At 41.6% G+C, this 57,671-nt stretch carries 52 protein-coding genes, 4 tRNA genes, 1 other RNA gene and 3 pseudogenes (2 of these 60 cut by a window edge); 24 read left to right on the forward strand and 36 right to left on the reverse strand.

Features of this window, described 5'->3' with window-relative positions; translation table 11 throughout:
* A protein-coding gene (gene mtgA, locus FHS60_RS06950) for a monofunctional biosynthetic peptidoglycan transglycosylase (protein WP_009346744.1) crosses the window boundary here: on the forward strand, positions 1–201 show its final stretch. The gene continues 486 nt to the left of window position 1, outside the view; only the last 201 of its 687 coding nucleotides appear in the window; its start codon lies off the left edge, out of view; it ends in the stop codon at positions 199–201.
* A 27-nt stretch (positions 202–228) separates the two neighbouring features.
* Here mtgA and cdd read toward each other — a convergent pair whose 3' ends face one another.
* Positions 229–705, reverse strand: a complete 477-nt coding sequence (gene cdd, locus FHS60_RS06955; RefSeq protein ID WP_183696938.1) for a cytidine deaminase — start codon at positions 703–705, stop codon at positions 229–231.
* A gap of 273 nt (positions 706–978) precedes the next feature.
* Here cdd and FHS60_RS10435 point away from each other — a divergent pair, with 273 nt between their 5' ends.
* Positions 979–1,110: a hypothetical protein gene (locus tag FHS60_RS10435; protein ID WP_009346742.1), complete on the forward strand. Its 132-nt coding sequence runs from the start codon at positions 979–981 to the stop codon at positions 1,108–1,110.
* 778 nt (positions 1,111–1,888) lie between these two features.
* Here FHS60_RS10435 and FHS60_RS06960 read toward each other — a convergent pair.
* From FHS60_RS06960 to nagA, 5 genes are all read right to left on the reverse strand, one after another.
* A tRNA-Met gene (locus FHS60_RS06960) sits at positions 1,889–1,961 on the reverse strand.
* A gap of 91 nt (positions 1,962–2,052) precedes the next feature.
* Positions 2,053–3,234: a class I SAM-dependent rRNA methyltransferase gene (locus FHS60_RS06965; protein ID WP_183696941.1), complete on the reverse strand. Its 1,182-nt coding sequence runs from the start codon at positions 3,232–3,234 to the stop codon at positions 2,053–2,055.
* 81 nt (positions 3,235–3,315) lie between these two features.
* Positions 3,316–3,948 carry a 3'-5' exonuclease gene (locus FHS60_RS06970; RefSeq protein WP_183696944.1) on the reverse strand — a complete coding sequence of 211 codons (633 nt, stop codon included), beginning with the start codon at positions 3,946–3,948 and terminating at the stop codon, positions 3,316–3,318.
* On the reverse strand, positions 3,945–4,460 hold the full coding sequence (locus FHS60_RS06975; protein WP_221189654.1) for a DUF5063 domain-containing protein: 516 nt from the start codon (positions 4,458–4,460) through the stop codon (positions 3,945–3,947). The genes FHS60_RS06970 and FHS60_RS06975 overlap by 4 nt, the downstream gene beginning before the upstream one ends.
* Positions 4,461–4,523: 63 nt before the next feature.
* Complete coding sequence (gene nagA / locus FHS60_RS06980) at positions 4,524–5,678, reverse strand: N-acetylglucosamine-6-phosphate deacetylase (protein ID WP_183696949.1); 1,155 nt, start codon at positions 5,676–5,678, stop codon at positions 4,524–4,526.
* A 163-nt stretch (positions 5,679–5,841) separates the two neighbouring features.
* On the opposite strand from nagA, the gene porE reads away from it, so the two are divergent.
* Positions 5,842–8,169: a PorE family type IX secretion system protein gene (gene porE, locus FHS60_RS06985; protein ID WP_221189655.1), complete on the forward strand. Its 2,328-nt coding sequence runs from the start codon at positions 5,842–5,844 to the stop codon at positions 8,167–8,169.
* Between the two features lie 239 nt (positions 8,170–8,408).
* Here the strand turns inward: porE and FHS60_RS06990 are convergent, their stop codons facing one another.
* From FHS60_RS06990 to FHS60_RS07000, 3 genes are all read right to left on the reverse strand, one after another.
* On the reverse strand, positions 8,409–9,401 hold the full coding sequence (locus tag FHS60_RS06990; RefSeq protein ID WP_183696952.1) for an NAD(P)H-dependent glycerol-3-phosphate dehydrogenase: 993 nt from the start codon (positions 9,399–9,401) through the stop codon (positions 8,409–8,411).
* A gap of 131 nt (positions 9,402–9,532) precedes the next feature.
* On the reverse strand, positions 9,533–11,269 hold the full coding sequence (gene lysS / locus FHS60_RS06995; protein WP_009346734.1) for a lysine--tRNA ligase: 1,737 nt from the start codon (positions 11,267–11,269) through the stop codon (positions 9,533–9,535).
* Positions 11,270–11,820: 551 nt separating this feature from the next.
* A complete protein-coding gene (locus FHS60_RS07000; RefSeq protein WP_183696955.1) occupies positions 11,821–12,033 on the reverse strand; it encodes a hypothetical protein in 213 nt (70 codons plus the stop codon).
* Between the two features lie 41 nt (positions 12,034–12,074).
* Here FHS60_RS07000 and FHS60_RS07005 point away from each other — a divergent pair, with 41 nt between their 5' ends.
* The 3 genes from FHS60_RS07005 to FHS60_RS07015 all read left to right on the forward strand — a co-directional run bounded on the left by FHS60_RS07005 (position 12,075) and on the right by FHS60_RS07015 (position 13,951).
* Complete coding sequence (locus FHS60_RS07005) at positions 12,075–12,278, forward strand: hypothetical protein (RefSeq protein WP_183696958.1); 204 nt, start codon at positions 12,075–12,077, stop codon at positions 12,276–12,278.
* A 6-nt stretch (positions 12,279–12,284) separates the two neighbouring features.
* Complete coding sequence (locus FHS60_RS07010; protein WP_183696961.1) at positions 12,285–12,881, forward strand: thiamine phosphate synthase; 597 nt, start codon at positions 12,285–12,287, stop codon at positions 12,879–12,881.
* A 134-nt stretch (positions 12,882–13,015) separates the two neighbouring features.
* Positions 13,016–13,951 (forward strand): ribose-phosphate pyrophosphokinase, encoded by a 936-nt coding sequence (locus FHS60_RS07015; RefSeq protein ID WP_009346730.1) that lies wholly within the window; start codon positions 13,016–13,018, stop codon positions 13,949–13,951.
* 211 nt (positions 13,952–14,162) lie between these two features.
* Here the strand turns inward: FHS60_RS07015 and FHS60_RS07020 are convergent, their stop codons facing one another.
* The 8 genes from FHS60_RS07020 to FHS60_RS07055 form a co-directional block, all read right to left on the reverse strand.
* Entirely contained in the window at positions 14,163–14,561 is a 399-nt protein-coding gene (locus FHS60_RS07020; RefSeq protein ID WP_009346729.1) for a hypothetical protein, read from the reverse strand.
* Positions 14,561–15,874, reverse strand: a complete 1,314-nt coding sequence (gene der, locus FHS60_RS07025; RefSeq protein ID WP_009346728.1) for a ribosome biogenesis GTPase Der — start codon at positions 15,872–15,874, stop codon at positions 14,561–14,563. The genes FHS60_RS07020 and der overlap by 1 nt, the downstream gene beginning before the upstream one ends.
* 106 nt (positions 15,875–15,980) lie before the next feature.
* Positions 15,981–16,859, reverse strand: a complete 879-nt coding sequence (gene era, locus FHS60_RS07030) for a GTPase Era (RefSeq protein ID WP_183696964.1) — start codon at positions 16,857–16,859, stop codon at positions 15,981–15,983.
* Between the two features lie 90 nt (positions 16,860–16,949).
* On the reverse strand, positions 16,950–17,948 hold the full coding sequence (locus FHS60_RS07035) for a beta-ketoacyl-ACP synthase III (protein ID WP_009346726.1): 999 nt from the start codon (positions 17,946–17,948) through the stop codon (positions 16,950–16,952).
* Positions 17,949–18,056: 108 nt separating this feature from the next.
* Positions 18,057–18,245, reverse strand: coding sequence for a 50S ribosomal protein L32 (gene rpmF / locus FHS60_RS07040; RefSeq protein ID WP_009346725.1), 189 nt, complete (start codon positions 18,243–18,245; stop codon positions 18,057–18,059).
* Positions 18,246–18,288: 43 nt separating this feature from the next.
* On the reverse strand, positions 18,289–18,744 hold the full coding sequence (locus FHS60_RS07045; protein ID WP_183696967.1) for a YceD family protein: 456 nt from the start codon (positions 18,742–18,744) through the stop codon (positions 18,289–18,291).
* Between the two features lie 101 nt (positions 18,745–18,845).
* A complete protein-coding gene (locus FHS60_RS07050; protein WP_183696970.1) occupies positions 18,846–20,018 on the reverse strand; it encodes a glycosyltransferase in 1,173 nt (390 codons plus the stop codon).
* Positions 20,019–20,028: 10 nt separating this feature from the next.
* Complete coding sequence (locus tag FHS60_RS07055) at positions 20,029–20,766, reverse strand: RNA methyltransferase (protein ID WP_009346722.1); 738 nt, start codon at positions 20,764–20,766, stop codon at positions 20,029–20,031.
* 174 nt (positions 20,767–20,940) lie between these two features.
* Between FHS60_RS07055 and tamL the strand changes: the two genes are divergently transcribed.
* The 3 genes from tamL (at position 20,941) to FHS60_RS07070 (ending at position 24,314) form a co-directional block, all read left to right on the forward strand.
* Entirely contained in the window at positions 20,941–23,286 is a 2,346-nt protein-coding gene (gene tamL, locus FHS60_RS07060; RefSeq protein ID WP_476726927.1) for a translocation and assembly module lipoprotein TamL, read from the forward strand.
* 96 nt (positions 23,287–23,382) lie between these two features.
* Positions 23,383–24,168, forward strand: a complete 786-nt coding sequence (locus FHS60_RS07065) for an MBL fold metallo-hydrolase (protein ID WP_009346720.1) — start codon at positions 23,383–23,385, stop codon at positions 24,166–24,168.
* 75 nt (positions 24,169–24,243) lie between these two features.
* Positions 24,244–24,314 (forward strand) — tRNA-Cys (locus FHS60_RS07070).
* A 156-nt stretch (positions 24,315–24,470) separates the two neighbouring features.
* Here the strand turns inward: FHS60_RS07070 and FHS60_RS07075 are convergent.
* The gene (locus FHS60_RS07075) at positions 24,471–27,353 is read right to left on the reverse strand and encodes an ATP-binding protein (protein ID WP_183696978.1); all 2,883 of its coding nucleotides are present in this window, start codon (positions 27,351–27,353) and stop codon (positions 24,471–24,473) included.
* 399 nt (positions 27,354–27,752) lie between these two features.
* On the opposite strand from FHS60_RS07075, the gene FHS60_RS10345 reads away from it, so the two are divergent.
* From FHS60_RS10345 to FHS60_RS07085, 3 genes are all read left to right on the forward strand, one after another.
* Complete coding sequence (locus FHS60_RS10345; protein WP_244957462.1) at positions 27,753–28,226, forward strand: hypothetical protein; 474 nt, start codon at positions 27,753–27,755, stop codon at positions 28,224–28,226.
* Positions 28,165–29,058: a hypothetical protein gene (locus FHS60_RS07080; protein ID WP_244957463.1), complete on the forward strand. Its 894-nt coding sequence runs from the start codon at positions 28,165–28,167 to the stop codon at positions 29,056–29,058. The genes FHS60_RS10345 and FHS60_RS07080 overlap by 62 nt, the downstream gene beginning before the upstream one ends.
* 334 nt (positions 29,059–29,392) lie before the next feature.
* Positions 29,393–30,331, forward strand: a complete 939-nt coding sequence (locus FHS60_RS07085; RefSeq protein ID WP_183696981.1) for a hypothetical protein — start codon at positions 29,393–29,395, stop codon at positions 30,329–30,331.
* 291 nt (positions 30,332–30,622) lie between these two features.
* Here the strand turns inward: FHS60_RS07085 and FHS60_RS07090 are convergent, their stop codons facing one another.
* From FHS60_RS07090 to ssrA, 15 genes and pseudogenes are all read right to left on the reverse strand, one after another.
* On the reverse strand, positions 30,623–31,087 hold the full coding sequence (locus FHS60_RS07090; RefSeq protein WP_183696985.1) for a hypothetical protein: 465 nt from the start codon (positions 31,085–31,087) through the stop codon (positions 30,623–30,625).
* Positions 31,077–31,583: an FHA domain-containing protein gene (locus tag FHS60_RS07095; RefSeq protein ID WP_183696988.1), complete on the reverse strand. Its 507-nt coding sequence runs from the start codon at positions 31,581–31,583 to the stop codon at positions 31,077–31,079. The genes FHS60_RS07090 and FHS60_RS07095 overlap by 11 nt, the downstream gene beginning before the upstream one ends.
* Positions 31,584–31,601: 18 nt before the next feature.
* Positions 31,602–32,603 carry an HU domain-containing protein gene (locus FHS60_RS07100; protein WP_183696990.1) on the reverse strand — a complete coding sequence of 334 codons (1,002 nt, stop codon included), beginning with the start codon at positions 32,601–32,603 and terminating at the stop codon, positions 31,602–31,604.
* A 54-nt stretch (positions 32,604–32,657) separates the two neighbouring features.
* Complete coding sequence (locus tag FHS60_RS07105) at positions 32,658–33,911, reverse strand: HU family DNA-binding protein (protein WP_183696993.1); 1,254 nt, start codon at positions 33,909–33,911, stop codon at positions 32,658–32,660.
* 4 nt (positions 33,912–33,915) lie between these two features.
* Positions 33,916–34,188 (reverse strand): HU family DNA-binding protein, encoded by a 273-nt coding sequence (locus FHS60_RS07110; RefSeq protein ID WP_183696996.1) that lies wholly within the window; start codon positions 34,186–34,188, stop codon positions 33,916–33,918.
* 12 nt (positions 34,189–34,200) lie between these two features.
* Positions 34,201–35,490 carry a 30S ribosomal protein S12 methylthiotransferase RimO gene (gene rimO, locus FHS60_RS07115; protein WP_183696999.1) on the reverse strand — a complete coding sequence of 430 codons (1,290 nt, stop codon included), beginning with the start codon at positions 35,488–35,490 and terminating at the stop codon, positions 34,201–34,203.
* Positions 35,491–35,502: 12 nt separating this feature from the next.
* A pseudogene (gene purN, locus FHS60_RS07120) lies at positions 35,503–36,073 on the reverse strand (phosphoribosylglycinamide formyltransferase).
* Positions 36,070–37,038, reverse strand: coding sequence for a signal recognition particle-docking protein FtsY (gene ftsY, locus FHS60_RS07125; protein WP_009346709.1), 969 nt, complete (start codon positions 37,036–37,038; stop codon positions 36,070–36,072). Before ftsY ends, purN begins: the two are co-directional and overlap by 4 nt.
* Positions 37,039–37,163: 125 nt before the next feature.
* Positions 37,164–37,322, reverse strand: coding sequence for a DUF4295 domain-containing protein (locus FHS60_RS07130; protein WP_009346708.1), 159 nt, complete (start codon positions 37,320–37,322; stop codon positions 37,164–37,166).
* Positions 37,323–37,334: 12 nt separating this feature from the next.
* On the reverse strand, positions 37,335–37,526 hold the full coding sequence (gene rpmG / locus FHS60_RS07135; protein WP_009346707.1) for a 50S ribosomal protein L33: 192 nt from the start codon (positions 37,524–37,526) through the stop codon (positions 37,335–37,337).
* Between the two features lie 12 nt (positions 37,527–37,538).
* Positions 37,539–37,799, reverse strand: a complete 261-nt coding sequence (rpmB, locus tag FHS60_RS07140) for a 50S ribosomal protein L28 (RefSeq protein WP_009346706.1) — start codon at positions 37,797–37,799, stop codon at positions 37,539–37,541.
* A 212-nt stretch (positions 37,800–38,011) separates the two neighbouring features.
* Positions 38,012–38,527 (reverse strand): CinA family protein, encoded by a 516-nt coding sequence (locus FHS60_RS07145; protein ID WP_183697002.1) that lies wholly within the window; start codon positions 38,525–38,527, stop codon positions 38,012–38,014.
* 11 nt (positions 38,528–38,538) lie between these two features.
* Positions 38,539–39,561, reverse strand: a complete 1,023-nt coding sequence (tsaD, locus tag FHS60_RS07150; protein ID WP_183697005.1) for a tRNA (adenosine(37)-N6)-threonylcarbamoyltransferase complex transferase subunit TsaD — start codon at positions 39,559–39,561, stop codon at positions 38,539–38,541.
* 4 nt (positions 39,562–39,565) lie between these two features.
* Positions 39,566–40,423 carry a type I methionyl aminopeptidase gene (gene map / locus FHS60_RS07155; RefSeq protein ID WP_183697008.1) on the reverse strand — a complete coding sequence of 286 codons (858 nt, stop codon included), beginning with the start codon at positions 40,421–40,423 and terminating at the stop codon, positions 39,566–39,568.
* A gap of 890 nt (positions 40,424–41,313) precedes the next feature.
* Positions 41,314–41,716: a transfer-messenger RNA gene (gene ssrA / locus FHS60_RS07160) on the reverse strand.
* Between the two features lie 304 nt (positions 41,717–42,020).
* On the opposite strand from ssrA, the gene FHS60_RS07165 reads away from it, so the two are divergent.
* Positions 42,021–44,531, forward strand: a complete 2,511-nt coding sequence (locus tag FHS60_RS07165; RefSeq protein ID WP_183697010.1) for an SLBB domain-containing protein — start codon at positions 42,021–42,023, stop codon at positions 44,529–44,531.
* A 94-nt stretch (positions 44,532–44,625) separates the two neighbouring features.
* On the opposite strand, the gene FHS60_RS07170 is transcribed toward FHS60_RS07165, so the two are convergent.
* Positions 44,626–44,916, reverse strand: a complete 291-nt coding sequence (locus FHS60_RS07170; protein WP_183697012.1) for a DciA family protein — start codon at positions 44,914–44,916, stop codon at positions 44,626–44,628.
* 20 nt (positions 44,917–44,936) lie between these two features.
* Positions 44,937–46,067: a DNA replication/repair protein RecF gene (recF, locus tag FHS60_RS07175; RefSeq protein WP_183697015.1), complete on the reverse strand. Its 1,131-nt coding sequence runs from the start codon at positions 46,065–46,067 to the stop codon at positions 44,937–44,939.
* Between the two features lie 189 nt (positions 46,068–46,256).
* Between recF and FHS60_RS07180 the strand changes: the two genes are divergently transcribed.
* The 4 genes from FHS60_RS07180 to FHS60_RS07195 all read left to right on the forward strand — a co-directional run bounded on the left by FHS60_RS07180 (position 46,257) and on the right by FHS60_RS07195 (position 47,821).
* Positions 46,257–46,982: a tetratricopeptide repeat protein gene (locus tag FHS60_RS07180; protein ID WP_183697019.1), complete on the forward strand. Its 726-nt coding sequence runs from the start codon at positions 46,257–46,259 to the stop codon at positions 46,980–46,982.
* Positions 46,983–47,091: 109 nt separating this feature from the next.
* Positions 47,092–47,577, forward strand: coding sequence for a 6,7-dimethyl-8-ribityllumazine synthase (gene ribH / locus FHS60_RS07185; RefSeq protein ID WP_009346698.1), 486 nt, complete (start codon positions 47,092–47,094; stop codon positions 47,575–47,577).
* A gap of 81 nt (positions 47,578–47,658) precedes the next feature.
* Positions 47,659–47,741 (forward strand) — tRNA-Tyr (locus FHS60_RS07190).
* 6 nt (positions 47,742–47,747) lie between these two features.
* Positions 47,748–47,821 (forward strand) — tRNA-Asp (locus FHS60_RS07195).
* Positions 47,822–48,029: 208 nt separating this feature from the next.
* Here FHS60_RS07195 and FHS60_RS07200 read toward each other — a convergent pair.
* Positions 48,030–48,254, reverse strand: a pseudogene (locus FHS60_RS07200) (transposase); the annotation flags it as partial.
* Between the two features lie 334 nt (positions 48,255–48,588).
* Here FHS60_RS07200 and FHS60_RS07205 point away from each other — a divergent pair.
* The 7 genes and pseudogenes from FHS60_RS07205 to FHS60_RS07235 all read left to right on the forward strand — a co-directional run.
* Positions 48,589–49,524 (forward strand): annotated as a pseudogene (locus FHS60_RS07205) (IS982 family transposase).
* 197 nt (positions 49,525–49,721) lie between these two features.
* Positions 49,722–50,951: a site-specific integrase gene (locus FHS60_RS07210; RefSeq protein WP_183697022.1), complete on the forward strand. Its 1,230-nt coding sequence runs from the start codon at positions 49,722–49,724 to the stop codon at positions 50,949–50,951.
* Between the two features lie 11 nt (positions 50,952–50,962).
* Positions 50,963–52,177 carry a site-specific integrase gene (locus tag FHS60_RS07215; RefSeq protein ID WP_183697025.1) on the forward strand — a complete coding sequence of 405 codons (1,215 nt, stop codon included), beginning with the start codon at positions 50,963–50,965 and terminating at the stop codon, positions 52,175–52,177.
* Positions 52,178–52,231: 54 nt separating this feature from the next.
* Positions 52,232–53,497, forward strand: a complete 1,266-nt coding sequence (locus FHS60_RS07220; protein ID WP_183697028.1) for a DNA cytosine methyltransferase — start codon at positions 52,232–52,234, stop codon at positions 53,495–53,497.
* Positions 53,494–54,006 (forward strand): hypothetical protein, encoded by a 513-nt coding sequence (locus tag FHS60_RS07225; protein ID WP_036851504.1) that lies wholly within the window; start codon positions 53,494–53,496, stop codon positions 54,004–54,006. Before FHS60_RS07220 ends, FHS60_RS07225 begins: the two co-directional genes overlap by 4 nt.
* Before the next feature lie 6 nt (positions 54,007–54,012).
* A complete protein-coding gene (locus tag FHS60_RS07230; RefSeq protein WP_183697030.1) occupies positions 54,013–55,479 on the forward strand; it encodes an ATP-binding protein in 1,467 nt (488 codons plus the stop codon).
* A protein-coding gene (locus FHS60_RS07235) for a Z1 domain-containing protein (protein WP_183697033.1) crosses the window boundary here: on the forward strand, positions 55,480–57,671 show its 5' portion. 610 nt of this gene lie beyond the right edge of the window; the window shows 2,192 of its 2,802 coding nt (coding positions 1–2,192); the start codon lies at positions 55,480–55,482; its stop codon lies beyond the right edge, outside the window. It abuts the gene before it with no gap.

Below are 57,671 nucleotides of genomic sequence, written 5' to 3' on the forward strand. Positions count from 1 at the left end.
ATATATGGAGTTGCAGCTGTGGCAGCTCAGAACTTTCGTTGTGAGGCTAGTCAGTTGACACGCTCCGATTGTGCTTTGATTGCTGCCACTCTCCCTAATCCGAGACGTTTTAGTAGTAAGCATCCCGGACCGTTTATGAGGAGTAGGCAGCGCTGGATTCAGCGTCAGATGCGAACCATCGACGTTATGCGCGTAGATTAAATATCTGAGTGCGTTGTTTCAATGCTTTTAAAGTGAGCTTTCGTTGAATTGGAATGGAAGCAGTTCTGAAAAAGATTCAAAAATGTAGATTTCATTCTTTCCGTAGAGCAGAACGCGGAAAGGATGAAATCTATGCTCTACTTCTGCTAATACCTGGCGGCACGCTCCACATGGAGAAATGGGGGAAGGCGTAAAAGCTCTATTCGTTCCTCTTGCAGCAATTGCCAAAGTTTTTATGCCGATTCCAGGATATTGGGCATTGGCATAAAACATTGCACAACGTTCGGCGCAAGTTCCTGTGGTATAAGAAGCATTTTCTTGATTACTTCCTTTAACAATTTCTCCATTGTCAAGCAAAATGGCAGCGCCAACGCTGAAATGAGAAAAAGGGGAGTAACTAGTATGAGTAGCTTCTTTAGCTTGTTCTATGAGCTGAAAATCTTCTGCGCTAAGTTCTTCTTCCTTAGCACTTTTATATTGGATTTCGATTTGTTTAGATTCCATAATTTGTGTGATAGTTGTGTAGATGAAGACTTCATCTTTTCGTGCAAACATACGAAAAAACTGTAAACTGGAACGTAACTATGCCAGAAAATTGTAATCTTGACTTCCCAGAGCATAAAGTTAAATGCTAAAAAAGCCAATAAAAAGCCTGTTAATGACTTTTGTTATCTCCTACGTTGCAATTTCTTAGTAATTTTGCACTGAGAAAAGAAATAGACATTAAGAACAGGACTTCCTAGCGATACGGGAGACCACTAAACAAAGACGAAAATTATGAAAGAGAAAAAATTAATTGAAATGCTGCAGTATCGTATCAATCGTTACAAAGAGATGGGAAATGGCTCAATGTGCCAGAATCTAAATCAGCAGCTCCAGCGTTTAATGGCTGGTAAAGGAGTACAGTAATGAATGTTATTGAAATATAATATAGCCGTGGTTGTTTCAACCACGGCTTTTTATTTTCTATACTCATAACCGAATCTAAAACGACTCTCACAACGAAGTGGTAAGGCGTAAATATCCTATCTTTTGACCTTTCCTTGTTTGTAAAATGAATTCGTAGTCTAAGGGGGTGAGAATGCATTGAAATTTAATTCTCGTGTAAGAGAATGGAAATAATGCAGTATTAAGAGCTTGGCTGAAATACTTGTTTTTCAGTTCTTCAAGGGAGAAAGTTTCTGTTCTATTATAGGATTTAGAAATACAATAAGGGAATTTTCAAGCGCAATAAGGCTGTCGGCTGGTATCCTTATTGTTTTTTCAAAGAGGATAAGGATAAAAATACTTTTGGAGTATGTTTTCTATGCGGTATTTTGTGTTTAACGGGTGTTTTCCTCTTTGTTTTTGCTAGAAATAGCGATGAGTTATTACACAGCGGAGTGATTTTTCTCCTTCTCAAATGATTTAGAGAACAAAGGCTTGGTATTGTATTTCTAGAAGCGCAAAGTGCTTTGTAAAATAAATCCACCTTTTATGTTCTTGAGCCCTCAAATATATGAGCTGGAATTAGTTCGCTTTAGTATAAAGCGCAATGTAAATAGTACTATCTATTTCGACTGTAGGGCTTTTTAAGATATATGAAAAGAAGAGTTATTCTCCTCTTTTCCTTTTGTCTTGGAGAAAAACTTAGGGGAGTTGTAAAAAAGAAAAAGCATTCAACTGAAAATGTTGAATGCTTTTGAAGTTGCGGAGGCTCGACTCGAACGAACGACCTCCAGGTTATGAGCCTGGCGAGCTACCAACTGCTCCACTCCGCGATATTCAGGACTTATTTCCTGTTTGCGAGTGCAAAGATAGGCGAAAGTTTCTGATCCACCAAGGCTTTTTGAGAAAAAAGTGAGATTTTCCTTATTCTACCTCTAAAACTAGCCCTTTCAGGTACTCTCCTTCAGGGTGATAGATATTGATAGGGTGGTCGGCTGGCTGATGCAGTTGATGTAAGATGCGGACATGGCGACCAGCCTGTGCTGCCGCTGTAAATACAGCTAAGCGGAATTGGTCTTTATTAACGGCTTGAGAACAGCTGAAAGTAAAGATGATTCCGCCCTTACGAATTTTAGAGATAGCAATAGTATTAAGGCGCGTATAGCCTTTGAGTGCATTGCGAAGCGCGCCCTTGTGTTTTGCGAAAGCAGGAGGGTCAAGTACGATAAGCTCATAATCGTTGCCTGCTTTCTCAAGGAACTTGAATGCGTCCTCGGCGAAAGCATCGTGTCGGCTATCGCCAGGAAAATTGAGTTCTGCATTTGCTCGCGTTAGGTCTATAGCTTTTGCACTACTGTCTACACTTGTTACGCGCGTAGCTTCACCTCGGAGCGCATAAACACTGAATCCGCCTGTGTAGCAAAACATATTGAGCACGTTCTTTCCCATAGAGTATTGTTCCAAGAGCTTGCGATTCTCGCGTTGGTCAATGAAGAACCCCGTCTTTTGCCCTCGAAGCCAGTCGATGTGGAATTTGAGGCCGTACTCTACTGCTATATTATCCTCGTTGCCTCCAATGAGGAATCCGTCCTTTTCGTGTAGATCAGCCTTGAAAGGAAGTGTTGTTTCCGATTTATAGTAGACATTCTCTATTGTTTCTTTGCAAACTTCAATGAGCGCGGCGGCTATCTCTTTGCGATAGAGGTGCATACCTACAGAATGGGCTTGCATCACTGCTGTTTTACCATACAAGTCAATGATGAGTCCAGGAAGTTGGTCACCTTCGCCATGAATAAGGCGGAGAGTATTATTATTTTCACGCTCTAGTAATCCAATCGAGCAACGCATCTTGAATGCTTCAGAAAGACGCTCTTTCCAGAACTCCTTGTTGATGTTGCGCTCAACAAACGAAAGTACGCGTATGGCAATAGATCCGATTTGATAGTGTCCAATAGCTAGAAATGTTCCTTCGTGGTCAACAACTCTTACCAATTGACCTTCAGTGAGATTTTCGGGCATTTTTTGGATGGCCCCAGAGAATATCCAGGGATGAAAACGTTTGAGACTTTCGGCTTTCCCGCGACGTAATTGAATAGTTGGATACATATATTTTTGAATAGTTTACAAAAGGAACGAAGAAACGAAGTTGAGTGAGTTTTCTGCCTCCTATTTTTGTTGTTGGAGGTTTTATTGGGGCATTTCTGAGACAGGTTGAGGTTTTAGCAATATGAAACCTGTTTCGTGTAAATGTTTAAGTTCGTTATAGAGCATGATGCAGGAATACGCATCTGTTGCTGCATATGTTTTTTGAGCAGGACTAAGAACGTCAGCTTCCCAATTACTAAGTTGAGCATTTTTTGAAATTCGTAGATGAAAGACATTAGCAAAAAGTTTCTGAAGACTCATGTCTTGGATGCCCATCTCTTTTACGTAGTCCTGCAAATCAAGGAAATGGCCAGGAACAAAGGCGTGCCGTTGGGCCAGCATATGGATGTCATCTTTTAGTGAAAGACCTATCTTCAATATCTCTTTGTTGGCCAGTAGTTTGCGCAAAGAGGGAATAAAGCCAAAGGAGTTGAGGCGAAAAAGAAAGCAAATGTCTTCGTTTGCAATTTGCAAAAGTGCTACTTGGTGAAACACTCCTTTACGGAATGAAGGGCGAGTTTCAGTATCTATTCCTAAAATCTTGGATTTTTCAAGTGCCGCCACAGCTCGTTCTGCTTCTGCTTTACTTTGAATAACAACAATGCGCCCTTCATACTTGAAACGCGGTAATCCTGAAATGAATTTTTTATCGGTCTTAATGAAGAGTTTTTTCATTCTTGATAGTTTCCTCCGAATTGAGCATCATGCAAGGCTCGGAGAGCATTAAGAAGTGTCTGTCCCCAGTAAAGTTTGAATTTTTCTACAGCTTCGAAGAGAGCTACTTGCATAGGCTCTTCGAAACCTTCACGGAATGTTTCAACCAATTCTCTAAGCACCTGATAAATATCTGCTAGATTCTCACTGATGGTACAAAGAACTGGTTGGTCAGAGTATTTGAAGTCCTCTACAAATACATCCAAATAATCATCTCGCTCAGCTAAAAGAACTGCAACATTGTGGCGGATATAGTCGTAGTCCGCCTCGGTCAGTTTTCCTTCGTTGAAGCCAGGAATTTCTGGGACATCTCCCAGCAGGGACATTTTGAGGTAAATCATGGGTAGAATACCGCGCATCACTTCAATAAAGTGGTTGCGTTCTTCTCCTTCTGTCTGCTCTACTTGCTTGCAATATTCTGTAGCAATGGTAATCAAGTCGAGCACTGGTTGGCTATAAAGGAAAGAGTTCATTGATCTGTATAAGATAGAGTGGTAAGTAAACGGGAGCACTTGCGTCTCCCGTTTTTCTTAGTATTATAAATCGTTTCGTGCAATGCGTCCCATTGCCATGACAAAATGGAGTTGTTGATCCTTATCATAGATAACGATATCTGCATCTTTGCCTTTTTGGAGCGAACCTTTGCGGTCGTAAATGCCCATGATCTTTGCAGGTGTTTCGCTAACCATGCGAATGGCATCTTCCATTGGTATGTGAGCTTGTTGAACAGCTGTACGAACAAGGCGATCCATTGTAGCGATAGATCCTGCAATGGCAGAGCGATCTGCTAGTTTGCAAACACCGTCTTCAATAATAGTACCTGGATCGAAGCACTTATCAGTGTCGCTGGCAGCCACTGCTAAAGAATCGGTAATCATGCTGGTTCTTTCTACGCCTTTGAACTTATAAATCATATTAAGGATGACGGGAGGTACATGGATACCATCTGCAATCATTTCTACCGTAATCTCGTCCATATCATAGATAGCTTCAACTGTTCCAGCGTGCTTAAACTCGCGTACCTTATAGAAACCGCGCATCGCATTATAGAAGTGATTGGCATGTGTGAAGCCTACTTGTAGGCCAGCTTTTACTTGATCGAAGTCTGCCTTTGTATGGGCAATAGCATTGAGTACTCCGTGCTTACGGCAGCATTTTCCAAATTCTAAAGCACCAGGAAGTTCAGGGGCAGCACTCCAGCGTTTAATGCAATTAGTGCTATCGAGAAGAGGTATATATTCTTCAGGATCTGGGTCCTTAATATTGGCAGGATTTTGGCCACCAGCCATATCCATATTAAGGTAGTGTCCTTCGAGATGAAGTCCCATGATTGGCGTATTTTCCTCTTTCATCATCTTCTCCGTTGTGCTTACTGCTGCATAAATCATGGGCATTGTTGAAGAAGATAGAGTGGGATAGATAGCCGTAGTGCCATGCTGCATATGTGCATCTATAGCAACGCGAAAAGCTTCTTCGGTGCCTTCCATGAAGTCGCGGCCACCACCACCATGGCAGTGTTGTTCAATTCCGCCGGGGACGATGTCTCCCCCCTTAGCATCTATGCGTTCAGCTCCAGTAATGGGGAGGTCGCTATTTGAAACTTCTAGAATTTTGTTGCCCTCAACAATCACAGAGCCACCTTCTAGCCAGCCCTCTGGAGTGAGGATCCGTCCATTGAAAATCTGTTTCATTAGTAGCAATAGGTTTAATATTCTTATGCAAAAGTAAGCATTTCTTCTGACTATATACAATAAAGAGAGGGTTTTTGCGGTTATAGAATAGATGGAGGAAGGCTGCTTTTCTGCATGGCTGAAACTTCTTGCATGCTTCGTGTTTATCTGACTTAAAATAATTATGCTAAAGAATTTCTCTTTACTCCTTGTAATATTTATAGGTGTGAGTGCCTGTTCGCCTGTCGACCGACTTATTCGTCGCGGTGATAATGCGCTTGCCATTGGTGAATATGCTGAAGCTGCAGCTTTGTATCAGCGAGCGTATAGACAAACTCCTGCAAAAGAACGAGAACAACGGGGACGTCTCAGTTACAAGATGGGGGACGCTTATCGTTGCTACGGTAATGTGGCAAAGGCTGTCGGAAATTATGCAAATGCTGCTCGCTATTATTATACTGATACGCTCACCTGGCTTCGTCTGGGGGATATGCAAAGAGTGATGGGGGCATATGGAGAAGCAAGTAAGTCTTATCAGAATTTTATAACCGAAAGTTTGTCTCCTCGAAAAGAAATATTCAGTCAGTCTTCTAAGAAAGTAGTAAGTGTTCGTAAATCTCAGCGTGCTAATAGAAAAAAGAAGAGGAATATGGACTATGATACAGTGTCTGTGGCTACTCCTATCTTGAAGTCTAAGAATGTAGATCCAAAGTATCTTGAAATAGCGCGGAGAGGGCTACTTAATTGTGAAGCAGCCTTAGAGAGTCGGAAAGATGTTTCTGCCTATACTGTTCGCCAAGCTGTTCTTTTCAATTCTCCACGAGCAGACTATTCTCCGGCTCTTCTTCCAACGGAATACGATCAAATTTATTTCTCAACAACGCGTCGTCAGACACAAGGGAATGATATTAGTGGCATTACGGGAATGAAGACGGGAGATGTTTTCTTTTCGCGGAAAGACGAGAAAGGAAATTGGAAGCGTGTAGAACCTGCAGAAGGAGGAATCAATACAATCGATGACGAAGGGGCGTGTAGTTTTTCTCCAGATGGTTCAACGATGTACCTCACGGTTTGTCGAACAGATGCAAAATATCCTCGTATGGCAGAGATTTGGCAGTCTACTCGTTCTGATGCAACTTGGTCGAAACCTACGCAAGTAAAGATTTCGGCTGATACGCTTTCCGACTATGCTCATCCTGCGGTTTCTCCTGATGGTAAATGGCTTTATTTCTCTAGTAATATGCCAGGAGGGTTTGGAGGCTACGATTTGTGGCGCATACGTATTGGTGAGCATGGAATAGGAGGTGTTGAAAATCTTGGTCCAGAAATTAATACAGATGGTAATGAAGAATTCCCCGCCTTCCGTCCTAATGGTGATTTCTATTTTTCTTCAGATGGACGTACGCCTAATTGGGGCGGATTAGATCTTTATTATGTTCCTCAGTTCACGAAGCACTTTAGAGGTGAAGATGTGCTATTTGATGCAGAACAAGCGGGGCTAGTTGATACTCTTCATCAACAACTTGTTGTAGAGCATCTTCCTACTCCTATGAATAGTCAGGGTGATGATTTCGGTATTACGTTTGAAGGCCTTCATAATCGCGGTTTTTTCTCTTCTTCTCGTAGCACAGGAGGACGTGGCTGGGATAAGATTTTTGAATTTAGTTATCCCGAACGATTATTGACGGTGAAAGGTTGGGTCTATGAACAAGATGGCTATGAGCTGCCTTCGGCCCAAGTGTATATAGTAGGCACAGACGGGACCAATCAAAAGATTAGTGTACTACCCAATGGTTCTTTTGAAACCCCTGTGCAACCAAGAGTTAATTATCTCTTAATGGCCGTGTGCAATGGTTTTTTGAATGTTCGACAACAGTTGCGCCTTGATACGATTTCCCAAGCAGATGTAGAAAGGGCTATTGCTCATCAGAATAAAAATCCTCGTAAAGATGCAACGCAATATGTTTTGCAGTTCCCTCTTCCCAATATCAGCATCCCTGTCTTAGTTCGCGGTATCTATTATCAGTTTGATAAAGCTGCTATCACGGATAGTAGTAGCGTAGCGCTTAATCGCTTGGTGGCATTATTGAAAGAGAATCCGAATGTTACTATAGAATTAGCTGCGCATTGCGATTATCGCGGAACAGATGCCTATAATGACCGCCTTTCTCAGCAGCGTGCTGAGGCTGTTGTGGCTTATCTTGTGAAGCAAGGTATTGCGCGCGATCGCTTGACGCCTATGGGATATGGGAAGCGTCGCCCCAAAGTGGTTACACCGAAGTTGCACGCCGAATATCCTTTCCTTGCAGCTGGCGATACTCTTATGGCTGAGCGCATCAGTCTGTTGCGTCCTGCTCAGCAAGAGATTGCGAATGCTTTGAATCGTAGAACCGAGTTCCGCGTTCTTCGTACAACTTATGGCCTCTTTGATAGGAATGGGAATTATGTAGCCCCTGCTGCTAAGCCAAAGAAGCTAGAAGCAGACGATCCAAATGCTGTAGACATATATTAAGGATATACAAAAAAGCTGTTTGATGTTTACTTGTAATAATCTTACGAATATCTTGCAGGCGATAGATGTAGTTGGTTAATCAAGATACCAAATGCCCTAAAGTAGACAAGTCGTAAAGATATTTGTTAATATATGTCGTATTATAAAACAAGAACTCGCAACAAAAAGAATATGCTGCGAGTTCTTTTTATTATCCGCTTGCGCTCTTGCGGGTGCTTAAAAACGTAATGAATGATTACTTATCGGAAAGAGTCTGTAAGCAGTTTGATTTCGATAGCGGGAGAGATGCGTTCGTAGAGGATATTGTAGACAGCATCAAGGATAGGCATATTTACATGAAAGTGCTTGTTGAGTTGTTTCATACAGGCTGTGCCGTAATAGCCTTCTGCAATCATCTCCATTTCAATTTGTGCCGACTTCACGCTGTAGCCTTTACCTATCATCGTGCCGAAGACGCGGTTACGCGAGAAGTTGGAATATCCCGTTACAAGAAGGTCGCCAATGTAGACACTGTCGTAAATATTGCGTGGGATAGGATAAACCGCGCGCAGAAAGCGGTCTGTTTCTTGCACAGCATTAGCCATAAGAACAGACTGAAAGTTGTCACCATATTTCAAGCCATTACAGATACCTGCAGCTATTGCATAGACATTTTTCAGTACGCTGGCATATTCTATGCCGATAATGTCGTCGGAAGTCTTGGTTTTGACATACGACGAAGCAAGCATAGAGGCAAAGGCTTGGGCATACTCTTGACTCACGCTGCCTATTGTGATATAGGTGAGGCGGTCGAGTGCCACTTCTTCTGCATGAGAAGGGCCGCCAATAACTGCTAAATGATCATCTGGGATATTGTAGGCCTGGCGAAAGTATTCACTAACCACGTAGTCCTCGTCAGGAACAATACCTTTGATGGCTGTAACGATGTATTTATCGGAGAGTTTTTCCTTTAGCTTGCGGAGATGACTCTTGAGGTAGGGAGAAGGAGTTACAAAGATTAGGGTGTCATTATCACGTACGGCTTCGTTGATGTCGGCCGTAAAGTGGATGCGATGAATGTCGAAGTGGACACCGGTGAGATAGGAGGGATTATGCTCAAGGCGCTTAAAGCTCTCTATGGTATCCGTTCTACGCATATACCACGTGATGTTGGGGACTTTCTCCAGCACCATTTTGGCAATAGCGGTGGCCCAACTGCCACTACCCATTATTGCTATCTTTCCTGTTTCCATTTTGTTGTTGAAAATGTGAAAGAAAACTTCCGTCTTTCTTATAAGGCAAAACGTAATCTCTTTTCTTTTTAGAACGGAGATAGTGCTCCGTAACTTTATGAGAAAGAGGGAAGTCTTTTCTTAGTGACCGTTTATTTTTCGGCAGATACCCACTTCGTGATTTCTTCTAAAGAGGGCTTTTGTATCTCGACTATGTTTCGGTATTTTTTCTGCAATTCGCTGAGCTGTTGCAGGATTTTCTGGGGGTTCACCTCTTTAAGGTCGCTGACGAGGTTGTAACCAATTTTTTGAAGAGCTGGAACCAAATCTTCGGGAATGCCAATGCGCGTGTAGGCTTCAGCGTTGTCGCGAGGAGCTTTGGCTTCTGGCTTCATCTGCGGGAAAAAGATAACTTCCTGAATGAACGGATTGCCTGTCATAAGCATGACAAGGCGGTCGATACCAATACCGATACCAGAGGTAGGAGGCATACCATATTGGAGTGCGCGGAGGAAGTCGGTGTCTATAACCATAGCTTCATCGTCGCCCTTGTCTGCCAAAGACATTTGATCGCGGAAACGTTCCTCTTGGTCTATTGGATCATTTAGCTCTGAATAGGCGTTTGCCAACTCCTTACCATTAACCATCAGTTCGAAGCGTTCTGTAAGACCTGGCTTAGAGCGGTGAACTTTGGTGAGCGGCGACATTTCCACAGGATAGTCTGTGATGAATGTGGGCTGGATATACGTACCTTCGCAGAACTCGCCAAAGAGTTCGTCAATCAGTTTGCCCTTGCCCATTGTTTCGTCAATCTCCATGTTCAACTTATTGCAGATTTCACGGATTTCGTCTTCTGTCTTGCCTTCCAAGTCGTAGCCTGTCTTTTCTTTGATAGCTTCAAGGATAGGCAGGCGGCGGTATGGAGCTTTGAAGCTGATGGTCTTGCCGTCGATAACGCATTCGCTCTTGCCGTTCACTGCGATACAGATAGTTTCGAGCATCTTTTCCGTGAACGACATCATCCAGTTGTAATCTTTATACTGCACATAAAGCTCCATGCAAGTGAACTCAGGATTATGGTTCTTGTCCATACCCTCATTGCGGAAGTTCTTTCCAATTTCGTAAACGCCTTCAAAGCCGCCTACGATAAGACGTTTCAAGTACAACTCGGTGGCGATACGCATATACATATCTTGATCGAGTGCATTGAAATGTGTGATAAACGGACGTGCGCTTGCACCGCCAGGGATATTTTGGAGTGTAGGAGTTTCTACCTCCGTGTAACCAGCATTGTCCAACACGTTGCGAAGAGTGCGCAGCACGATAGAACGCTTGTAGAATGTATCTTTTACATCGGGATTAACGATGAGGTCAACGTAACGTTGGCGATAGCGCATTTCTGGATCGGAAAAACCATCATAAACTTCACCATCTTTCTCTTTCACGATAGGAAGAGGGCGGAGGCTCTTGGAAAGCAGTGTGATTTCTTCTGCATGCACACTAATCTCGCCAGTTTGCGTACGGAACACAAAGCCGCGAACGCCGACAAAGTCGCCCAAATCAAGCAACTTTTTGAAGAATTTGTTATAGATGTCTTTATCTTCACCAGGGCAGATGTCATCGCGGGTAATATATACTTGTATACGACCTTTAGAATCAAGGAGTTCAGCGAAGCTGGCTTTTCCCATCACGCGGCGGCTCATTAAGCGGCCGGCGATGCAGACACGGCGGGGAGTTTCTGCGTTTTCGTCGAACTCGCTGCGAATGTCTGTACTATAAGCATCAACGGGAAATTCAGCTGCGGGATAAGGATCGATTCCCATTTGTCGAAGTTCCTTTAGGGCCTCACGACGACCCAATTCCTGTTCGCTTAGTTCAAATACGTTCATGTGATTTTCTGTTTCTTTATATATATTGTATGTGCAAAATTACAAAGAGAAAGCCATAACTCCAAGAATTGCACAAAAACAAGTACAAAGACACGCTCTTCGGACTATTTATTCAAAGAGATTTTGCAAAAAAACAAGAGCTTCAAAAGGATAAATTAAAACTTATGTTATTTGATCGTTTATTGCGGGATATCCGTACGTGTACGGCTCAACCTAAAAGATTTTGGCTGATATTTACATTGAGGTTGGTAATCTTGTCTATCTTCACACTCCCTTTTTCTAAGCTTAAAAAAGATGTTTTGGTATATTGAGTCATTATCAAAATAAAACATGTATATATTGTCAATATTTTTCGTATTCTACTGTGTCGTGAATGGCTTGAAAATTAAATTTAAGTTCTTCGGGAGGAAATAATGCAAGGAGGAAGCTCTACGAAAATAGGAGGATTTTGAAAAAGGTTACTAGGAAATTTATTTTCTATACTAGGAATTGAAAATGCAATAAGGCAATTTTCAAAAACAATAAGGAAATCAGCCGGCATCTTTATTCTGTTAATCGACAAAATAAGGAAAAATAGGGCTTATTTGGAGCTTGCTATGACTAATTCTATGAAAAATCATTGCTTTCCCAATGTTTTTAGCCTTTTTTTGAGGGAGCATTTTTGTCCGATAGATTCTTTTTTCGTTGGTTTCAATCTTTTTTAAGCCTTTCTTAATAATTTTTGCTTCTAGATTGAGAAAGTCTGTTGTCAATAAAATTCTCATTTTCACAAACTATATTACTATTATCTTTTTATGAAGACTGAATGGCGGAAGATATAGACAATTTTTTGATAGATTTATTTTGGGAAAAACTGAGAAATGAGATAGTTCTGACGGGGAGAGCGGCAGAGGGTAAGTGTCCTTTTGCATCATTTGTCTTCGTTTGTGGGCTTTCACAAGCTTTAGCTTATTTTGTATTCTGCAAAAATAGTCTTAACTTTGCACTTGAAGAAAGCAACAACTTCTAAGAGTCGATGAAAATCGTATTGATGACAACGCCATTTTTCTTTGTCGAAGAAAGCCAAATACTAACGGCACTCTTCGATGAGGGGCTCGAATTGCTTCATCTTCGTAAGCCGGATACTGAGCCGGTCTTTTCTGAACGTCTTTTATCACTTATCCCCGAATCTTATCATCGACGCATCGTCACTCACGACCATTTTTATTTGAAGAATGAATATGGGCTGCGTGGCGTACACTTAAATGGTCGCAATCTAGAATTGCCAGATGGCTTCAAAGGAACTATAAGTTGTTCTTGCTATACGGTCGAGGAAACCGAAGCGCGCCGTAGAAAGATGGACTATGTCTTTTTGCAATCCACAGACTTTAATGTTCCTGAATCCCGTGAGGCTTCGTGGGGACTGTTGGAGGATGCTGCGCACCAGATGTCGGAAAAAGAACTCAAGAAGGTATATGTTTCGGGTGGCATCACACTTGACGATCTGCCTCGCTTGCGCAGTTTGGGCTTTGGAGGTGCTGTGGTTTATGGCGACATTTGGAATAGATTTAATATCTACTCTCAGCAAGATTATCGGGAGCTAATCCTCCATTTTCGTAAACTGCTGAAATAAAAATAGGAGCAAGATGCAAAAAGCAAGATGCGGAATATATAGTTACAGAAAGGAACGGAAAGTTCTGTCTATTGCAAAGTTTGTTCTTATCGTTGTATATAGTCCTGTGTAACTCGTTAAATATCTTTTAAGTTATGAGCTCTGATTCATTCATGGTCTTCTCTGGTACCAAGACTCGCTATTTGGCCGAGAAAATCTGTAAAGACCTCAACTGCCCACTTGGCAATCTGGTCATCACGTATTTCGCCGACGGCGAATTTGTAGTTAGTTTCGAGGAGTCCATCCGTGGTCGTGATGTTTTTTTAGTGCAGTCCACGTTCCCCAGTGCTGACAACCTAATGGAGTTGCTCCTGATGATTGATGCGGCAAAGCGTGCGAGTGCTAAGAGTATTAACGCTGTGATACCTTACTTTGGTTGGGCACGGCAAGACCGTAAGGACAAGCCACGTGTGTCTATTGGTGCGAAATTAGTGGCTGATATGCTCAGCGCAGCAGGTATCGACCGCTTACTTACTATGGATCTCCATGCCGATCAAGAACAGGGATTCTTCGATGTGCCTGTTGATCATCTTTATGCCTCTACGGTATTTATGCCCTACATTAAGAGCTTGAACCTGAAGAACCTTTGCATGGCCAGTCCTGATGTTGGTGGTTCGAAGCGCGCCAGTGCTTACGCTAAGTTCCTTGATGTGCCTCTTGTTCTCTGCCACAAAACTCGTAAGAAAGCCAATGTTGTGGCAGACATGCAGATCATCGGTGACGTAAGCGGTATGGATGTCATCCTGATTGACGATATTGTTGATACGGCTGGTACTATCACGAAAGCAGCACAACTGATGATTGACAATGGGGCTAATTCTGTTCGTGCCATGGCAAGCCACTGTATTATGTCTGGTCCTGCTGATGAGCGCGTGGCAAACTCTCCGTTGCAAGAAATAATCTTTACGGATAGTATTCCCTACCGCGGAACTTGTTCAAAAGTGAAGCAGCTCAGCGTGAGCGAGGTTTTTGCTGAAACTATCCGCCGCGTAGAAAATAACGAAAGTATTTCTTCTCAGTATCTTATCTAATCGCTAGGCGATAAGAATTACACTTGAGATTTTCAATAATACGAGGACAGCCTCTTGTCTCCGAAAAAGGAGAAGATGGCAGTCCTCTTTGCTTTCTGATCCCCCCCAAAAAAAAATACGAGTAATCTAAAAAAGCGAATGTTCATGAGAGTTACTCTGTTGAGTAGCACTCATAAACATTCGCTTTGATTATATGAATTTTATTCTGTACTTATCTGATTCGCCAACGATCCTTGTTGCGTACTAATTGGATCATGATTTCTTCAGAACTTCCGTCACCATAAGTCACATGGAGAAAGACGTTGGACATATTCCCTTTATCGTGAACTTCCGTACGCTCTAACTTCACGTGCTTTATGCCTTTATACTCTTCGTCAATATAACGCGCGTGCTGCTTGAGTGCGTCCTTCATTTCTTGACGATAAGCTTCGGGCTTATCATCGCAGGACTGCATAGCATCAACATACGCACTATAGTTACCTGAAGTGTAGAGTTTATAGAGTGAAAGGACTTCTTCTTCCTTAGGTCCATTATCCTCTATGCTTGTGTTACTTTTGTTTCCGCACGAAGCAAACAGCATGCAGGCGAAAAAAAGAAATAGCGGACGCATTATTTCTGACGGATGAAGATATTGATGGGAGTGCCAGAGAAGTTCCATCGTTCGCGTATCTTGTTCTCTAAGAATCGCTTATAGGGCTCTTTTACATATTGTGGCAAGTTGGCATAGAACACGAAAGAAGGTATCTGCGTGTTGGGCAACTGCATACAATATTTGATTTTGATGTACTTACCTTTGATTGAAGGTGGTGGATAAGCCTCAATGAGCGGTAGCATCTCTTCGTTGAGTTTAGCTGTAGTGATACGCGCTTGGCGCTGTACGTATACATTCTTAGCTGTTTCAAGAAGTTTATAGATGCGCTGTTTGGTGAGTGCTGACGTGAAGATGATAGGGAAGTCATCGAACGGAGCCATACGCTCGCGAATGGTCTGTTGGAAATGATCAATGGCGCGCTGACTCTTATCCTCTACGAGGTCCCACTTATTGATGGCAACAACGAGGCTCTTTTGGTTGCGCTGGACGAGCTGGAAAATATTCATGTCCTGGCTCTCGATACCGCGTGTGGCATCAATTAGCAAGATGCAGACATCGGAGTTTTCAATGGCACGAATAGAGCGCATAACAGAGTAGAACTCCAAGTCTTCGTTCACCTTGCTCTTCTTACGAATACCTGCCGTGTCAACAAGATAAAAGTCGAAGCCAAACTTATCGTAGCGAGTCAGAATGCTGTCGCGCGTAGTCCCCGCAATGTCTGTAACGATATGGCGATCTTCTCCAATAAAGGCATTTATAAGGCTACTTTTACCAGCATTTGGACGGCCTACGATGGCAAATCGAGGAATACGTGCTTCCTCTTCCTGGCGAGTTTCCGGACCGAGTTTCTCAAGCACGAGATCGAGTAAGTCGCCCGTGCCGCTACCTGTTGCCGCAGAGATGCAGTAAGGAGTGCCAAGGCCGAGTCCATAGAATTCAGCGCTTTGGTAAATATCCTTGTTGTCGTCGCACTTATTGGCACAAAGAATGACGGGAACTTTAGTTTGTCGGAGGATTGTAGCTACTTGTTGGTCGAGGTCAGTAATACCATTATCATTGTCTACAACAAATAAAATACAATCTGCCTCTTCTGTGGCAACAAGTACTTGTTTGCGGATTTCTTCTTCAAAGATGTCGTCAGAATTTACTACCCAGCCGCCAGTGTCGACAATAGAGAATTCACGGTTACACCATTCGCATTTTCCGTATTGTCGGTCGCGTGTGGTACCAGCATGCTCACTAACGATGGCTGCACGAGTTCCCGTTAAACGATTGAAGAGGGTAGATTTTCCTACGTTAGGGCGGCCTACTATGGCTACTAATTTGCTCATATATAAGGAAGTTAATTAGCGCTCTCTCCAACTCGTTCTTCACGAACGGGGTAGTTTCTCTTGTTGAGCTACCTGAGAGAGCTTTGGATTGATAAAAATAAAAATCTTAGATATTGCGGTATCCGTAAGCGTTGAGACGGCGGTCGTTGTTGCGCCAATCTTTATCAACTTTCACAAAGAGTTCCAAAAAGATATTCTTTTGGAAAAAACGTTCCATCTCTTTGCGTGCTTCTGTAGATACTTTTTTCAACGCAATTCCTTGGTGTCCGATAATGATGCCTTTTTGGCTATCACGTTCTACATAGATAATGGCGTTGATATGTATGGACTTCTCTTGCTCCTTAAAGCGTTCTACAGAAACTTCGCAAGCGTAGGGAATCTCTTTGTCGTAGTAGAGTAGGATTTTCTCTCGGATAATTTCTGTGACGAAAAAGCGAGCAGGTTTATCAGTCCATTGGTCGCGTTCGAAATAGGGGGGAGCTTCAGGCAGCAATTCTTTGATACGGCGCAGAACCGTGTCTACATTGAATTTCGCCTTTGCAGATACGGGGAAGATCTCAGCCTTTGGCAGTTGTTCGTGCCATTCGTTAACGAGTCGTTCAAGGTCTTGCTGGTTAGACATGTCTATCTTGTTAATAAGTAGAAGTACGGGAACAGACATTTCTCGAACTTTTGCTAAGAAATCTGCGTTTTTATCAGCCCGCTCAACCACGTCTGTGACATATAGTAGAACATCTGCATCTTGCAAAGCCGATTCAGAGAAAGCAAGCATGGCTTCCTGCATCTTATAGTTCGGCTTTAGCACTCCAGGTGTATCCGAGAAAACAATTTGGGCATCATCCGTATTTACAATACCCATGATGCGGTGGCGCGTCGTTTGGGCCTTGAAAGTAGCAATGGAGATGCGTTCTCCCGTCAATAAATTCATCAAAGAAGACTTACCAACGTTTGGATTTCCCACTAAGTTTACGAAACCACTTTTCATATCGCGATATTTTTAGAGAAGCCCCCTATAGCCCTTTATTAGGGAAGAAAAGGCTGTAGGGGGCTTTGGAAGAAAGCTAAAAGCTTTGATTTATTTAGCGTTGTAACCCCATTTGAGTAGGGCTGCGCCATACGTAAAGCCTGCTCCGAAGGCTGTAAGAATGATAGAATCTCCCTTCTTCAGTTGCTTCTCGAAATCCCACAAAGCCAAAGGCAGAGTGGCGGCAGAAGTGTTGCCATAGCGCTGAATATTTACCAAGACTTTCTCCATCGGAATCTCAAGACGATTGGCTACCGCTTCAATAATACGGATGTTAGCTTGATGCGGGAGCACCCAATTCAACGTATCGTTGTTCAGACCATTGCGTTCTGCTATTTGTGCACTAAGATCACTCATATAAGTTACGGCATATTTAAATACTGTGCGACCTTCTTGATGGAGATAATTCATACGGCGGTCAATGGAATAGTGAGAAGGTGGGCAAACAGAGCCGCCTGCCTTAACGCAAAGGAAGGGGAGCCCAAGACCATCAGTGCGGAGGATAGAATCTGTCCAACCTACTTCTTCTGTTGTTGGTTCTACCAATACTGCTGCTGCACCGTCGCCAAAGAGCGCGCAAGTAGCGCGGTCTGTGTAGTCAACAATGCTAGACATTTTCTCAGCACAACAAACAATTACTTTCTTATAACGTCCGCTTTGAATCATACATGCTGCCTGGTCCATCGCAAAGAGGAAGCCGCAGCAAGCTGCCTGCAAGTCAATAGCGTAAGCGTTAGTCATACCGGTACGCCCAATAACAATAGAGGACGTAGAAGGTACTTTATAGTCTGGAGTAGTCGTTGCCACGATGAGAGCCTCTACTTCAAGCGGATCTGTTCCTGTCTTTTGGAGCAATTGCTTGACAGCTTTGCGAGCCATGTAGCTCGTACCAAGTCCTTCTTCTTGTAGGATATGACGTTCCTTAATACCTACGCGCGACATAATCCACTCATCGTTGGTATCAACCATGCGTGAAAGTTCGTCGTTGTTTAGAATATAATCTGGAATATAGCCACCGATGCCGGTGATTGTAGCATTGATTTTTTCCATAGAGATATTACAAAAAATTCAAGGTCTGACGTTTAGAGTAAGAGACAGAAATTATATTGAACACTGTCTCGTGTTTCTATACGTCAGACCTTTTAGTTGAGAATCTGATTATTCAGCTGTTTCTTCCTGTGCTACTGCGAGCTTGCCGCGATAATAACCACAAGAAGGACATACCGTGTGGTAGATATGCCAACCGCCACAATTAGGGCATGCAGCCAAAGTAGGAGCTACTGCCTTATCGTGAGTTCTGCGCTTCAGAGTTCTCGTCTTTGATTGTCTTCTTTTAGGATGTGCCATGGTTCTATTTTATTTTAACTAGTTATAAATCTATTTTATTGGCTTAAGCATCGAGTTCGTCAATAGGCTTTTCCGCAGAAAAGCGGATGAGCATATCTTTATCACATTTGCCTTCGGGGTGGACTCTCTCTAGAGGGAGGGAAGTCACGGCAATCTCATATATGTCCCATGCGATGTTGTACATATTAGAGTTATGAGGTACGAACTTTAGATCGTAATCTGTTGTTTCGGCTTCATCGCCATAAGAAACCCTTACTACATCTGATGTGTCGATATCAATAGAGAGTTCATCAAGGCAACGGTCGCAGAGAACGTTTATTGATCCTTGTAAGGAAATCTTGACTGTATAAATATCTCCTGCTGCTTCACGTACCTTGACAGTCACATCGAGTCTTCCGCCTTTGATTTCATCTTGCTCGATTTCAGCAAAGAAATCATCGTGCAGGGAGAAGTGTAAAGGCTCGATTCCGTTTACAGTCTTCCTGATATCTATTAGCATGTTGTCCTTACTAGCCATAGCGGCTGCAAAATTAGAGATTTTAGCTTGAAGAACAAAATGAAATCTTTATTTTTTGAGTATTAAGTCCTTTCTGTATCTCTTCAGACGATGGGGCGGATAAAATCTTCTTGATGTTTCAGACTCCTTATCTTATTTATAAAAGTGCGGAAAGGCTGAAGTAGTGCGTAGTGATGAAGTAATACTCCATATTTTCGAAGTTCTAATTGTTTTGTGAGTTGTCTAAAAAGAATGATTGGTGTAATCATCCAACACATCAGGAGAAGCAAGCTGGGAATATCTGTAAAAAGATGTGTGAGTTTGTACGCTTCTGCCGTTGTTGATTCGTAGATACGACTTGCTATATAAACAGCTTCTGTAAAAAGAAATATATAGAAAGCCCAACTAGCGAAAGCTTCTCTTAAAGCCCACCAATATGCGTTCTTGCTGAGATGTTTTCGAAGCTCAGCAAGGTACATTTTCTCATTATGAAGTATTAATGTGCTTGGTAGTTCTTGGAGCATAGTAGCTTTCGTATCCCATACAAAACAGACGTTCTCTTCTGTGGCCAATTGGTCAACGAGTAAGGCACAACTACCGAAAGGAAGTTCTAAACTGCCTGCAAACCCTTGATTGTCAAGAAAGAGTTGTTTTGAGATAATGAGATTTGTTCCGTCTGCCCCGCAGGCTTTTCCTTGAAAGCCTGCACGCAGTACGCGAAGTTGTGCGCAGAGACGTTCGTAGATGGCACACCGAGCTAGATTACTTCCATCATCAATATAATTACCATATCCGATAGTAATAGGCTTTAAATTCTGAGTCATTGTTGCGAGCCATAAATTACTTGCAGGGCGACAGTCAGGAACTGTAAGAACACACCATTCAGAATGTGCTGCGCGGATTCCTAATGTGAGAGCTAATTTTTGTCTATCTATATAGCGAGAAGTCTTAGGTACAAAGGTGTGTCGAAGATTTTTATACTTTGCTTCCAAGCGTTTAAGGACATCACTTGTTTCTGCATTGGAGGCAATGTTTACTACAACGACCTCAAATGATGGAAATTGCTGCTCAAGAAAGTAGGGGAGATTTTGCTCTAGAAGTGCTGCTTCCTTTGAAACAGGAATAATAATGGATATCTTCGGACGTTCTTCTTTCAATGCTTCTTGCTGGCATTTCCTTCTTTGAGGAAGTGTATAGTCGCGCCAACGTAGAAGATATAAAAGCAGGAGGGCAATACAGGCCACTCCTATGAATATAATCTGGATATTAAAAAGCATAGTTGGAAAGTTAAGCCTTTTGTCGGAATGCTGCGCAGGTTATGGCTGTGGCAATAGCCACATTTAAGCTCTCCACTGTATTGTGATCAGTAGGATAGTTGGGTATAAAGAGCTTTTCTGTCACTAGTTGTTCTACCTCTTTGCTGATACCGTTTCCCTCATTGCCCATTACGATAATTGCTTTCTGTTGTAAATCTTTTTGATAAATATTATCGCCTTCTAAGAACGTTCCATAAATGGGCACTTTTTGTTGGCTCAAGAAACGAGGTAGATCTACGTAGTGAATTTTAACGCGGGCGATAGCTCCCATAGTGGCTTGTATCACTTTGGGAGCATAGGCATCTGCCGTATTCATAGAGCAGAAAAGTGCATCAATACCAAACCAATCGGCTAATCGAATGATTGTTCCTAGGTTGCCAGGATCTTGCAAACAATCGAGGGCTAAAGATAAGCCCGATGCTGTGCTGACGCCCTCTGCGGGCTTTTCGAAAATAGCTAAGGCTTCTTGTGGCGTCTTTAGAAGAGATGCTTGTTGTAGTTCCTTTTCTGTGATTTCTCTGATGTTGTGTTGTTGAAACTCTGGATGAGTATCGATAAAATGCTTAGTTCCGCACAGCATTTTACACGCACAAAGCCCTATTATCTCACCTATAACTTTTGGGCCTTCTGCAAGGAATACGTTATCCTTATCTCGATGTTTTTTCTGTGCAAGGGATTGAATGTATTTTATCTCGTTCTTTGTCAGCATAGCAACAACTTCTTTTTGTCGCTGCAAAAATACGAAAAAATCTCTTCTTATTGAGTCCTGCATAATAGGATTACTAAAAGAGAGAAACACAAGCCTTCATTGAAGGATTCCTATTGTATGTATGTAAGGCATCTATGAAATTGTGGTATATTTGCAGAAATAAAATCGGTAGTTTTGAAAATTTCTATACTCTATAAGTTTGCGTGTTTCCTTCTTCTAATAGGAATTACAGCGTGTAACCCTACTAAATTTTTGCAAGAGAATGAAACAATGCTTCGTTCTGTGCAGATGACATCGGACAATAAGTTGCTGAAAGTGGGGGATTATCGCTCGTATGTTCGCCAAGAGCCTAATGCACGCTGGTTTAATTTGTTAAAAGTACCTTTGGCTATCTATAGTATTTCTCAGCCTGATACCACGCGCCGAACTGGACGCTTTTTTCGTCGTATAGGACAAGCTCCGGTAGTCTACGACTCTGCCATGACAGAGTTTTCACGCCGAAGCTTAGAAGCAGCGTTACAGGCAAAAGGGTATTTTCATGCTTCTGTCCATACTGATGTTACAACCAGAAAGCGTAAGACAGATGTGAATTATCGTTTACTGTTGGGACGTCGCTATTATGTTGCAAAGCTTCACATAACAGTAGATGATGAAAGAATGAAGAAGGAAATTGATAGTTTATCGGTCAATAGTTTGCTCTATAAAGGAATGCCTTTTGATGCCACTGTTCTCAGTGAAGAACGAAACCGTATCATAATGGGGCTTCTGAATGCTGGCTATTATCGGTTACAGAAGGATTATGTGAAGTTTCGTGTAGATACGGTTTCCAATGATATGGGGATCGATTTAACTATGGATTTTGCACGCCCAGTGGGTGTAGATAGTACTAAAGATTATGAGCGTTTTACAGTACATAGAGTCAATCTATATGAAGGTTCTTCTGCTTTCCCAATGTCTGCAAACTTAGAGTCGCAGAAAGTATTACCTATTAATGGTATTATTTTTAAAAGTGATGGTAAGAAATCGTCACGCATAAAAGTTCGGAAGAGTGTTTATCTGAACCATGTTCATTTGCGCCCCGATAGTTTGTATCGAGAGTCAAATGTTCAGGATTCGTATTCTATGCTCAATAGTTTGCCGATAGTCAATTATTCCCTGATTCGCTTTCAAGAATTGCCGGGAATAAAACCTCAACTGGAAGCTGACATACAAGTGGTGCGCAACAAACTGAATAGTATTAGTACCGAATTGGAAGGAACAAATACAAATGGTGATTTAGGAGCAGCGATGGCGGTGACGTATACAAATCGTAATCTTTTTCATGGAGCTGAAGCTCTTTTGCTCAAATTACGAGGTGCATACGAGGCCATTCGTGGTTTGGATGGTTATAACGATGAAAACTATTTGGAGTATAGCGCAGAGCTTTCTTTGCGTTTTCCAGCAACGAGACTCCCTTTTGGCTTTCGTCGGGGGCAGAAAAAATTTATGCTGACCAGTGGTTTATCTTTTATGTACGATTCTCAGAATCGTCCTGAGTTTCACCGCCGTATTTTAACGAGTGATTGGGCTTTCCGGTGGAGACATTCTTCTCATCCTGGTTTGCAACACCGCCTTGATATGGTAAGTCTTAACTATGTTTTTGTACCTTGGATATCCTCAACATTCCGTCGCAATTATTTAGATGGGACAGACCCTCGAAATTCCATTCTTAAAGCTAGCTATGAGGATCTTTTCATTATGCGGTGGGGATACTCCTTTATATATAATAGCCAGCAGGATAAAATGCAGTTGAATACTCTGCAGAGCGGTTCATCCAATCTTACGCGCGGGTGGCAGCTAAAGTATAACATCGAAAGTGCAGGAAACCTATTGCGCGGAATTAGCGCCATATCTGGTGCTAAGAGGAATCAAAATGGGCAATATGAAATGTTCAATATTGCCTATTCTCAATATGTGAAAACTGACATCGATTTTGTGCGGTGTATCCAATTTGATGAACGAAACAGTTTGGCTTTTCATGCAGCTTTCGGAATAGCAATTCCTTATGGCAATTCTTCGATTATTCCGTATGAGAAACGCTATTTTGCAGGTGGTGCAAATAGTGTTCGTGGTTGGACCGTTCGCAGACTAGGCCCTGGCTCTTATGCAGGCAGGAATGGAGAGATAGACTTCATTAAGCAAACGGGCAATGTGAAGCTTGATTTGAGTGTAGAATGGCGCACCCATTTGTTTTGGAAATTAGATGGTGCAGCTTTTGTGGATGCTGGTAATATCTGGAATACACGCGATTATGCAAATCAAGATGGTGGTAAGTTTAAGTTTCGCGAATTTTATAAGCAAATAGCTGTAGCTTATGGAGTTGGTTTTCGCTTTAACTTGAGTTATTTCATTCTGCGCTTCGATTTGGGTATGAAAGCAATCAATCCTGTTTATTCTTCGACTAAAGAGCATTATCCTATTATTATTCCACGTTTGTCGCGTGATGTCGCTTTTCATTTTGCAGTTGGACTGCCTTTCTAGGCTTCTAAAAGATATTGATGGGGAGAAAAAGTAGATACAGTACAAAACATTGATAAGAAATTACTACTTTTGCTCAAAGAATATATATATACTAAAATGAAATTTATTAGTTTTGGTTCAGGTAGTAGTGGCAACTGCTATTATTTGCTCGAGGACGGTTTCGGCTTAGTTATCGATCAAGGTATTGGCATACGCAGCTTTAAGCGTTATTTCCGCGACTATGGACTGTCACAAGGAGAAATAAAAGCCATTTTAGTGACACATGATCATACAGATCACGTTAAGGCCGTAGGAGCAGTAAGTCAGGAGCACCATCTGCCTGTTTATGCTGCTGAAAAAGTTCATAGTGGTATGGACCATAACTATTTAATGTCGAAAAAAATAGCTGAACCAAATAAGCATTTTCTTATGCCTGGTGAAACCGTTGTTTTGGGGCCTTTTACAATTACAGCTTTTGATGTTCCACATGATGCTAGTGCAAATAATGGATACTTCATTACGACAGACTCTACCAACTTTTGCTTGATGACAGATTGTGGAAAGATGACAGAAGAAATGTGTCGTTTTATCAATAAAGCAGAAAACTTGGTTGTTGAGGCAAACTATGATGAAGCAATGCTTGTGACCGGTCCTTATCCGCTTTATCTGAAAAATCGAATACAGAGTGGTTTAGGTCATAGTAGTAACAGGGAAACCGCTGCTGCGCTGGCCTCTTCTTTATCTCCAGCCATTAAGAGTATTTGGCTTTGTCACTTAAGCGAAGAAAATAATCACCCTGAATTGTGCAGAAAAACTGTTCAGTGCTCTTTAAATAGTGTGGGATGTGCGGCAGAGTTACATATCTTGAAGAGAAGGACGCCAACAGGGGTCTTTGAATTGTAAAAAAGTTAATAATTAGTTTGGTCAATTCAAACTTTCCTAATACCTTTGCATTCGAAAATCAGAAATGATAGCAATGGTACCTTGACCGAGTGGCTAGGTAGCGGTCTGCAAAACCGTCAACAGCAGTTCGAATCTGCTAGGTACCTCTTCGAAAGGATTCATATTTGTGAATCCTTTTTTGTTTTAGAATATTCCTTTTTCCTTTCCTTATTGTATGTATAAATATCCTTATTTTGTTTTTCCTTATAGGATCGCTCTGTTCCGTTGTTATATTTGTTAGTTATACTCATTTTGTACACTCATCACGGACAATTTTCTCTGCGATATTCAGAGGGTGTAATTCCACATACGGTCTTGAAGGCGCGGACGAAATTGGAATAGTCGCTAAATCCGCACTTGATAGCGATATCGTTGAGATTTATTGAGGGATTGTTGCCTAGTAGGGTTTTAGCTCGTTTGATTCTAAGCCGAAGAATATAAGCAGAAGGTGTGTATCCTGTTAGCATATTTATCTTTCTATAAAATTGTCGCGAACTCATACACATATTTGAAGCAATAACGGACACTTCTGTATTCTTATTGTTGCTAAGTTGCATATAAACTATACTTGAAACCTTTGTAAGGAATTGCATGTCAATGTCTTTTGTGGAGTAGTTTTCTTGCTCTTCATTCTTTTTAGGTTCAATGGACAGCTTGGCAAACTTCTCTTGCAACAATCTGCGCCCTTCAAGCAATTTTTCAACTCTTGTTTGGAGTTCATCTGCATTGAAAGGTTTACACAGATAGGCATCTGCACCAGCTTCAATGCCTTTGATGCGTTCTTCTTTACTAATCTTTGCCGTTACAACGATAATGGGGATATGGTTGATAATTTCGTTGCTGCGTATTTGTCGGCAAACTTCAAATCCATTAAGTTCAGGAATCATCAAGTCTGTAATAATAAGATCTGGTACTAATTCTAGGGCTTTCTCCAACCCTTCTTTCCCATTTTCTGCGTAGGAAACGGCATAATCGTTGATGAAAAGAGAACCGATGTAAGCTGCGATGTCTCGATTATCTTCTATAATGAGTAAGCGACAATCGCTTTCTTCATCACAATCGTCTGTTAACTTCTCTTTCGCCTCTGGGGGAATAGGAATCGGGGGGACAATATTAAGATTTGTTGGCTGTTGGCAGCGATTGTGTATGGGTAAACTAATGTGGAACGTTGTCCCTTTTTCTATTTCACTCTCAATAGTAATCTTTCCACTTACAGCTTGTATAATCTGTTCTACAAAAGCTAAGCCAACACCTGTTCCAATATTATGTACATCACTTTTATCTTGATAGAATGGTTCGAAAATGTGTGAAATGACTTCCTTGCTCATTCCTTTCCCTGTATCTGATATGTCAATGTATAATTGCTGATTTTCGCTTTTTACTCGAATGTTTACTTTTCCATAGGCTGGTGTAAACTTAAAGGCATTAGATAGCAAATTATTCATAACTTTTATAACATAGTCTGGGATGAAGTCCATAATAATCTCTCCAGAAGCGTGTATCTGTAAGTCAATCTTTTTGCTGTGTGCATAGTCGTGGTAACTATCAACAATCATTGTGAGTAGAGCAACGATATTTCCATTCTTCCAGTCGGGTTTACCTATCGCTGACTTAATCTTTGATATATCCAAGAGTTGATTGATAAGTGCAAGCAAGCCTTTTCCTTGTCGCTCAATATCCTGTGCCTTCCTTTTTATCTCTTCTTTATCAACTTTTTGTAAGTCGTGACTCAAGCCAAGAATCACTGTAAGAGGTGTGCGAAATTCGTGCGTGATATTAGTAAAGAAGTTTTCACGCATTGCTGCCATTTTCTTTAGTTCTAAATGGTTGCGTCGTTGAATGCGCTGGATATAAAGGAACATAATGAGTGCCCCCATAAGAATCAGTAGAGCAAAGCTTAAAATAGCAAAGCCTGTTTTGCGTGCAGCGCGTTCTTGTTCTAAGGTGTGTTTTGCGGCATCCATCTCCCTCATCTGGCGGTTTCTTTCTATATTCAGACTAGTGTTTTGGATGCGATTTAGCTTCTCCATATTAAGTACGCGATCTTGCAATGCTGTTGCCTTTTCAAAGGAAACTAATGCAGAGCGGTAGTCTCCAGTCTGCATATAGTGTTTATAGTATAAGGTGTGTATTTCTGCCAAATGTTCAGGAGACTTGATACGCTCTGCTGTAAGCCTAGCTTGGTTAAGATATTTCATCTCTTTGGTGCTATTGCCTGTTGTATGATAGATTCCTGCTAGTGCTATAAGCGTATTGAGTGCGTGCCATTCATCTTTTGAGGCTTTCATAAGTTGGTATGCCGTTTCATACTCCTTAGTTGCTTTTTCGTATTGTTTGGCTTTTTCATAGAGTGAACCAAAGTAAGTATGACAGAGCGATTTTCCCAAATCATTTTCTATCTCCGTATTGAGAGCCATTGATTTGAGATAGTAAACCCAAGCTGAGTCTGTTTTTCCATAGTGCTCAAAAATTGAGCCTAGATTGGCATAGTTAATGGCTTGTCCAATGGTGCTGTTTAATTGTTGTTCGCCTTTTAGAGCTAAACGGAATGTGCTATCGGCACGTTCGTAGTTTCCTAAGGTAAGATAAATGTTTCCCAATCCGTTTAGTGATACTACGTAATTTTTTTTAGCTGTGAATGATGTATCAGAGCATTCTTTGCTAAGTATCCATGCTCGATAATGGTAATCTTGAGCCACATCAAGCACGCCAATACGCCTATAGTCAGTTCCAATATTATTTAGGGCTTGTACCCATTCTAGTGTATCGCCAATAGCTTCTGCCTGCTCTTGTCCTTTGCTGTGTATGCGTAGTGCTTCTTCAAACCGACTTTCATCGCGTAGTTTTTTACCCCATTGTCTAAGTGCTACAATACTTCCGAGTTTATCTCCTTTCTTTTCCAGTTCTTTCTGTAATTGAGAAAGTGAGTCAATACTAGGTGCAGAGAGTATGAAACTATCTATAGACTGACGTTCTTTAGCAGTGAAAGAAGAATTTTTCTTTTCGCACGAAATAGGTATACAGAATGATGCTATAATAGCAATCAGAAGAATTGAAGTTGATAGACGAAACTCATAACTGATAAAAGAACGATGGCTTAATCCTGAAGAATCTTTTGGGCTGTGCTTTAAATTTGGGATAGTCATATAAATAATATATTGAGCTATAGTACAAGATTTATTCTTATAGGGTGGGAATGAAATCTTCTTTTACAAAAATACATATTTTTATTACGGTTTCCAAAAAACATAATTTTTTTTATGACATAATGCTTATGTGAAAAATAAACATGTCACTACTAATTATCTGTAATACAATTCGATAATACTTATACATGTCCGATATTGACAGCTTTAAGAAAAAAAGAATGTCCGATAATGATAACTTTTTGTCCGATTATGATAAGACACCTTGCCAGAATAGCCCGTAATTTTGCTGCAGAAGTTTAAAAAGAGAGTAGTAAAGAAAAAAATAAAATCATAATATTATATATGGAACTAAAACGATTTTTAGTATTGTCTGCAGTTCTAGCTCTTGCCTTTACAATGGCAAATCCTGCACACGCACAGTTTGGGAATCTTCTCAATAAAACTAAGAAAGCGGTCGAAAAGAAAGTAAAGAAGACAGCTAAGAGTGCCGCAGAGAAAGCTGGTGTACCTATAGAAGATTCAAGTATAAGTGGTGATGATGGGAGTGGACTTACCACACTTTATAAGAAAAAGCTAACTCCGTCATCAGAGGCACTATCTACTGATAAGTTTGCAAATGATGAGAGTGTTCCTAAAGGCTTCTCAAAATCATACAAGCAGATCCATGCGGCCTACGAGCGTCTCGATCCTGCCTACTTTCCCTTGCAACCTTATTATAAATACCCCAGCACTTATGCTTTGGGTAGTGATCGTATGACTCTTTATCCGGAGGCCGTCTTCCTAGAGTTTATGCAAAAGTATCTGACCAATGTTGTTGGTTCGTCTACAAGAAAAGTTACAGTGGAAAGTCCTAGGCCATCAAGCTGGTGATTTTTCGGAGCTCATCTCTGCAGACGGGCAGAAACTAGGAATGCAGGAGGATGATAATCTTTTCCGCTATCCTTGGGCAGCACATTTTTTTGCAGATCCAAATTGCAAGCAATCAGTTTGGAACCTTGGTATGCTCCTTGTCAATAATAGTCGTAACATTGGGTTAGTGCGCGACTATGCCGTGAATAAAAATGTAGGTGTAGCAATTGCAGAGAGAGATTGGATGTTTCCTTATAAAGAGGGTAGCGAAATAAGATATCGTGAAGATATGATGGTCGAAATGGCTCGTAATGTGGTTGATATAAATATTGTTGCAGAATGTGTGCTAGAGTTTTATCAGAAAGTGGAGAGTGAGAAAGTACCTTTCAGGAAGACGCTCTTCATGCTTGCTGGCAACGAGATGTATAAGAATGTTTTGTCACAACATAAGAACTTCGATGCTAACCAGAGCAAGTTCAATCAGCAGTTGATGTATTACACTCGCTATTACAATACACCAGAATACAGCAAAATTATTGATGCGTCCATCGTGATGCCAGAACCGGAAACGGTAGCACTGAAGGCTGGAGCAATGGACCCGCAGTTAAACGCTCAGATTTTACGCATTATGAAGCAGAAAGATCCAAGCATTATCCGTGTGGTTGTGATTAACGATTCGTGGGCAGTACACACTCTCAAGGACCGAGTTGTGATGGTATGGGGAATCTATAAGAATAAGCAAGGTAAACTCGAAGCTCACGATTATAGTTTCTGTCAGGACTATCAAGGTGGAGGGAAGTATGGAGCACTACGCTATAAGGGCATTGGTGTAAGAACTGTTTATGTGAAGTGAAAAAGTAAACTGATTTCTTGTTAATGATATAGTACTCTAAAAGATTTAGAAGGGACGCACGTTTCGTGCAACCACAAAACAACTCTTTCTGATTACAGTATGATTCGTGTGTCCCATTTTTTTATGTAGTTAAAAACGTTATTAGTTAGGATTATAATACGATAATAATAGTCTTATATTCTATTAGAGTCTTTTATTTTCCTAAAAGTTTTATATGTCATTGATGAATAACAGTTATCAAATAATAATAACTTTTAACGCCCAAGTATCTCGATACGGCGTTACTTTCTCGTACATATTATAGGGAAAGGTCAATGGAGAGTAGCGAAAATATATGAAAGCAAAATTATTTCAGGAAGTGAAGGTTGCAATAGTCCTTCTATGCTGTGTTCTACCTACTATGCTTCAGGCACAAGATATGGCTTTTGGAGGGATGGAGGTGACAAAGTCCAACTGCAATAACCTTATTACAGCGTTTAAAGATCACTACACGCAAAAAGGTATTTGGGGAGGTGCTTTCTGCAAAGCTTCAGGAAGCGTTACTTATGATTTCTCCACGAATACGCTAACTCTTAACGAAGCCAATATTACGCTGACTGTTAATCCTAGTTCTATTGACGGAGTGGTATTCAATGTTCGTCTTGACAAATTGACGGTGAATCTTATCGGACACAATGTTATTAATAGCGGAACAGCTGCTTTTCATCAGTCGCGCAATGCCTCTTCTGGTAAAGATCCAGAACTAATTTTTACAGGTTCGGGTACACTGAAGATTAACAATAAAGGTACGCGTAATAGTAGATATGCAGGCATTAATCTATATACTGACGGTAAGATGGTGGTGAACTGCAAAGAACTTAATGTCTTCTCTAATTGGGGAATAGCTATAGGAGCTGTTTTTCAGTACAACTCTTATGGTCGTTCAACACTTAGTGTTGGCAATAATTCTGCGCTCATAGCAAAGGCGAAGGGCGGCTCAATTGCTCAAATCAATAATTTCTCTAAGGGAAGTAATTGCCTCTTCCATAAGCCGCAAAATGCTTACTTCGATTATCGTAAGAAAGCTATCTGTGATGCTTTAGGGCAGGTTATTACTGACGAAGTTGTGTGTGCTTCTTATAATTGGATTCCAACATCAGTTGCTTCAGTGACAACCAACATCCTTACGCAACAAAATATCTATAGTTTGCAAGGCGTTCTGATTCCTGAAAAGTTTGAATCCCTACCTAAGGGAATCTACATTGTTAATGGAAAGAAAATAGTGAAGAATTAGGAATCTCAAGTTAAACCATTATATATAAAACTCTATCTGTCTGGAAGAAGGCAGTGATTTTTATCCGCAATATCTAAAGAGGAGTTGCGGATATTTGTATGTAAAACGTAGGCCTCTTCCTTTTTGATGTTCAGAAAAGCTTTTCGCGTTTGTGTTGTAAGAGCCACTGTTCTGAAAGTGGGGAGTGTAGATACAATAAGCGTGTCAGTTGATAGCCTTATTCTGTCAGCAGACGTCCTTATTGCATTTGAAAATACAATAAGGATATTTACGTTTATCTATATTTTAATTTTACGGGAGTTTTTCGGTCTTTCGTGTAAAGACCATTTCATCTGCGATTTTTACCAGTTTTCGCCCAACTGCTTTACTGACATTGTTGCCATTCTTCGTGGAGTAAATGTAGATGTTGTCAGCTTTGTGAGTAAAAAGAATGGTTTGGGAGTCGGAACCAATATCGTTGGTGAATCTTAGTTCGGCTTGGTTGCCTTGAATCTTATAGTCAATGAGCATCCATGTGCCATAAAGATATTGGCTGGCATCTCCTTTCAGATACCCATTCATCTTTCCAAGAAATTCATAGCCCGGAACAGAGATGGATTCATGATAAAGGTTAATGACCAGTTGTACATGATGATGGGGAGAATAGAAGTTGCCTTTGAAAATACTATCATTGACAGCTTTTGTCGATGCCGATTGGGCAAAAAGAGCAGATGCTGTCATGTAGAACAAGAATAGGCAAAATAGTTTATTCTTCATCGTCGGTGTGAAGTTTCAGAATGATAGTTGCAGCTCCAATATTGATGATACTGCCATTTTCAATGAAGGCTCTCTCGCGATCATTCAGAAGTTCGCCTTGCAAAAAAGTACCTGTGCCTGATGGTGCATCGCGAAGAGTAATGGTTGTCCGTCCGTTTTTGAGAGGCTTTACATTCACAATGCAATGGGTTGTGTCGATGCTAGGGTCTACAGTTTTGAATGCAGCATTGGCGTTTGTTCCTTTCACAAAGCGGCCTATAATATTGTCGCCCTCGTAGAGAGGAATATCTGTTTTGAGTTGAAAATCGTTTTCAAGGACTGTAAGCATACCAAAAGTGGGACATTCTTCTTCTTTATCTGCATTCGCTCGTGGGATGCGAATCTTGAATTGTTTCTGACATTCGGGACAGCCGAATACAAGTATGCGTCCGGGTTCGTAGATTTTGTCGTCAAACGATATGGCAGTGTCACATTTAGGACAGCGTATGCGTTTCATAAAAATAAAAAAGTTGAACTACTTGAAATGCATTATCCAAGGATCACTAATAGCTGGATTGTTACGCAATGTGTTGAGTTGCTGATAGGCTTCACTTTCGGTTTTATAATGACCATAAATCACGCGAGTGGTCTTTCCTGTATGTATCTCAGCTTCTTTTAATCCTTGGCTATGGAGGGATTTTACATAGGTCTCTGCATTTTTGCTAGATACTCTTGATGCCAAAACAATGGTATAAGGTTTTGTTTCTTCAAGCGTAGTGGTGGCTGCAGTATCAGCTTGTTCTTTTTGCATTTCTTGTTGCTTTTGCTGAAGAGTCTTTGGTTGGGGCACTTCTTCAGCAGCTACTTGCTTATGAGCAGGTGTTGAGAAAATGAGTTCGCTTTGCAGAATTGTAGCCTTTTGATTACTAGAATCGGCAGTGCCAATAGGCGCCGCCCACACAAAGTAGAAAACTACGGCTATCATTACAGCAGCAATGTAGTTTACAAACTCTCGGTTGATCGTAATTGTATAGTCTTCTTTTTTCTTTCTTTTTTTTGCAGAAGGATTGGGGAGGGGGAGCGTTTCTTCTTTTGTTGGTGATACCTCTTGAGGGATATTGAGGCGTTCTAATACATAAGAGTCCAACCCATACAAGTAAGGCGACATTATTCCTGCAGGAATAGGCTCGAAGTCATAGTGACCATCGAGGTTGTGAAGAAGTTTTCCAATGTTCCCTATTTCAGCTGTCCCTGTTTCTTGAAGTTTATGCTTGAGGATATTTACCTCTTTCTCTATGTTCTTCTGAGCTTGCTGATAAGTGAGGTGGTATGTCTGCATATATGACTGAATGAGCAAGCCGTCGTTCATTGTTAGGCGCGGATTGAAACCTACGCTTCGAAGAGGCGGTAAAAACAATTGTTCATCGGCAACAAGACGTGCGGGGACATATTGCGCGATAAGGCCCCCAAGGCTGGGGATAATGACACAGTTATGCTCCAACAATAAGTTGCCGATATGTTTCGATAATTCAGTCATTGTGGCAAAGTTACAGAATTTCTTTCTTCTTTTATACGAATAGAATAATAAATCTTAATTTTTTTTCTCGAGTTTCGGGAGTTTGACTACGCTACCAATTGTAATAACATCTGGATTTTCTATCTTGTTGAAGAAAATAATATACTTAGCAAAGTCGCGGTTCCCGTAGGTTTGTTTGGCGAGCCTATAGAGATTTTCTCCACGTTGTAGGGAGTGTGTACCAATGATACCAATGATCTTATAGTTGCTACCCTCCATCTGCGCATACATATCTTCGGGGCGAAACTGAGGAGTGGAGGGGACAGTGGGAGGAATAGCCGGTGGGAGAGTATCGGGCTTGTTGAAATTGGCTGTATTTGCTGGTTTTGTCTGTGGTGTATCAGCTAGGGTAGCTATTTTACTTGATTGTGGTGTAGAACCTGCGGGAGGAGTGATTGTTGAGACTTTAACTGTTTCCATGTGGTCGCCAAAGATGTGATAATAGCCTGCAAAATAAAAAGTTATTAATAGTGCCAAGCTACATAATATAAAGCCTGCAATTTTTAAGTGGCGTATGCTATGTTTTGTCGGAGATATTTGTTCTTCTGTTCCGTCTTCTTCAGCATTATTTTTACTAGCCGTTTCATTGCTGTTATTCTCGGCATTACTTCCATGAATGGGGATGAAAGAAGCTCCTTCAGAGAGTTCTATTAGTGGTATCTCTTCTTGACTTAATCCCTCTTGTGGCTCGTTGCTATTATCTAGGGAAGTAACCTCTTCTGCTTTACTTGGTTTTTCTACTTCTGACAAAGCACTGACTTGGGACTCTTCTAGAATCGACAAATCTTCTGTGGGAACAAGATCATCAGAGATTGTAGTTTCTTCTGAAGCCAAATTCTCATCCTTTTGAAAAATGGTTTCAGGTTGTTCTACTATTTCTTTTTCAGCTAGTTTTACTTCTAGGGCTACTTTGCTGTCTATTTCTGCAAAATCGCTATCTTTTATATCCTCATTGAGTGTTACTGTCTGAAATTGCGCAAAGGGTTTATTGACAGTGTCTTTTAATAAGGTATCGGGTGTGAATGTAATTTTAGGATGACTACTAATCTGAATCCGTTTTCCCGTGTTCACATTGATGCTTTCACGTTCTCCTACAGTGATGATCTTGAAGGTACCGAAACCTTTGATTTTAACAAACTTATCATCCATAAGGCCCGATTCTATCGTGTCGAAGAAACTGCGGATGAATGCTTCCGCTTTTTTCTTCGATATGCCTTGGTATTGAGCAAAGAAAGTTGCAAAATCTTGTGGTGAATACTTGGTGTTCATTAGCTTATTGGGCTTTATCCTTGAGTGAGTTGCTAGCTTTAAATGCAATAGTAAGTTTTGGAGGGACAAGCATGCGCTGCTTTGTTGACGGATTTATAAGGATACGTTCCTTTTTCTTCTTAATGTCAAATGATCCGAAGTTTTGAATGGTCAGCATATCGCCTTCCTCCAATTTCTCAGAGAGAGCTTTGGAGAAAGCTTCAATAGTTTTTTGTACGTCTTGTGGAGTTGTTTCAAGGCGTGCTGCTAAATTGTTGAGGAAGTCTTTATTATTCATTATAGTAGATGCCTATTTCTGTGTAGTACCATATAAGTCGTATTCGTCAGAATCTACGATGTCTACGTTGTAGAACTCTCCAATCATGAGCTCCTCTGTGGCAGGAATAAGTACTTCACAATCCACTTCTGGAGAGTCGAATTCTGTTCGGCCGATAAAGAATTCTCCTTCCTGTCGGTCGATGATTGTCTTATAGGTCTTACCAACTTTTTTGGTGTTTAATTCTGTTGAAATCTTCATTTGAAGTTCCATCAGTTTGTCCACTCGTTCTTGCTTTATTTCTTCTGGTATATCATCTTCATAATGGAGAGCAGCAAAAGTTCCTTCTTCCTCGCTGTAGGCAAATACGCCCATACGGTCGAAGCGGGTATCACGGATAAAGTCGTAGAGCTCTTTGAAATCCTCTTCTGTTTCACCAGGGAAGCCAACCAAGAGTGTTGTGCGGATACACAGGTTGGGTACTTCTTCTCGCATCTTTTTGATAAGGTCGAGAGTTTCTTGCTTCGTAACATGACGCCGCATACGTTGTAGTACGTTATCGCTGATATGCTGTAATGCGATGTCTAGGTAATTACATACATTGCTGTTTTCTTTAATGACACGGAGCAAGTCAAGAGGGAAGTCATTAGGGTAGGCGTAGTGTAATCGAATCCATTCTACTCCAGGTATCTTAGCCATTTCATCAACTAATTCTGAAATCATTGGCTTGTTATAAAGGTCGATGCCATAGTAAGTGAGTTCTTGTTCAATTACCTGGAACTCTTTTACTCCTTGTATAACGAGTCCTCTAACTTCATCTAGAATCTCTTCTTTAGGGCGGCTTACATGGCGGCCTGTGATAAGAGGGATGGCACAATAAGCACACATCCTATTACATCCTTCAGCAATCTTGATGTAAGCGTAGTGTGAAGGGGTTGTTAGGACACGTTCTCCGAGAGTTTGGGTGTTATAGCCGGACTGAAGATCTTTCAGCAAATCCTTCCAATTAAATTTCCCATAGAATTTATCTACTTGTGGGATTTCTGCTTTTAGCTCGTCCATATATCGTTCAGAGAGGCAGCCCATAACAAAGACTTTCTTAAGTGTTCCTGCGTCTTTCTGGTTGCAAAGATTGAGAATCATATTGATACTCTCTTCCTTTGCCGAAGTGATAAAGCCACAAGTGTTGATAACGGCTATATCGCCGTGTGTCTCGTTCGGATTGTGGTATGCTTTGAATCCGTGTTCTGCAAACTGATTCATGAGACGCTCTGAGTCTACAAGATTTTTGGAGCACCCCATGGTGATGATATCTATATTCATTTAGTAGATTTCTTATTTTTCAATGTTTTGGAGTAGAAGCTCTTCTATGATTTTAGGGAAATGTTCAAGTTCGAGTTGGTGCTCTTTATTTGCAATCTCCTCGATGCTATCGTCTGTACTGATGTACGTTTTTACTTGTGCTATAATTTCTCCGCTATCACAGATATTTGAAACGTAGTGGACTGTCATGCCCATTTCTTTCTCTCCTGCGTCTTTCACTGCTTTGTGGACGTGCTTGTCCGTACATTCCTTTTCCTCCGTATTTAGGGAGTAAGGCGGGGTGGAGATTGATGATTCTTTTGGGGTAGGCATTTATGAGGTAGTCTGGAATCATCAATAGGAAACCTGCTAGGACGATGAAATCTATATCTTTCAGTAAGGGAAGTAATTGTTGTGGGTTTGAAAAAACTTCTTTGTTTGCTATGCAGGTGGGAATTCCTAATGATTTGGCTCTTTCTAATCCATAAGCGTCTTTTTTGTTGCTAACAACAAGTGAGACGTTTATGTAGGTATTGTCTGCAAAGTAACGAATGATGTTCTCGCAGTTTGTTCCTTCTCCTGAGATGAAGATGGCAAGGTTCATTTGTTTTTATCTTCTTCAAACAGACTTTCTACAAAGCTTTTGCTATTGAATGGTTGCAAGTCTTGCATTCTTTCACCTAGTCCGATGTATTTTACTGGTACTTTGAGCTGGTGTGAGATGCCTAGTACTACGCCGCCTTTTGCTGTTCCGTCAAGCTTCGTGATGGCAAGGCTAGTGACGTCTGTGGCTTTGATGAATTGTTTCGCTTGTTCGAAGGCGTTTTGTCCTGTTGACCCATCAAGGACAAGTAGGATTTCGTTGGGAGCATCAGGTACAACTTTCTTCATGACATTTTTGATTTTTGTCAATTCGTTCATGAGGCCCACTTTATTGTGGAGTCGTCCTGCGGTGTCGATGAGGACTACGTCTGCATCGTTGGCTTTTGCTGATGAGAGGGTATCAAAGGCCACGCTCGCAGGGTCGCTGCCCATCTGTTGCTTCACAACGGGGACGCCTACGCGTTCTCCCCAAATGCAGAGTTGTTCAACGGCGGCTGCACGGAAGGTATCGGCAGCACCTAGATAGACGCGTTTACCTTCTTGTTTGAATTGGTAGGCGAGTTTTCCGATAGTGGTGGTTTTTCCCACTCCGTTGACTCCTACTACCATTATGACGTATGGTTTTTTGTCTGCGGGGATAACAAAGCCTTCTCCGTTATCGTTGCCTGTTTCAACGAGGAGGCTTTCTATTTCTTCGCGCAGAATGCGGTTCAATTCGGATGCACCTACGTATTTGTCGCGGGCTACGCGCTCTTCGATTCTCTTTATGATCTCGACGGTTGTTTCTACGCCTACGTCGGAGGTGATGAGGACCTCTTCTAGGTTGTCGAGGATCTCATCGTCGACTTTTGCTTTGCCTGCCACAGCGCGAGCAATCTTTTCGAAAACGCTACTCTTAGTTTTTTGTAGTCCTTGGTCAAGTACTTCTTTTTGCTCTTTTTTGCTGAATAGATTGAAAAATCCCATTGCCTTGATATTGTGTGAAAACGACTTCTCTTATTTCTGCAAATTTACAATTTTTTTCTGATAATAACAACAAAAAACCCAGGGCTTTAGCTCTGGGTTTTATCGTTGTTGTCACTGAGGACTTATTAGTTCTTGAAGAATTCCTGAACTTTGTCGTTAGGAACCATCTGCTCATCAAAGACGTAAGCACCAGTCTTCGGGCTCTTAACCATCTTGATGACTTTTGTGTAGGAACGGCCGTCAGTTCTACCTTCCTGCAACGTTGCGACTGCTTTCTTTGCCATAGTGCTTTATCTTTATTTGATTTCTTTGTGAATGGTCATGCGACGGAGGATGGGGTTATATTTCTTCACCTCCAAGCGTTCCGGCGTGTTCTTACGGTTCTTCGTCGTGATGTAGCGAGATGTACCGGGCAGACCGCTTTCCTTCATTTCAGTACATTCGAGGATAACCTGAATGCGATTACCTTTAGCTTTCTTTCCTGCCATGATGTTTAATTATTAACCGATTACTTTAATAGAGTTCCAGTCGCAATAACCTTTGGCAACCGCGTTGTTCAACGCAGCGTCAAGGCCAACCTTATTGATAAGGCGAAGACCAGCAGCACTGATGCGAAGCTGAATCCAGCAATCCTGCTCTACGTAGTAGAACTTTTTACGGAACAGGTTCACGTCAAAACTGCGCTTTGTGCGACGCTTTGATTTGGAAACATTGTTGCCAATCATGGCTTTCTTTCCGGTGATCTGACAAATTTTAGACATTGCTATCTACTTGTTTTTTAATTCGTTGTTAGTGTACTTTCCCAATACGAGGTGCAAAGTTAGTGTAAAACAAGCGAAGAACAAAATAATTTTATGTCTTTTTTGTTTTTTTCTTTGCCTAGCCATTACAACTCATTGTTTTGTCGGAAGTCGGGGGCTTGGGGCGGTGAGAAGGTTGAAGTCCCGTTCTTAACGATAAGTTGCTCTTTCGGTTAGTCTTCTTTCGGGCAATTTTCTTTGAGGTAGTCGAGGAGCATGTGGATGGCCTTATTGGTGGCGCTTTCCAAATTGCGTTCACGACCGTTGTCTTCTTCAATCTTATAGGTGACGATGTTGTCGCTAGAACCTACGGCTATCCATATCGTTCCTGTTAGTACGCCGGGGCGGCCTGTGCCGTCGGGGCCGCCAGGGCCTGCAAATCCGCTGATAGCCACTGCGTAGTCGCTGCCAAACATTTTGTTGGAGCCTACTACCATTTCCTTTACCACTTCTTCGCTCACTACGCTGTGTTGCTCGATGGTTTCGGGGGATACGCCGAGGTGCTTCACTTTAAGCTCGGTGGCGTAGCAAACAAGGCCTCCTATATAATAATTAGAACTTCCGGGTTGTGCTGTGATGACGCTGCTAATGCGCCCTGCGGTGCAACTCTCGGCTGTAGAGAGTGTTTTTTGAGAGTTCCAAAGGAGTTTGTTGATTTCTTTACTGACTAATCTTACGTCAAAGTCCATATTGTAAGTTTTTATAGTGTTGTACGTGAGTAGGCTGGTTTGTCGATAGGACAGAAATCCCTGTCTAAGTATTTGTAATAGCCTGTGATGGCTATCATGGCTGCGTTGTCGGTGGTGTAGCCAAACTTAGGGATATAGATGCTCCATTGCTTGTTGTCTTGTCTGGTCTTAAAGGCTTCGCGTAGTGCTGTGTTGGCACTAACGCCTCCGCTGAGGGCTACTTCTGTGATGCCAGTTTCTTTAACGGCTTGTGTGAGCTTCTTCATGAGGATGTCTATTATGGTTTTCTCTAGCGAAGCTGCAAGGTCTTCTTTGTGGTGTTCCACAAAGTTGGGGTCTTTCTTTGTTTCGTCGCGTAGGAAATAGAGGAAGGAGGTTTTCAGACCGCTAAAGCTATAGTCGAGGCCTGCTATGTGAGGTTTGGCAAAGGTGTAGGCGTTGGGGTTGCCTTGGCGTGCCAGCTTGTCAATGATTGGGCCGCCTGGATAGCCAAAGCCCATCACTTTCGAACATTTGTCCATGGCTTCGCCTGCGGCATCGTCGATGGTCTGTCCGAGCATTTCCATGTCGTTGTAAGCGTTCACCTTCACTATCTGGGAGTTGCCACCACTCACCATAAGGCAGAGGTAGGGGAAGGGCGGAACGCGCAATTCTTCTCCTTCTGTCAATATGAAATGTGCCAAGATGTGTCCTTGCAGGTGATTGGCTTCGATGAGGGGGATGCCTAGGGAGGTAGCAAGGCCTTTGGCGAAGCTCACGCCAACGTGGAGTGAACCCATGAGGCCTGGGCCTAGGGTTACGGTGATGGCCGATAGCTGTTCTTTTGTTATGCCCGCTTGCTTAAGTGCTTGGTCCACTACGGGCACTATATTCTGCTGGTGTGCGCGTGAGGCAAGTTCGGGTACTACGCCTCCGTAGGCCTTATGAACGGCTTGCGAGGCTGTGATATTACTAAGTAGATAGCCGTTTCTGATAACGGCAGCACTCGTGTCGTCACAGCTGCTTTCTATTCCTAATATATATATATCGTTCATTGTTCTAGTAAGTCAAGATTTCAACTCCGTCTTCTGTCATCAGGAAGGTGTGTTCCCATTGTGCGCTGGGCAGCTCGTCTTCTGTCACGACGGTCCAGTTGTCATCGGAATCGATGAATACTTCTCGCCCTCCCATATTGATCATTGGTTCTATAGTGAAAACCATACCTGGCACGAGGAGCATGCCGTCTTGATGGGTGTCGTAGTGATTCACTTCTGGTTCGTCGTGGAAAACAAGTCCTACGCCGTGGCCGCAGAACTCCTCTACAACGCTATATCCGTTGCTGTGGGCGTGTTTGTCAATGGCTTTACCTACATCGCCAATGAAGCCCCATGGCTTTGCTGCTGCTGCGCCTATGTCGAGACACTCTTTGGTCACTCTAACCAGACGTTCTTTCTCTGGCGTGGTTTTGCCAATGATAAACATTCTGCTGGCGTCGCTGAAGTAGCCGTCTTTGATGGTTGAAACATCTACATTGACAATGTCACCCTCTTCGAGGATATCGTCTTCTGAGGGAATGCCGTGACATACCACTTCGTTGATGCTCGTACATACGCTTTTGGGGTAGCCTTCGTAGTTGAGGTCTGCGGGTATGGCCCCGTGTGCGGTGGTGTATTCGTATACGATGCGGTCGATTTCTTCTGTGCTCATGCCGGCGCATATCTTCTCTGCCACAGCATCAAGAACGCCTGTGTTGATTACACTTGAACGGCGAATGCCTGCAATTTGTTCTTCGGTAAGAACTAAACGACGGGGAGGAACAATGTGTCCTTGGTTTTGCAACTCAAGGATACGCTTGTCGAAGTCAGTCATCTGCTGACCTTTGGGCACAAACCAATTTCTTTTTCTTAAGCTGAACATGTCTTCTACTTCTTATTTGTGTCCAAAGGTACGAATAAAAAACGGAAAAGAAACAGATTTTTATGGATTATTTAGTGTGCGTTTTTATAGATGTTTTTTCTATTGAAAGGTGTAAAAATGAATTGTTATCAGTGGCTTGATTTTTGAAAATTTGGACAAAAAACGGCACTTTTGTTCAAAAAGCGGACATTTGGATCTAAGTTTTCTGCAAAATCGTGGAAAAATTTTTCGCGATTTGTACCCAAATTTAGAGAAAAGTGTACCGAATTTTTATGCAAAATGCGCTTCCGAAGGCTGTTTTTGTCTTTTGGGGAGTGATTTTGCTTGTTGTTTGTGTGTGGGGTGTTGTGTGTAGTGGTGTATTGTGTTGTTTTTCAGAGTGTTGTATTGGTTTGTTTTTGCTTGTTAAGTGTGTTTACTTTCGCGCTTTCGCGTCATGAGGGGAGGAAAATAGATGGGGAAAAAGAAAAAAATGTGGGGTAATTCAATGATATACATTGTATTATGTCCTTGTTTTTATGTATGGGGTAAATGTGGTATATCTACACCCTCTCCAGACGAAAGCGCGGAAGTTGTGAAAAGAAAAGCGAGAGAGGAATGAAGGAAAAAACTTTCCATTTCTAGTGTTGAGTGAAGTGTCTTTCTTGTGAATTGTTTATGTGGTTTGGTTTAAGTTTATCCTTATTCTGTCGGCTGGCATCCTTATTCTGTCAGTTTGTAGCCTTATTGTATTTATTAAAGTGATTATTTTATTATTGTTGTGTATTTTGTTGTTTATTAGTGGTATGAAGATTTTTTATTGTAAGAGGGGCGCTCTGTAGGACTTGCTTGTGTGGGTGTAGGGGATGAAAAAAGAAGTTATACGGGAGTGTATAACTTCTTTTTGGAGTTGGTGGAGCAGGAGGGGATTGAACCCTCGTCCAAACAGGGAGCTAAAATGCTTTCTACATGCTTATCTCTGCCTAAGCTTTTCGGGTGTAGATAAAGACCAGAGCCACTAAGTCTGCACCTTATCCTCTAAAGTTTAATCGAGAGTACGAGGCTACCCAAGACGATTCCCGAATTGTCTGCACCACTTAACCCATGAGCCTCGGAACAACGGCTGTGGAGTGATGTCTCGTCACAACACCTAGTGTCGTGATAAAGCCCGAACTTACTATACTTCGGTTAGGCAGCGAGAGCGTAGTTGTTTTCGCCAGTTAAATTTTTGAAAGCCGATATTAAGGTGCCCACTTTCAGGCGCACCGCATGCTTACACTTCACCTCGACCTGCTGTCAAATCCAGTCTGCCCCAGATGTGTGTGGCTGCAAAGATAAAAACTTTTTTAGAATATCTGTACTTGTCCTGTATTTAACTGCTTTTTGCTTAAAAATAGTTGTGTTAAGATGCTGTGTTTATATATTTTTTATTATCTTTGCTCTATCTAAACAATATAAACGAATCACTATCGTTTAACATATTGCAACGAGGCTTGCCAAAGGCGGAAGTGTCAACATTGCAAGCTGGCAGAAGCTAGGCTCGATACCCCACGGAAAGTGCTGTAGTATGGAAGCGAATGAGGGAAGCTTGATGTTGTTAAATAGAAAATAATGTCAAATGAAAAAGGCAGCGATAATATTGATATGTATGCTCATGCTCCCCGTTGGTGTATGGGCGCAGTCGTCTATGACCGACAACCAAATAATGGAGTACATTATTTCGGAGAATGCAAAGGGGGCTTCGCGCTCCCAGATTGTGACGCACTTGGTGGAGCGTGGCGTGACAGTGGATCGCATCCGTAAGATTCGAGCAGCATACGAAAAGCAAAAGAAAGGTGATGTTGTTGGAGCACGCAATATTTCGGGATTGTCGCAAGAACAGCAAACGCGCTTGCGGAAGAATAATGGGAAAAGTCGCGATGATTATGATTCTGATAATCAATCGGAAGCGTTTAATCGTGTGAAGCGAGAGAAAAACCTCAGTGACAACAATGCGAAATTGCGTCGTCGTCAGATGAGCGAGGCTCTTGACTTTGTTCTTCCCGATTCGCTGGCTATGTTTGATGAGCTGATGGGCAACAACGAGAAGCTCAAAGGTCGCCAAGTATTTGGTCGCAATATCTTCAATAATAAGAACCTGACATTTGAAAGCGATATGAATATTGCCACACCTAGCAACTATCGCTTGGGGCCTGGCGATGCTGTGTTTGTAGATGTATGGGGCGCATCTCAGAAGAGTTTTCAAGCAACTGTTTCTCCCGATGGTTACATCGACTTGGAGGGCTTTGGCCCCGTGAATGTGGCCGGACTGACTGTGGCACAAGCTAACGCCCGCCTTCGTGGAACTTTGGGGAGTCGCTATCAAAGTAGTAAAGTTCGCTTGTCTGTGGGGCAAACGAAGACGATCACCGTCAATGTGATGGGGGAGGTGAAAAATCCTGGTACATTTACGCTTTCGGCTTTTGCTACCGTATTTAATGCTCTCTATATGGCCGGAGGAACCAATGAAATTGGTACGTTGAGAAATATCAAGATTTATCGTTCGGGTCGCTTGATTTCAACTTGCGACATCTACGACTATATCCTGAATGGACGCATGACTGGCAATGTGCGCTTGGCGTCGGGCGATGTCATTGTGGTGGGCCCCTATGAGGCCTTGGTGAATATCACTGGTAAGGTGCGCCGCCCCATGTTCTATGAGATGAAGCACAATGAGAGTGTGGGCACTCTCATTAAATATGCTGGCGGTTTCCGTGGCGATGCCTATACCACCAATGTTCGCTTAGTGCGCAAAGCCGGCGGCATGTATAGCGTGTATTCTATTGATGAGTTTGAACGCAACAAATTTCAGTTGGCCGATGAAGACTCGGTGAGCGTAGATAGCGTTTTGGATCGCTATTCCAATATGGTTGAAGTGAAAGGTGCTGTTTTCCGTCCAGGTATGTATCAGATGGATGGAAGTATCACTACTGTACGACAACTATTGGAAGCAGCAGGAGGAGCGCGTGAGGACGCCTTTATTGACCACGCCATCTTGCGTCGTTTGAAAGAAGATAGAACGCACGAAGTGGTGTCTGTTGATGTGAAAGGCGTTATGAATCACGATGTGGTCGATATCTCGCTGCGAAATGGCGATGTGCTCTATCTGCCTTTAAAGCGAGATATGCAGGAGAAGCAAGTGCTCACTATAATGGGTGAGGTGGTCTATCCCGGTGAATATGAATTCTCCGATAATATGACGTTGGAAGACTTTATCCTCCAAGCGGGCGGTTTGACAGATGCAGCTTCGCTAGTGAAGATTGACGTTTCACGCCGTATTCGGGACAATAAAGCTCTGTCGAGTGAGAATGTCATTGCAAAGACGTATAGTTTCTCTCTTCGTGATGGCTTTGTTATTAGCGGTGAGAATAATTTCAAACTGGAACCTTTCGATGAGGTTTATGTTCGCAGAAGCCCTGGCTATGTAGAACAGCAGCACGTGGCGGTTTCTGGTGAAATAGCCTTTGGGGGTAAGTACACCTTGTCGCGCAAGGCTTCTCGCTTGAGCGACCTTGTGAAGAATGCAGGAGGCTTGACGGCCTACGCCTATGCTAAGGGGGCGCGCTTGGAGCGTCAGCTGACACCAGAAGAGAAAATCAAGCTGCAAACTATGCTAAAGATTATAACTGTGAATAGTGAGGACTCAACAAGCGTTTCTAAGGTGCAGTTGGGCGATACACGTACGGTGGGTATCAATCTCGATAAGGCTTTGGAGAATCCAGGTAGCCAATGGGACGTAGTACTGCAAGATGGTGATAAACTCATTATCCCGCAGTTTAACAATACCGTGTCTATTAACGGCGAAGTGATGTATCCCAATACTGTGGCTTATACCAATGGTGCTGGTCTTAACCACTATATCAACCAAGCAGGTGGCTATGGTCAGCGTGCAAAGAGCCGTCGTGTGTTTGCTGTGAATATGAACGGAACAGTGACTCGTGTGCGTTCTAAGGAGGATATTAGCCCAGGATGCGAAATCATCGTTCCAGCTAAGAGTCGTCGTAAGGCTACTAGCTTAGCAGAAATCATGGGTTTTAGCACTTTAGGTGTCAGTCTTGCCTCTGTAGTTGCTGCTATCTTGAAGCGTTGACGTAGCAGCATTTAGAAAAAAGCGAGTTGTAGTAGGGATAAAATCTAACTGCAACTCGCTATTTTTGTTTTTGGGAGAGTGAGGGATGTCTCTTTCATACAAAGACAATGTCGCTGATGACTTGTGCTTGTACGTAGGCGTTTAACTGTGTTTTTAACTCCTGCTTTCGTAGTGAGAGTTCGGATCGAAGAACTGGGGATCTAAGTTTGACATAGAGTGTTTGATTCTTGATGTACAAATCCTGCGTCTTACTCTTAACTAGTTCGCCCGTAATGATAGGCCAAGCCTGCTTTAGTCTGTATTGATTGAGTTGTGTTTGTAGTCCTGTTTCCTTGAGGAAACGAGCCACAATACTGCCTAAGCTTTCTTCCTTGATTCTTTCCATGGGGTACTATCTTGAAGTTCTTATTCAAAAACCTCTCCGTCCTTGACATTGAAGAGCTTATAGTCGCTATTGGCTGATTCAAGAATCAAGTCCAAATGCTCTCGATTCGTATCGGTGATGAATATTTGTCCTAAAGCACTTCCGTTGGCGTAGTCAATGATTTTGCCTACTCGGCCAGAATCCAATTTGTCGAAAATGTCGTCTAAGAGGAGGATAGGCGTAGTGGTGTTGTTAAGGCTTGTAGCTTGTAGGTGTTCTCTTAAGAATATGAACTGGGCCAATTTAAGTGCAATAAAATAGGTCTTAGTTTGCCCTTGTGAGCCCTCTCGCTTTACTGGATAGCCATTTAGTGTCAGAATTAAATCGTCCTTGTGAGTGCCATGAAGTGAATATCCTAAGATAACCTCTTTGCTTCTACAATCAGCAAGTTGTGTTTTGAGAGGGCCGCGTGAGAGATGGGATGCATATTCGATGCTCACCTGCTCTTTGTCGGTGTTGCACAGCTGGTTGTAAATGTTTTGAAAGATGGGTAGAAATTGCTGGTTGAAATCAGCTCTCGCTTCATATATGGCTTGTGCGTCCTCGGACATCATTTCCTCTAAAACATCGATAACGTCTGTGGGGATATTGCGTATCTCGTCTTGAGCTTGTTTGAGAATTGCATTTCTTTGCTTTAGTGTCTTCTCATAGCGAATGATACGCTCCAAATAGGCTGCATTGTATTGCGAAATGGCCATATCCATAAAGCGTCGTCTCTCTTCGCTACTACCGCTCACTAGCAGCGAATCGGCTGGAGAAATCAAGATGAGCGGGATAGAACCAATATGCTCAGAAAATCTGCGTATTTCTTTCTGATTCTTCTTTACGTGTTTGTGACTTCCTGCTTTCATGCTGCAAGCCACCGTTTCTGTTTTTCCATCTGCCGAAGCATAGTCCCCCTGAATCATAAAGAAGTTTTCGTTGTGTTTTATATTTAAGGAGTCCTGCGTATAGACACTACTCTTGAGGAACGACAAATAGTAGATCGCATCTAGCACATTCGTCTTTCCCATACCATTGGCCCCTACAAAGCAGTTTACTTTCGGGGAAAAATCAAGCTCAACGGATGATAAATTCTTGAAGTTTATGATGGAGAAATGTTTGAGAATCATTTGAAATCAGAGATAGAAATATTAGCCTTCACCTCGTGTGAAGGGCTGCTTTTGCCGGAAGCACAGGCAAAGTTAGGCAATTCTTAAATGAAAAAAATATGCAAGGCAAAAAAAACAGATTTTATTTTCTCAATCGATTGGAAAAGACTAAATTTGCAGTGCATTCTTATGAAATAAAAAAAGCAAAATATGACAAATAAAAAAACTCAATTGGAAGTAAACGATGCTTTGGCACAGTCTGAGGCCTTTGTTATTAAGTACAAGAAGCAACTGATTATTGGCGTAGTAGTGCTGACAGTTGTTGTAGCAGCGTGCGTAGGTGGCTACTTCTGGCTGAAGTCGGCTGAAGAAAAGCAACAGTCTCAGCTCACCCTTGGTATGGCTTATATCTCTCAGCAGGATTATGACAAAGCGCTGAAGGGAGATGGTAAATTCCCTGGCTATATCAAATTGGCAAGCAATCACTTTACGAATGCTTCCAATCTTGCTAATTTCTATGCAGGTATCTCTTATGCTCGTAAAGCAGAAGGTGAAACAGGTGCTGCTCAGAAAGCAGATGTTAAGAATGCAATTAAGTATCTCGAGGCATATTCTCTACAAGGTGACCATACCATTACTCCTGCTGCGTTGGCAACATTAGCTAATAGCTATGCAAATGATGGACAACTCGATAAAGCTGTAGAGACTTTCAAGAAAGCAGCAGATCGTGCAGCTAATGCCGCTATGAGCCCTGAATATCTTATCCAAGCAGGTGAATTGCTGATGGCTCAGAAGAAGAATGCTGACGCTAAGGAGGTTTTCCAGCAAGTTAAGGAGACGTATCCTAATAGCCGCTATTGCCAACCAGGACAAGCTCCTAATGGTACTATTACAGCTCCTGCTATTGATGCTTTTATTGAAGCAGTAAGCAAATAAATTCGTATTTAACCATATCTCAAATAATTGAGAATTGAAAATTAGGCACTTTAGTGCTCAGCTTTCAATTCTCAATTTTCAGTTATAAACTTCTTATATTATACAATAAATGTCTTCATCTGTTTTTACATTGAGTGATAACAATATTCCTGATGCTTCAGAAATGCGCTTTGGTATTGTTTGTGCAGAATGGAATAACAATATTACATTCAAATTACTTGAAGGAGCACTTTCAACATTGAAGGAAAATGGAGTGCAAGAGCAAGCAATCAAAGTGATGCACGTTCCTGGTAGCTTTGAACTTATTCATGGCTGTGCAGAGTTAGCACGACATGGTTGGGTAGATGCAATTATTGCTATCGGTTGTGTCATAAAAGGGGATACCCCTCATTTTGATAATATATGTCAAGGCGTTACGCAGGAACTTGCACATCAGAATACCAATGGTAAGATACCTGTAATCTATGGTCTTATCACGGTCAATACTCTAGAACAAGCAGAAGAGCGTGCAGGAGGTAAGCTTGGGAATAAAGGCGAAGAGTTTGCCATTACAGCTATAAAGATGGTAGACTTCGATTGGCAATTGCAAAAATAATTGAAGAAAAATTGCATATTCATTTGGTAGTATTGTGAAAGATTACTACCTTTGCACTCGCAAATCAGAAATGAAATGTATGGGCAAATACCAGAGTGGCCAAATGGGGCAGACTGTAAATCTGCTGGCTTACGCCTTCGGTGGTTCGAATCCATCTTTGCCCACATTTTGGTGCGTTAGTTCAGCTGGTTAGAATGCCTGCCTGTCACGCAGGAGGTCACGGGTTCGAGTCCCGTACGCACCGCGAAAGAGTTGAAGTTTATTCTTCAACTCTTTTGTTATCTCCCTTTCTCCCTTCTCTTTGGTGCCCTTTATATAGCTCTTTCTTTTTTCTTCTTATTATCCCATTTCGGTTTAAGAAACGCTCTTTCATGAGTTTCTTAAACCGCACACGCATCCTTTCGGCCTTGACCTAAAACCGAAGTATAATTGTTTCACGCAAAAATTATAGGTTAGAATAACGTGAGCTGTTTTACACCCTGCTTTGCATCTCTCTCAAACTCCATATTGATGGAAGGCTTTGTGTCGTAGAAAGTATATGCCGCTATACCTGCCAAAAGGTTAACGATGAAATTAGATATACTTCTATGACGTGTGTGAACTATCTGTGCAATGTTCTTCAACATATCATTGATAGTCTCTATGATACTTCTCTTGCGAAGCATGATTTTATCATGCACAACTATCCAAGGAAAAAGCAAGAGAAGGTGATTGAATGGTAAATATCTGGTAATGTGCGAGAAATAAGTCAATATGCAATGATTTGCGTTACGGTTAAAAGAGCAGAAAATGTGGATTTGTGCAGAAGTTCCGTTACCAGACCGTTATCTTCTCCATCGGGAGGTAACGATAAGGCAAAAGAAGGTAACCAGATTCTTTTTGTTTATACCCCAATTCGGGATAAGCAGTTCTTCTTTTCCTCAAAAAAAGTTTTAATAAAAGCCTAAAAAGAGGATTGTTTTTTGTATATTTACTGTTGAAAATCAATCATATAACAAAATAACAATCCTCATGAAACTTGTCAGCAAAGTTACGGAAATCTATTGTATTGCAGATGATTTCTGCAAAGAATATCATTTAGAATTGAACAAAACCTCTCTTTCTCTCTCAAATCCCTCTGCCAATAGTCCAAAACATCGCAAGAGAAAAGGACGAATGAGTGATGCTGAAATGATCACAATTCTTATATTGTTTCACAGCAATACATTTCGGAATTTCAAACATTTCTATCTCTTCTATGTTTGCCGAGAACTAAAAAAAGAGTTTCCCAATCTACTCTCCTATACACGCTTCGTTGAGCGTATGCCTCGTGTTGCAATCCCTCTCTTGCTCTTTCTCAAACTGGGATTAATGGGAGAATGCACAGGGATAACCTTTATCGATTCTACACGTATTCCTGTGTGCGACAACAAGAGACAATCCCGTAATCGCGTATTCAAAGGTTATGCCTAGAAGGGGAAAAGTACGATGGGATGGTACTATGGATTCAAACTTCATCTTTTGTGTAATGAACGAGGCGAACTACTCAATTTTGCTCTAACCCGAGCCAATGTAGACGACCGTAACCCAAAAGTATTCAACGATTTGACGAAGGATCTGTTTGGAAAATTATATGCCGATAAAGGTTATATTTCTCAATCACTTTTTGCTTCACTCTTTGATAGAGGTGTACACATCGTAACAGGAATACGGACTAATATGAAGAACAGATTAATGGATGTGCATGATAAAATCATGCTTCGCAAGAGAAGTATCATAGAGACTATCAATGATATGTTGAAGAACATTGCACAGATAGTTCACACACGCCATAGAAGTATCTCTAATTTCATCGTTAACCTTTTAGCTGGCATAGCTGCATATGCTTTCTACGACACCAAACCTTCCATCAATATGGAGTTTGAGAGGGATGCAAAGCAGGGTGTAAAACAGCTTACTTTATTCTAACCTATAATTTGCGTGAAACAATTATACTTCGGTTTTAGGTCAAGGCCGAAAGGATGCGTGTGCGGTTTAACAAACTCATGAAAGAGCGTTTCTTAAACCGAATTGGGGTTTTATGGTTCTGTTTCGCTCTGGCACAGTGTTTTGCATAGCAGAGAATGCTTCGGTAACGGGTAACTTTGCCCCTAAAAACGAAGCGTATGAAAAAAGAAAAATTCAAGGTGTTGCTCTACCTGAAAAAGAGCGGTTTGGATAAGACGGGAAAAGCTCCCATCATGGGACGGATCACTTATGGCAGAACGATGGCACAGTTCAGCTGCAAACTCTCTTGTCCACCCGATCTCTGGAATGCCCGTGAAAGCCGTATGAACGGAAAAAGCAGGGAAGCCGTCATCCTCAACGGCAAGCTGGACAACTTGTTGTCGGATATTCTGTCGGCATATCAGACCTTGGTCGAACGAGACAAAGTATTTACTGCCACTGATATTAAAGAAACCTTTCAGGGTTGCATGCAGAACCGGACAACCTTTTTGGCGTACTACGACCGTATGGTAGAAGAACTTAAAACACATGTCGGCATAGACCTGACCCGTTCAATCCTGATGGCCTACCATACGGCACGGAAACATTTTGCCGCTTTCATCCGGAAGCGATTCAATCTGGATGATCTGGCTTTCAGTCAAATCACGGAGGAACTCCTTCCCCTTTTCGAGCATTATATCAAAGGAGAGCTGGGCTTTTCTCAGGGGTATTTCCACGGTCTTTCCGTCAAGCTCAAAAAGGTTTGCCGAATGGCTTATCGCGAAGGGGTAGCCGACACGCTTCTGTTCGAGGGCGTCCGTATTGACCAGGGCAAGAACAAATCTCCGAGAGCGTTAGACAAAGCCTCCTTTGAAAAGCTTGAAACACTCTCTTTCGATGAGCATCAGATAGAATTGGAGAGAGCCCGAGACCTCTTTCTCTTTTCCTGCTATACCGGTACGGCTTATTGTGACTTGATACGACTTGGCAGGGAACATCTCTTTCGGGATAGTGAAAATGGCCTCTGGCTGAAGTTCAGAAGACAAAAAACGGAGTCTCTTTGCCGGATCAAACTCCTGACCGAAGCCATGACTCTGATAGAGAAATACCATTCGGGAGAGAGGGAAACGCTGTTCGATCCCGTTCCTTATCCGGTCTATCTTATGCAGTTGAAAGCATTGCAACTGAAAGCTGATATCACGATCCCACTCTCGGCACATGTCGGAAGGCATACATTCGCCACATTGGTCACGCTGGAGAACGGAGTTCCGATCGAAACGGTCAGCCGGATGCTGGGACACGGCAGTCTCCAAACGACAGAGCGTTATGCACAGGTAACACCGAAAAAACTCTTCGATGAATTTGGCAGGTTTCTCTCTTTTACGGAAGATTTAACACTGATCCTTTAATATCAAATATCATGCGCAGTACATTCAAGATATTATTCTATATCAATCGCAGTAAAGTAAGACAAGACGGCCATACGGCCATCCTTTGCCGTATCACCGTCGACGGAGCATCGACAGTCATGAGCACCGGAGAGGAGTGCACTCCCGAAGAGTGGAATGTAAAGCAAAGCGAAACATCCGACCGGAAACTGAATCTCCGGCTGCAGATGTTCAAGGAAAAGATAGAGCAGGCTTACGTCGAGACCCTTCGACGTGACGGGGTTGTCAGTGCCGAGTTGCTGAAGAATCATTTGCAGAGAACAAACTCTGTTCCGACGATGCTTTTGGAAGCAAGCCGGACAGAATTACAATCGATTGAAGCATGTATCGGTAAATCCAAAAGCCCAAATACATATCGGAATAATTTTTACTGCGACAGGGAATTGAGCCGCTTTATCAGGAGTAAGAGGGAGACAGACATTCCGATACCGACTCTGAACATCGCTTTTTTCGACGAATATCGTTTCCACCTGAAAAAAGAGGGTTACGCCCCTGCTACCATCAACATGCATCTTTGCTGGTTGAGCCGCCTAATGTACAAGGCTGTCAGCAGGTGGGTGATTCGCTTCAACCCGTTTGAAGGAGCAAAGTATGAAACGGAGGAACACAGTCCCCGTTTTTTGCAGAAGAGCGACATCGCCAGACTGCTGGCATTCCCCGTGCAGCATGAGGAGGTGGAACTCTGCCGGAGGATGTTCCTTTTCTCGGTCTTTACAGGTCTGGCTTTTGCCGACATGCAAAGTTTGCGTGCCTCGCACATCGAGATGAACGGAGAAGGGAGACGTTATATCCGGAAAACGAGACTGAAGACGGAGGTGGAAAGTCTTATTCCCCTGCATCCGATAGCGGAACAGATTCTTGCGCTTTATATGAAGGATAGAGACAATGAAAGTGATTATGTGATATTCCCTGATCATGTAAGTGTTGGGAAGTTGAAGAACCGGTTGAAAGCTGTTGGTTTGGCATGCGGTATCCGGCAACCGCTGACTTGGCATGTTGCCCGACACAGCTTCGGGACAATGACTTTGGAGGCAGGTATTCCGATGGAAAGCATTGCCAGAATGATGGGGCATTCATCTATTTCCAGCACACAAATTTATGCCCAAATCACAGATCAGAAGATTTCAAGGGATATGGATCGGTTGATGATAAATATTTCGTCATTATATTATGTAAAACAATCGTAATTCAATATCTTTGCATGGGATTTATACCTTTTTATCCAATAAAAAGCAATTAAAATGCTTACATTTATAGATCTGTTTGCAGGTGCAGGAGGATTGTCCGAAGGTTTTATTCGGGCAGGTTATACCCCTTTAGCACATATCGAAATGGACAAGTATGCCTGCGACACACTGAAAACCCGTGCTGCTTTTCATTGGCTAAAAGCCAACAATCAATTACAAAAATACAAAGATTATCTTTATAATAAACAGGGAAAAACCGATGGCAGCAAACTTTGGGCGCAAGTTCCGCAGGAAATAACTGACAGCGTTATTCACGAGACTATCGGCGAAGGTACCATAGAAAATATTTTTGCAAAGGTAGATAAACTCAAAGGCGATAAGCAGGTTGATATTATCATTGGTGGGCCGCCTTGTCAGGCTTATTCTGTGGCAGGCAGGTCAAGAATGGGCAAAGCCGCGGAAGAAGACCCTCGCAATGAACTCTATAAGTATTATGTAAAGTTTCTTGAATATTATCAACCTGAGATGTTTGTATTTGAAAATGTTTTAGGTATCCGAACTGCCAAGAAAGGGCAACCTTTTGAAGATTTGAAACGACTTGTAGATAAAGCCGGGTATATGATGGAAGACCATATACAAATAGCTTCACAATATGGTGTTTTACAACATAGGCAAAGGGTAATTATTGTGGGCTGGAGAAAGGGCACGAAATTTCATTACCCTGAACTGAAAATAGAACAAAATAATTACGAAGTACTAAAAGATTTATTTTCCGATTTACCGGAACGCAAGCATGGAGAGGGTCAGTTATGCAAACCAATTCTGTACACAAAGCCTCTTTCAAAAATGGAATATCTGAAAAAATCAAGTATCCGCAGTAGTGATTTTGATTTTACAACACAGCATATTGCCAGACCAAACAATGCAAACGATCGCGAAATATACAAAATGGCAGTTGACATGTGGCTGAACGAAAAGAAACGTATTGATTATTCGAAAATTCCTGCTCACCTTCAACACCACAAGAATAAGGAAACATTTCTCAATCGTTTTCAGGTTGTTGACCCTTATGGGTATTGCCATACAGTTGTTGCCCATATTGCTATGGATGGACATTATTACATTTATCCGACACTTTCCCCAACAATAGAAAATGTTCGTTCAATAACCGTTCGCGAAGCCGCCAGACTACAATCTTTTCCAGATGATTATTTTTTTGAAGGTAGCAGAAGTGCAGCATTTAAGCAAATAGGTAACGCTGTTCCTGTGGTTTTGGCTCATAAAATTGCAGAAGAAATAAAAAAACAGCTACTTCTATGAATACAATTCAATTTCAATATTTTCCAAAAAACAATCAAATACCAGAATATTTACAAAATATTGTGAGTGTATTTAACACAAACAGTTCTTCTATTTGCTCGCTTCACAACGAGTTAGATAGTAATACTGTTCTTGGAATAGTATCGAATGGATTGATTAGCTTAGGCTTTGAAATCGAAAGAAGCAAAAAGCGAGAAGACAAAATCCAAGTTCCTGTTTTATTTGGGAAAAATGGGAAAATGGAGCAATCTTTTGATGCAGACGGATATCATAAAGAAAAAAAGATCGTCATTGAGGTTGAAGCAGGGCGTGCTGTAACCAACTACCAATTTCTCAAAGATCTATTCCAAGCTTGTGTGATGAGTGATGTCGATTATTTGGTTATAGCCGTAAGGAATATTTATCGAAAAAATCAAGATTTCGAGAAAGTAATATCTTTTTTCAATACTCTTTATGCCTCGGGAAGACTGATTTTGCCATTAAAAGGCATATTAATAATTGGATACTGAAATATCATGAATTACAATATAATACGAAAAGCACAAGCTATTCCTGAAGCCGCCTCAATGATAGAAACATTTCGGGCAATCGGTTACAATCTTGAAACTGCTATAGCGGATATTATCGATAATTCCATTTCTGCCAATGCTCGCAATATCTATATAAATCGTATATGGAGAGGCGGTCAGTCTATTATTACAATAAAAGACGATGGAGATGGTATGAATAGTAATGAGATAATCCAAGCGATGCGACCAGGTGCGCAAAACCCATTATCTGACCGCTCTGAAAATGATTTGGGTCGTTTTGGATTAGGATTGAAGACCGCTTCATTTTCTCAATGCCGCAAACTTTCTGTACTAAGCAAACGAAAAGATTATGCTTCCGCCTTTTGGTCGTGGGATTTGGATTATGTTGCTCAAAGTGATAAATGGGAACTGTTGCAATGGATGCCAGAAGAGCTTAAAGGAGAACTAAATAGCTTATTGTCTGGAACACTTGTTGTATGGTCAGATTTAGATAGGGTTTTGCCAACAAATACTATTGAAACCGACGAAAATGCGAAACGCCGATTTTCTGATGCTTTGGATAAAGTAAAAAAGCATATTGCGATGACCTTCCATCGCTTTATCGAGGATAAAACAATCAAAATATATTGGGGCGAACATGAAATCGAAGCCTGGAATCCGTTTTGCCCAAACGAAAATAAAACACAAGAACAACCTAGTGAGAATATTAACGGTGGGGCCAAAATGAAAGGATATGTTTTGCCACACAAAAATAATTTCTCGTCAGAGCAAGAATACAAAAGAGCGGAGGGAATAAACGGATATCCAGCACAACAAGGTTTTTATGTTTATCGCGGCAAACGCTTACTTTTGGCAGGCGATTGGCTGGGGCTATTCCGCAAAGAAGAACATTACAAGTTAGTCCGCATACAAATTGATTTGCCAAATAAACTTGATACTGAATGGCAAATTGACATTAAAAAATCAAAAGCATATCCGCCTGCAGTTTGTCGTGAACAGTTGTTCTCTTATGCAAAAAACATACGTGCCATTGGTTCAGAGGTTTATCGACACAGAGGTAAAATCTTGAAGCAGCGAGCTGGACAAAATTTTCAACCGCTTTGGCTGGAGAAGAAAAAAGATAATAAATGGTCATTTGTGGTTAATCGTGAACATTTAATGATTCAGGATTTGAAAGATTTGGCAAAGGAAAAACCAGAACAAGCGATTGAAAAACTGTTGAAGTTTCTAGAGGAAGCAATCCCTACAAAAACTATATACATTAACGAAGCACAAGGTGAAGAAAAACAGAAAACACCATTTTCCGATGTTAATACAAATCTGATAAAAGAGGTACTTGCTTTAATGTACAATAATCAAATTGGCCAGGGTAAAACGCCTGCACAAGCAAAAGCTCTGTTGAAAATACAAGAGCCGTTTAACAATTACGAAGATTTAATCGAGCAACTATAAATGAATGATAATTACCAAGTAGCGATAGAGATATGCCAGAGTATAATTGGCAGAAAAGCAAGTGTTACTGACAGCGAGATAGACGAAGCGGCCATTAAGGCAAAAATGATTTATCCAGACGTTAATGCTGTAAAGTTGAAAAACGATTTACTTTCAATGTATAGCGTTAAGATTGATGCATTCCAAATTTTGGAAGGCAGAGAACGCCGTGAGCCTTGGTTGAAAGATTTTCGGGCAAACAAGATGTCAAAGTGGGAGTTTTGGATGCGCTATGCAGAATATTTGGAAAAGCATAAAAAGTTTGCGCCAAGTGTAATTTTGCAATTGGATGAGCTGACCGACAGAGTCTTGGACAAACTTTTTAACCCTCAACGCAATGAAATTCAAATCTCGAAAAAAGGACTTGTTGTAGGACAGGTTCAATCAGGTAAAACGGCTAATTATACAGGGCTTATTTGCAAAGCTGCTGACGCAGGGTTCAATCTTATCATCGTTTTGGCAGGTATTCACAATAATCTGCGAAGCCAAACACAGAACCGCATAGACGAAGGTTTTTTAGGCTTTGATACGCAATACGAAAGAGCCTACACAATGAATAATACAACAAAAATCGGAGTTGGACTTATTCCTGGTTTTGATAATGCTATAGCCAATTCATATACGACAAGTCTGGAAAAAGGTGATTTCACAAGCAGAGCAACCAATACGGCAGGCTTCAATTTCAATGCACCACAGCCAATTCTATTAGTTGTAAAGAAAAATGCTTCTGTTTTAAACCGTTTGTACAAGTGGTTGCAAACCCAGACCATAAATGAAAAAATCACAAACAAATCTCTGCTTATTATTGACGATGAAGCAGACAATGCCTCTATCAATACCAATCATAAAGAATTAGACCCTACAACGATAAATAGAAATATTTGCAGCATAATTTCTCTATTCAATCGTTCTGCTTATGTTGGCTATACAGCAACGCCATTTGCCAACATTTTTATTCCACAGAACGAGGACGATTTGTTTCCACGTGACTTTATCATTAATATTCCTGCCCCAACAAATTATATTGGTCCCGAAAAGGTTTTCGGTACTTCTATAATTCCAGATGACATAAACAGCGATTTGCTTCCAATAGTCTATCCCATAAAAGATTATGATTCCTTTGTGCCACAAGGACACAAAAAAGATGATGACAAACCAAAATTCGAAGATATTCCTGAATCTCTGAGAATAGCAGTAAAATGTTTTATCGTTACTTGCGCTATCCGAATAGCCAGGGGGCAGGGTATAAAACACAATTCAATGCTTATTCATATTTCTCGTTTTCAAATGTGGCAAAACCACATAAAAGAGTTAGTCGAAAATCTTTTCAATTATTACAAACACGAGATTGAAGCGAGCGACACTGCTATTTATGAAGAATTTCGTAAGATTTTGGAAGATGACACAGCAAATTACAAATCATACAAAACTATAACCAACGAAATAAAAGAGTCAAAATTTAGTGATATTGACAAAAATTTATCTGTACACTCATGGGAAGAAATCAAACCAATGCTTTTTAAGGCAGTACAGAAAATTGAAGTAAAATCAATTAACGGAACTTCGGGCGATTGTTTGACTTACTACGAAAACGATAAGAACGGAATTTCAGTAATCGCTATCGGTGGGGATAAACTTTCACGAGGTTTAACCTTGGAAGGACTCTCGGTAAGTTACTTCTTGCGTGCCTCAAAAATGTACGATACACTTATGCAAATGGGGCGTTGGTTTGGATATCGCCCCGGATATGTTGATTTGTGTCGCTTATTCACAAGCGAAGAGCTGAATGAATGGTTCAGACACATAACTATTGCAAGTGAGGAGTTGCGAGGCGAATTTAACTATTTGGCTGAATCGGGAGGAACACCGGAAAATTACGCTTTAAAAGTCCGCACCCACCCTGGCAGTCTGCAAATTACCTCTGTTTCAAAAATGCGCTATGCAAAACAGATTTCCGTTTCATGGGCGGGCAGATTGATAGAAAGCTATCAACTACCAATGGATAAAGGCATTAAGAAAAGAAATTTGATTGCAACTGACAATTTTATTTCAGCACAAGGAATGCCGGAAAAGAAAGGCAACAATTATTTGTGGCGTAATGTTTCGCCCGATGATGTTTGTGATTATCTCTCAAAATTCAAAGTTGCCGACAG

This window comes from Alloprevotella rava, from assembly GCF_014195585.1.
GTDB classification, from domain to species: domain Bacteria; phylum Bacteroidota; class Bacteroidia; order Bacteroidales; family Bacteroidaceae; genus Alloprevotella; species Alloprevotella rava.

Coding starts and splice junctions, on each gene's coding strand:
- cdd (WP_183696938.1), bottom strand. CDS start 705: ATGGAATCTAAACAAATCGAAATCCAATATAAAAGTGCTAAGGAAGAA.
- FHS60_RS10435 (WP_009346742.1), top strand. CDS start 979: ATGAAAGAGAAAAAATTAATTGAAATGCTGCAGTATCGTATCAATCGT.
- FHS60_RS06965 (WP_183696941.1), bottom strand. CDS start 3,234: ATGTATCCAACTATTCAATTACGTCGCGGGAAAGCCGAAAGTCTCAAA.
- FHS60_RS06970 (WP_183696944.1), bottom strand. CDS start 3,948: ATGAAAAAACTCTTCATTAAGACCGATAAAAAATTCATTTCAGGATTA.
- FHS60_RS06975 (WP_221189654.1), bottom strand. CDS start 4,460: ATGAACTCTTTCCTTTATAGCCAACCAGTGCTCGACTTGATTACCATT.
- nagA (WP_183696949.1), bottom strand. CDS start 5,678: ATGAAACAGATTTTCAATGGACGGATCCTCACTCCAGAGGGCTGGCTA.
- porE (WP_221189655.1), top strand. CDS start 5,842: ATGCTAAAGAATTTCTCTTTACTCCTTGTAATATTTATAGGTGTGAGT.
- FHS60_RS06990 (WP_183696952.1), bottom strand. CDS start 9,401: ATGGAAACAGGAAAGATAGCAATAATGGGTAGTGGCAGTTGGGCCACC.
- lysS (WP_009346734.1), bottom strand. CDS start 11,269: ATGAACGTATTTGAACTAAGCGAACAGGAATTGGGTCGTCGTGAGGCC.
- FHS60_RS07000 (WP_183696955.1), bottom strand. CDS start 12,033: ATGAGAATTTTATTGACAACAGACTTTCTCAATCTAGAAGCAAAAATT.
- FHS60_RS07005 (WP_183696958.1), top strand. CDS start 12,075: ATGGCGGAAGATATAGACAATTTTTTGATAGATTTATTTTGGGAAAAA.
- FHS60_RS07010 (WP_183696961.1), top strand. CDS start 12,285: ATGAAAATCGTATTGATGACAACGCCATTTTTCTTTGTCGAAGAAAGC.
- FHS60_RS07015 (WP_009346730.1), top strand. CDS start 13,016: ATGAGCTCTGATTCATTCATGGTCTTCTCTGGTACCAAGACTCGCTAT.
- FHS60_RS07020 (WP_009346729.1), bottom strand. CDS start 14,561: ATGCGTCCGCTATTTCTTTTTTTCGCCTGCATGCTGTTTGCTTCGTGC.
- der (WP_009346728.1), bottom strand. CDS start 15,874: ATGAGCAAATTAGTAGCCATAGTAGGCCGCCCTAACGTAGGAAAATCT.
- era (WP_183696964.1), bottom strand. CDS start 16,859: ATGAAAAGTGGTTTCGTAAACTTAGTGGGAAATCCAAACGTTGGTAAG.
- FHS60_RS07035 (WP_009346726.1), bottom strand. CDS start 17,948: ATGGAAAAAATCAATGCTACAATCACCGGCATCGGTGGCTATATTCCA.
- rpmF (WP_009346725.1), bottom strand. CDS start 18,245: ATGGCACATCCTAAAAGAAGACAATCAAAGACGAGAACTCTGAAGCGC.
- FHS60_RS07045 (WP_183696967.1), bottom strand. CDS start 18,744: ATGCTAATAGATATCAGGAAGACTGTAAACGGAATCGAGCCTTTACAC.
- FHS60_RS07050 (WP_183696970.1), bottom strand. CDS start 20,018: ATGCTTTTTAATATCCAGATTATATTCATAGGAGTGGCCTGTATTGCC.
- FHS60_RS07055 (WP_009346722.1), bottom strand. CDS start 20,766: ATGCTGACAAAGAACGAGATAAAATACATTCAATCCCTTGCACAGAAA.
- FHS60_RS07065 (WP_009346720.1), top strand. CDS start 23,383: ATGAAATTTATTAGTTTTGGTTCAGGTAGTAGTGGCAACTGCTATTAT.
- FHS60_RS07075 (WP_183696978.1), bottom strand. CDS start 27,353: ATGACTATCCCAAATTTAAAGCACAGCCCAAAAGATTCTTCAGGATTA.
- FHS60_RS10345 (WP_244957462.1), top strand. CDS start 27,753: ATGGCAAATCCTGCACACGCACAGTTTGGGAATCTTCTCAATAAAACT.
- FHS60_RS07080 (WP_244957463.1), top strand. CDS start 28,165: ATGTTGTTGGTTCGTCTACAAGAAAAGTTACAGTGGAAAGTCCTAGGC.
- FHS60_RS07085 (WP_183696981.1), top strand. CDS start 29,393: ATGAAAGCAAAATTATTTCAGGAAGTGAAGGTTGCAATAGTCCTTCTA.
- FHS60_RS07090 (WP_183696985.1), bottom strand. CDS start 31,087: ATGAAGAATAAACTATTTTGCCTATTCTTGTTCTACATGACAGCATCT.
- FHS60_RS07095 (WP_183696988.1), bottom strand. CDS start 31,583: ATGAAACGCATACGCTGTCCTAAATGTGACACTGCCATATCGTTTGAC.
- FHS60_RS07100 (WP_183696990.1), bottom strand. CDS start 32,603: ATGACTGAATTATCGAAACATATCGGCAACTTATTGTTGGAGCATAAC.
- FHS60_RS07105 (WP_183696993.1), bottom strand. CDS start 33,911: ATGAACACCAAGTATTCACCACAAGATTTTGCAACTTTCTTTGCTCAA.
- FHS60_RS07110 (WP_183696996.1), bottom strand. CDS start 34,188: ATGAATAATAAAGACTTCCTCAACAATTTAGCAGCACGCCTTGAAACA.
- rimO (WP_183696999.1), bottom strand. CDS start 35,490: ATGAATATAGATATCATCACCATGGGGTGCTCCAAAAATCTTGTAGAC.
- ftsY (WP_009346709.1), bottom strand. CDS start 37,038: ATGGGATTTTTCAATCTATTCAGCAAAAAAGAGCAAAAAGAAGTACTT.
- FHS60_RS07130 (WP_009346708.1), bottom strand. CDS start 37,322: ATGGCAAAGAAAGCAGTCGCAACGTTGCAGGAAGGTAGAACTGACGGC.
- rpmG (WP_009346707.1), bottom strand. CDS start 37,526: ATGGCAGGAAAGAAAGCTAAAGGTAATCGCATTCAGGTTATCCTCGAA.
- rpmB (WP_009346706.1), bottom strand. CDS start 37,799: ATGTCTAAAATTTGTCAGATCACCGGAAAGAAAGCCATGATTGGCAAC.
- FHS60_RS07145 (WP_183697002.1), bottom strand. CDS start 38,527: ATGGACTTTGACGTAAGATTAGTCAGTAAAGAAATCAACAAACTCCTT.
- tsaD (WP_183697005.1), bottom strand. CDS start 39,561: ATGAACGATATATATATATTAGGAATAGAAAGCAGCTGTGACGACACG.
- map (WP_183697008.1), bottom strand. CDS start 40,423: ATGTTCAGCTTAAGAAAAAGAAATTGGTTTGTGCCCAAAGGTCAGCAG.
- FHS60_RS07165 (WP_183697010.1), top strand. CDS start 42,021: ATGAAAAAGGCAGCGATAATATTGATATGTATGCTCATGCTCCCCGTT.
- FHS60_RS07170 (WP_183697012.1), bottom strand. CDS start 44,916: ATGGAAAGAATCAAGGAAGAAAGCTTAGGCAGTATTGTGGCTCGTTTC.
- recF (WP_183697015.1), bottom strand. CDS start 46,067: ATGATTCTCAAACATTTCTCCATCATAAACTTCAAGAATTTATCATCC.
- FHS60_RS07180 (WP_183697019.1), top strand. CDS start 46,257: ATGACAAATAAAAAAACTCAATTGGAAGTAAACGATGCTTTGGCACAG.
- ribH (WP_009346698.1), top strand. CDS start 47,092: ATGTCTTCATCTGTTTTTACATTGAGTGATAACAATATTCCTGATGCT.
- FHS60_RS07210 (WP_183697022.1), top strand. CDS start 49,722: ATGAAAAAAGAAAAATTCAAGGTGTTGCTCTACCTGAAAAAGAGCGGT.
- FHS60_RS07215 (WP_183697025.1), top strand. CDS start 50,963: ATGCGCAGTACATTCAAGATATTATTCTATATCAATCGCAGTAAAGTA.
- FHS60_RS07220 (WP_183697028.1), top strand. CDS start 52,232: ATGCTTACATTTATAGATCTGTTTGCAGGTGCAGGAGGATTGTCCGAA.
- FHS60_RS07225 (WP_036851504.1), top strand. CDS start 53,494: ATGAATACAATTCAATTTCAATATTTTCCAAAAAACAATCAAATACCA.
- FHS60_RS07230 (WP_183697030.1), top strand. CDS start 54,013: ATGAATTACAATATAATACGAAAAGCACAAGCTATTCCTGAAGCCGCC.